Annotated in this window: 53 protein-coding genes (1 of these 53 running past the window's edge); 36 read left to right on the top strand and 17 right to left on the bottom strand. The window is 40.9% G+C overall.

Annotated features, from left to right (window positions below):
- The 4 genes in view from hprK to PCY07_RS04465 are tightly spaced (at most 14 nt apart) and all read left to right on the top strand, a layout consistent with a single transcriptional unit that may run on beyond the window.
- Positions 1–855, top strand: the 3' portion of a protein-coding gene (gene hprK / locus PCY07_RS04480; protein WP_003008114.1) for an HPr(Ser) kinase/phosphatase. It extends 78 nt beyond the left edge of the window; 855 of the gene's 933 nt are visible here — the last part of the coding sequence; its start codon lies beyond the left edge, outside the window; the stop codon is at positions 853–855.
- Positions 852–1,634, top strand: coding sequence for a prolipoprotein diacylglyceryl transferase (lgt, locus tag PCY07_RS04475; protein WP_223325084.1), 783 nt, complete (start codon positions 852–854; stop codon positions 1,632–1,634). Before hprK ends, lgt begins: the two co-directional genes overlap by 4 nt.
- Positions 1,635–1,637: 3 nt before the next feature.
- Entirely contained in the window at positions 1,638–2,021 is a 384-nt protein-coding gene (locus tag PCY07_RS04470; protein WP_013903891.1) for a DUF948 domain-containing protein, read from the top strand.
- 14 nt (positions 2,022–2,035) lie between these two features.
- On the top strand, positions 2,036–2,494 hold the full coding sequence (locus tag PCY07_RS04465) for a YtxH domain-containing protein (protein WP_003015602.1): 459 nt from the start codon (positions 2,036–2,038) through the stop codon (positions 2,492–2,494).
- Between the two features lie 370 nt (positions 2,495–2,864).
- Here PCY07_RS04465 and PCY07_RS04460 read toward each other — a convergent pair whose 3' ends face one another.
- Positions 2,865–3,158 (bottom strand): DUF3270 family protein, encoded by a 294-nt coding sequence (locus tag PCY07_RS04460; protein WP_003015629.1) that lies wholly within the window; start codon positions 3,156–3,158, stop codon positions 2,865–2,867.
- Between the two features lie 129 nt (positions 3,159–3,287).
- Between PCY07_RS04460 and PCY07_RS04455 the strand changes: the two genes are divergently transcribed.
- Positions 3,288–4,217 (top strand): peptidase U32 family protein, encoded by a 930-nt coding sequence (locus tag PCY07_RS04455; RefSeq protein WP_049488874.1) that lies wholly within the window; start codon positions 3,288–3,290, stop codon positions 4,215–4,217.
- 95 nt (positions 4,218–4,312) lie between these two features.
- Positions 4,313–5,599 (top strand): U32 family peptidase, encoded by a 1,287-nt coding sequence (locus tag PCY07_RS04450; protein ID WP_003002878.1) that lies wholly within the window; start codon positions 4,313–4,315, stop codon positions 5,597–5,599.
- Between the two features lie 182 nt (positions 5,600–5,781).
- Here PCY07_RS04450 and PCY07_RS04445 read toward each other — a convergent pair whose 3' ends face one another.
- Both PCY07_RS04445 and PCY07_RS04440 read right to left on the bottom strand, forming a co-directional pair.
- On the bottom strand, positions 5,782–7,152 hold the full coding sequence (locus PCY07_RS04445) for an MFS transporter (RefSeq protein ID WP_150906377.1): 1,371 nt from the start codon (positions 7,150–7,152) through the stop codon (positions 5,782–5,784).
- Between the two features lie 40 nt (positions 7,153–7,192).
- Positions 7,193–7,318 (bottom strand): 3-hydroxyacyl-ACP dehydratase, encoded by a 126-nt coding sequence (locus PCY07_RS04440; protein ID WP_013903887.1) that lies wholly within the window; start codon positions 7,316–7,318, stop codon positions 7,193–7,195.
- 102 nt (positions 7,319–7,420) lie between these two features.
- Between PCY07_RS04440 and PCY07_RS04435 the strand changes: the two genes are divergently transcribed.
- On the top strand, positions 7,421–7,750 hold the full coding sequence (locus PCY07_RS04435; RefSeq protein WP_013903886.1) for a helix-turn-helix domain-containing protein: 330 nt from the start codon (positions 7,421–7,423) through the stop codon (positions 7,748–7,750).
- A gap of 263 nt (positions 7,751–8,013) precedes the next feature.
- Here PCY07_RS04435 and PCY07_RS04430 read toward each other — a convergent pair whose 3' ends face one another.
- The gene (locus tag PCY07_RS04430; protein WP_013903885.1) at positions 8,014–8,346 is read right to left on the bottom strand and encodes a hypothetical protein; all 333 of its coding nucleotides are present in this window, start codon (positions 8,344–8,346) and stop codon (positions 8,014–8,016) included.
- 90 nt (positions 8,347–8,436) lie between these two features.
- Between PCY07_RS04430 and PCY07_RS04425 the strand changes: the two genes are divergently transcribed.
- The 3 genes from PCY07_RS04425 (at position 8,437) to PCY07_RS04415 (ending at position 10,701) form a co-directional block, all read left to right on the top strand.
- Complete coding sequence (locus PCY07_RS04425) at positions 8,437–8,649, top strand: PC4/YdbC family ssDNA-binding protein (protein WP_003002541.1); 213 nt, start codon at positions 8,437–8,439, stop codon at positions 8,647–8,649.
- A 165-nt stretch (positions 8,650–8,814) separates the two neighbouring features.
- Positions 8,815–9,957: a 5-methyltetrahydropteroyltriglutamate--homocysteine S-methyltransferase gene (locus PCY07_RS04420; protein WP_301355438.1), complete on the top strand. Its 1,143-nt coding sequence runs from the start codon at positions 8,815–8,817 to the stop codon at positions 9,955–9,957.
- 12 nt (positions 9,958–9,969) lie between these two features.
- Positions 9,970–10,701, top strand: coding sequence for a cyclase family protein (locus PCY07_RS04415; RefSeq protein ID WP_301355436.1), 732 nt, complete (start codon positions 9,970–9,972; stop codon positions 10,699–10,701).
- Between the two features lie 43 nt (positions 10,702–10,744).
- Here PCY07_RS04415 and gorA read toward each other — a convergent pair whose 3' ends face one another.
- Entirely contained in the window at positions 10,745–12,094 is a 1,350-nt protein-coding gene (gene gorA, locus PCY07_RS04410; protein WP_301355434.1) for a glutathione-disulfide reductase, read from the bottom strand.
- A 179-nt stretch (positions 12,095–12,273) separates the two neighbouring features.
- Here gorA and PCY07_RS04405 point away from each other — a divergent pair, with 179 nt between their 5' ends.
- From PCY07_RS04405 to lysS, 4 genes are all read left to right on the top strand, one after another.
- Positions 12,274–13,431 (top strand): efflux RND transporter periplasmic adaptor subunit, encoded by a 1,158-nt coding sequence (locus tag PCY07_RS04405; RefSeq protein WP_049488871.1) that lies wholly within the window; start codon positions 12,274–12,276, stop codon positions 13,429–13,431.
- Positions 13,415–14,110, top strand: a complete 696-nt coding sequence (locus PCY07_RS04400) for an ABC transporter ATP-binding protein (RefSeq protein ID WP_003002759.1) — start codon at positions 13,415–13,417, stop codon at positions 14,108–14,110. Before PCY07_RS04405 ends, PCY07_RS04400 begins: the two co-directional genes overlap by 17 nt.
- Positions 14,110–15,447, top strand: coding sequence for an ABC transporter permease (locus tag PCY07_RS04395; RefSeq protein WP_003016034.1), 1,338 nt, complete (start codon positions 14,110–14,112; stop codon positions 15,445–15,447). Before PCY07_RS04400 ends, PCY07_RS04395 begins: the two co-directional genes overlap by 1 nt.
- A 268-nt stretch (positions 15,448–15,715) precedes the next feature.
- Complete coding sequence (gene lysS / locus PCY07_RS04390; RefSeq protein ID WP_301355429.1) at positions 15,716–17,206, top strand: lysine--tRNA ligase; 1,491 nt, start codon at positions 15,716–15,718, stop codon at positions 17,204–17,206.
- Between the two features lie 36 nt (positions 17,207–17,242).
- Here lysS and PCY07_RS04385 read toward each other — a convergent pair whose 3' ends face one another.
- From PCY07_RS04385 to PCY07_RS04375, 3 genes are all read right to left on the bottom strand, one after another.
- Positions 17,243–17,866 carry a histidine phosphatase family protein gene (locus PCY07_RS04385; protein ID WP_151191498.1) on the bottom strand — a complete coding sequence of 208 codons (624 nt, stop codon included), beginning with the start codon at positions 17,864–17,866 and terminating at the stop codon, positions 17,243–17,245.
- A 22-nt stretch (positions 17,867–17,888) separates the two neighbouring features.
- Positions 17,889–18,362, bottom strand: coding sequence for an aminoacyl-tRNA deacylase (locus PCY07_RS04380; protein ID WP_049488869.1), 474 nt, complete (start codon positions 18,360–18,362; stop codon positions 17,889–17,891).
- A 140-nt stretch (positions 18,363–18,502) separates the two neighbouring features.
- Positions 18,503–19,378, bottom strand: a complete 876-nt coding sequence (locus PCY07_RS04375) for a GH25 family lysozyme (protein WP_003016027.1) — start codon at positions 19,376–19,378, stop codon at positions 18,503–18,505.
- 248 nt (positions 19,379–19,626) lie between these two features.
- Between PCY07_RS04375 and PCY07_RS04370 the strand changes: the two genes are divergently transcribed.
- The 4 genes from PCY07_RS04370 (at position 19,627) to tpiA (ending at position 26,144) form a co-directional block, all read left to right on the top strand.
- Positions 19,627–20,868, top strand: a complete 1,242-nt coding sequence (locus PCY07_RS04370; RefSeq protein ID WP_013903874.1) for an FtsW/RodA/SpoVE family cell cycle protein — start codon at positions 19,627–19,629, stop codon at positions 20,866–20,868.
- 54 nt (positions 20,869–20,922) lie between these two features.
- Entirely contained in the window at positions 20,923–23,748 is a 2,826-nt protein-coding gene (gene ppc, locus PCY07_RS04365; protein ID WP_049498647.1) for a phosphoenolpyruvate carboxylase, read from the top strand.
- A 276-nt stretch (positions 23,749–24,024) separates the two neighbouring features.
- A complete protein-coding gene (gene tuf, locus PCY07_RS04360; protein WP_003002543.1) occupies positions 24,025–25,221 on the top strand; it encodes an elongation factor Tu in 1,197 nt (398 codons plus the stop codon).
- A gap of 164 nt (positions 25,222–25,385) precedes the next feature.
- The gene (tpiA, locus tag PCY07_RS04355) at positions 25,386–26,144 is read left to right on the top strand and encodes a triose-phosphate isomerase (protein WP_003002560.1); all 759 of its coding nucleotides are present in this window, start codon (positions 25,386–25,388) and stop codon (positions 26,142–26,144) included.
- A gap of 76 nt (positions 26,145–26,220) precedes the next feature.
- Here the strand turns inward: tpiA and PCY07_RS04350 are convergent, their stop codons facing one another.
- From PCY07_RS04350 to PCY07_RS04335, 4 genes are read right to left on the bottom strand one after another with little or no spacing between them, the layout of a single operon-like run.
- On the bottom strand, positions 26,221–27,456 hold the full coding sequence (locus PCY07_RS04350; protein WP_049497423.1) for an aminoacyltransferase: 1,236 nt from the start codon (positions 27,454–27,456) through the stop codon (positions 26,221–26,223).
- A 5-nt stretch (positions 27,457–27,461) separates the two neighbouring features.
- The gene (locus PCY07_RS04345; RefSeq protein WP_049497426.1) at positions 27,462–28,673 is read right to left on the bottom strand and encodes an aminoacyltransferase; all 1,212 of its coding nucleotides are present in this window, start codon (positions 28,671–28,673) and stop codon (positions 27,462–27,464) included.
- Positions 28,674–28,676: 3 nt separating this feature from the next.
- Entirely contained in the window at positions 28,677–29,483 is an 807-nt protein-coding gene (gene yidA / locus PCY07_RS04340) for a sugar-phosphatase (protein WP_049497428.1), read from the bottom strand.
- On the bottom strand, positions 29,473–30,783 hold the full coding sequence (locus PCY07_RS04335; RefSeq protein WP_013903868.1) for an HD domain-containing protein: 1,311 nt from the start codon (positions 30,781–30,783) through the stop codon (positions 29,473–29,475). The genes yidA and PCY07_RS04335 overlap by 11 nt, the downstream gene beginning before the upstream one ends.
- 116 nt (positions 30,784–30,899) lie before the next feature.
- Here PCY07_RS04335 and PCY07_RS04330 point away from each other — a divergent pair, with 116 nt between their 5' ends.
- Positions 30,900–31,283 (top strand): DUF1934 domain-containing protein, encoded by a 384-nt coding sequence (locus tag PCY07_RS04330; RefSeq protein WP_301355419.1) that lies wholly within the window; start codon positions 30,900–30,902, stop codon positions 31,281–31,283.
- 211 nt (positions 31,284–31,494) lie between these two features.
- Complete coding sequence (locus tag PCY07_RS04325; RefSeq protein WP_301355417.1) at positions 31,495–34,179, top strand: cation-translocating P-type ATPase; 2,685 nt, start codon at positions 31,495–31,497, stop codon at positions 34,177–34,179.
- A gap of 191 nt (positions 34,180–34,370) precedes the next feature.
- On the opposite strand, the gene PCY07_RS04320 is transcribed toward PCY07_RS04325, so the two are convergent.
- Complete coding sequence (locus PCY07_RS04320) at positions 34,371–35,228, bottom strand: metallophosphoesterase (RefSeq protein ID WP_301355416.1); 858 nt, start codon at positions 35,226–35,228, stop codon at positions 34,371–34,373.
- A gap of 174 nt (positions 35,229–35,402) precedes the next feature.
- Between PCY07_RS04320 and prfB the strand changes: the two genes are divergently transcribed.
- The 3 genes from prfB (at position 35,403) to ftsX (ending at position 38,154) form a co-directional block, all read left to right on the top strand.
- Positions 35,403–36,498, top strand: a protein-coding gene (gene prfB, locus PCY07_RS04315; RefSeq protein WP_100209015.1) for a peptide chain release factor 2 whose coding sequence is annotated in 2 segments (ribosomal slippage) — positions 35,403–35,474 and positions 35,476–36,498 — 1,095 coding nt in all. Because the reading frame shifts where the segments join, the coding sequence is not laid out codon by codon here.
- Between the two features lie 44 nt (positions 36,499–36,542).
- Positions 36,543–37,235: a cell division ATP-binding protein FtsE gene (gene ftsE, locus PCY07_RS04310; RefSeq protein WP_003018939.1), complete on the top strand. Its 693-nt coding sequence runs from the start codon at positions 36,543–36,545 to the stop codon at positions 37,233–37,235.
- Positions 37,228–38,154 (top strand): permease-like cell division protein FtsX, encoded by a 927-nt coding sequence (gene ftsX / locus PCY07_RS04305; RefSeq protein ID WP_021153569.1) that lies wholly within the window; start codon positions 37,228–37,230, stop codon positions 38,152–38,154. Before ftsE ends, ftsX begins: the two co-directional genes overlap by 8 nt.
- 69 nt (positions 38,155–38,223) lie before the next feature.
- Here ftsX and PCY07_RS04300 read toward each other — a convergent pair whose 3' ends face one another.
- Entirely contained in the window at positions 38,224–38,865 is a 642-nt protein-coding gene (locus PCY07_RS04300) for an MBL fold metallo-hydrolase (RefSeq protein ID WP_301355409.1), read from the bottom strand.
- Positions 38,866–38,983: 118 nt separating this feature from the next.
- Between PCY07_RS04300 and PCY07_RS04295 the strand changes: the two genes are divergently transcribed.
- The 9 genes from PCY07_RS04295 to PCY07_RS04255 all read left to right on the top strand — a co-directional run bounded on the left by PCY07_RS04295 (position 38,984) and on the right by PCY07_RS04255 (position 50,636).
- The gene (locus tag PCY07_RS04295; RefSeq protein ID WP_301556727.1) at positions 38,984–41,437 is read left to right on the top strand and encodes a bifunctional DnaQ family exonuclease/ATP-dependent helicase; all 2,454 of its coding nucleotides are present in this window, start codon (positions 38,984–38,986) and stop codon (positions 41,435–41,437) included.
- A 4-nt stretch (positions 41,438–41,441) separates the two neighbouring features.
- The gene (locus PCY07_RS04290; RefSeq protein ID WP_156672456.1) at positions 41,442–42,422 is read left to right on the top strand and encodes a putative sulfate exporter family transporter; all 981 of its coding nucleotides are present in this window, start codon (positions 41,442–41,444) and stop codon (positions 42,420–42,422) included.
- Between the two features lie 32 nt (positions 42,423–42,454).
- A complete protein-coding gene (locus tag PCY07_RS04285) occupies positions 42,455–43,684 on the top strand; it encodes an FtsW/RodA/SpoVE family cell cycle protein (protein ID WP_013903860.1) in 1,230 nt (409 codons plus the stop codon).
- 15 nt (positions 43,685–43,699) lie between these two features.
- Positions 43,700–44,251, top strand: a complete 552-nt coding sequence (locus tag PCY07_RS04280; protein WP_301356659.1) for a DJ-1 family glyoxalase III — start codon at positions 43,700–43,702, stop codon at positions 44,249–44,251.
- Positions 44,252–44,415: 164 nt separating this feature from the next.
- Positions 44,416–44,979 (top strand): HAD-IA family hydrolase, encoded by a 564-nt coding sequence (locus PCY07_RS04275; protein WP_301356658.1) that lies wholly within the window; start codon positions 44,416–44,418, stop codon positions 44,977–44,979.
- Positions 44,980–44,991: 12 nt separating this feature from the next.
- Complete coding sequence (gene gyrB / locus PCY07_RS04270; RefSeq protein ID WP_049475345.1) at positions 44,992–46,941, top strand: DNA topoisomerase (ATP-hydrolyzing) subunit B; 1,950 nt, start codon at positions 44,992–44,994, stop codon at positions 46,939–46,941.
- 86 nt (positions 46,942–47,027) lie between these two features.
- Entirely contained in the window at positions 47,028–48,752 is a 1,725-nt protein-coding gene (gene ezrA, locus PCY07_RS04265; RefSeq protein ID WP_061455067.1) for a septation ring formation regulator EzrA, read from the top strand.
- Positions 48,753–48,867: 115 nt separating this feature from the next.
- Positions 48,868–49,536 (top strand): phosphoserine phosphatase SerB, encoded by a 669-nt coding sequence (gene serB / locus PCY07_RS04260; protein WP_301356657.1) that lies wholly within the window; start codon positions 48,868–48,870, stop codon positions 49,534–49,536.
- Entirely contained in the window at positions 49,521–50,636 is a 1,116-nt protein-coding gene (locus PCY07_RS04255) for a glycerate kinase (protein WP_301356656.1), read from the top strand. The genes serB and PCY07_RS04255 overlap by 16 nt, the downstream gene beginning before the upstream one ends.
- A gap of 42 nt (positions 50,637–50,678) precedes the next feature.
- Here PCY07_RS04255 and PCY07_RS04250 read toward each other — a convergent pair whose 3' ends face one another.
- Complete coding sequence (locus PCY07_RS04250) at positions 50,679–51,131, bottom strand: DUF1694 domain-containing protein (RefSeq protein ID WP_301356655.1); 453 nt, start codon at positions 51,129–51,131, stop codon at positions 50,679–50,681.
- A gap of 211 nt (positions 51,132–51,342) precedes the next feature.
- Between PCY07_RS04250 and eno the strand changes: the two genes are divergently transcribed.
- Positions 51,343–52,647: a surface-displayed alpha-enolase gene (eno, locus tag PCY07_RS04245; protein WP_070661928.1), complete on the top strand. Its 1,305-nt coding sequence runs from the start codon at positions 51,343–51,345 to the stop codon at positions 52,645–52,647.
- A 257-nt stretch (positions 52,648–52,904) separates the two neighbouring features.
- Here the strand turns inward: eno and PCY07_RS04240 are convergent, their stop codons facing one another.
- Positions 52,905–53,090 carry a hypothetical protein gene (locus PCY07_RS04240; RefSeq protein ID WP_003002861.1) on the bottom strand — a complete coding sequence of 62 codons (186 nt, stop codon included), beginning with the start codon at positions 53,088–53,090 and terminating at the stop codon, positions 52,905–52,907.
- Positions 53,091–53,185: 95 nt separating this feature from the next.
- Positions 53,186–54,196 (bottom strand): lactonase family protein, encoded by a 1,011-nt coding sequence (locus tag PCY07_RS04235; RefSeq protein WP_301356654.1) that lies wholly within the window; start codon positions 54,194–54,196, stop codon positions 53,186–53,188.
- A 168-nt stretch (positions 54,197–54,364) separates the two neighbouring features.
- Between PCY07_RS04235 and PCY07_RS04230 the strand changes: the two genes are divergently transcribed.
- The 3 genes from PCY07_RS04230 (at position 54,365) to budA (ending at position 57,547) form a co-directional block, all read left to right on the top strand.
- On the top strand, positions 54,365–55,540 hold the full coding sequence (locus tag PCY07_RS04230; RefSeq protein ID WP_024054839.1) for an AI-2E family transporter: 1,176 nt from the start codon (positions 54,365–54,367) through the stop codon (positions 55,538–55,540).
- Positions 55,530–56,759: a tetratricopeptide repeat protein gene (locus tag PCY07_RS04225; RefSeq protein WP_301356653.1), complete on the top strand. Its 1,230-nt coding sequence runs from the start codon at positions 55,530–55,532 to the stop codon at positions 56,757–56,759. Before PCY07_RS04230 ends, PCY07_RS04225 begins: the two co-directional genes overlap by 11 nt.
- Positions 56,760–56,830: 71 nt before the next feature.
- Positions 56,831–57,547 carry an acetolactate decarboxylase gene (gene budA / locus PCY07_RS04220; RefSeq protein ID WP_301356652.1) on the top strand — a complete coding sequence of 239 codons (717 nt, stop codon included), beginning with the start codon at positions 56,831–56,833 and terminating at the stop codon, positions 57,545–57,547.
- Positions 57,548–57,671 lie beyond the last annotated feature (124 nt).

The raw sequence follows: 57,671 nt of genomic DNA, 5'->3' as shown, positions 1-57,671 counted from the left end.
GAAATTACGACTGCGGACATTTCACGTCCAGGTCTTGAAATGACGGGCTATTTCGACTATTACACACCTGAGCGGATTCAGCTTGTAGGAATGAAAGAATGGTCCTACCTGGTGAAGATGAGCTCTCACAACCGTCATCAGGTCTTGCGCAAGATGTTCCAGCCAGAGACACCTGTCATCATTGTCGCGCGGAATTTAGAAATTCCAGAAGAAATGTTGCGTGCTGCTGAAGAGAAGCAACTAGCCATTTTGAAGAGCAATGTTGCAACCAGTCGTTTATCTGGAGAGCTTTCTAGCTATTTGGATAGTCGGCTAGCAGAACGCACGAGTGTACACGGTGTCTTGATGGATATTTATGGGATGGGTGTCTTGATCCAAGGAGATAGCGGAATCGGAAAAAGCGAGACAGGTTTGGAACTTGTCAAGCGGGGTCACCGCCTCGTAGCAGATGACCGAGTTGATATCTATGCCAGAGATGAGATGACCCTTTGGGGAGAGCCAGCTGAAATCCTACGCCACTTACTAGAGATCCGTGGTGTCGGAATTATCGATGTCATGAGTCTCTACGGTGCGAGTGCTGTGAAGGATTCTTCACAAGTCCAAATCGCCGTTTACTTGGAAAATTATGCTAAGGATCAGGTTTATGATCGTCTCGGTAATAATGCAGAAGAGTTGGAAATCGGTGGTGTGACCATTCCTCGGATACGCATCCCTGTGAAGACTGGTCGGAACATTTCGGTCGTGATTGAAGCCGCAGCTATGAATGTTCGGGCTAAAGAAATGGGCTATGATGCCACCAAAACCTTTGAAGAACGTTTGTCCCAGTTGATTAGTCAAAATGAGGTGAAGGAATGAATCCAGTAGCCCTTCAATTAGGTCCGATCAGTATTCGTTGGTACGCAATTTGTATTGTCTCTGGCTTGATTCTAGCCGTTTATCTTTCCATGAAAGAAGCGCCCCGTAAGAAAATTGATCCAGATGATATCATTGATTTCATTTTGATCGCTTTTCCGCTTGCGATTGTGGGGGCTAGGCTCTATTACGTTATTTTTGAATGGGGCTACTATAGCCAGCACCTGGGTGAGATTTTTGCTATCTGGAACGGAGGAATCGCGATTTATGGTGGCCTCTTGACAGGTGCCCTTGTCCTCTACCTATTCTCTCGTAGACGCTTGATTGAGCCAATTGATTTCTTAGATATTGCGGCCCCAAGCGTCATGATTGCCCAGAGTATTGGTCGCTGGGGAAACTTCTTTAACCAGGAAGCTTATGGAGCTGCTGTCAAAAGTCTTAACTACCTGCCCTCTTTTATTCGAGATCAAATGTATATAGATGGTAGTTACCGTCAGCCAACGTTCTTATATGAATCCAGTTGGAATCTGTTAGGATTTCTCTTGATCTTAATTCTTCGTAGGAAGCCCCAATTTTTGCGACAAGGTGAGGTCACAGCCTTTTACCTTATCTGGTATGGTTTTGGTCGGATGATCATCGAAGGAATGCGGACGGATAGCTTGATGTTTGCGGGCTTACGTGTTTCCCAGTGGTTGTCGATGATCCTGATTCTAGTTGGACTCGCCATCATCTTTTACCAACGACGCAAAAAAGCCCCTTATTATGTAGAAACAAAGGAGTAACATATGTTTATTGAAATTGCATACGGCCTCTTAGGTCTTGCCTTAGTAGCGCTTGTCATTTATATGATTTTTTTCCTCTCAAAGATTGGAAAAGTTGTAGATGAGACGCAAAAAACCATCCAAGTTTTGACATCAGATGTCAATGTCACCTTGCATCAGACCAATGATCTATTGGCAAAAGTCAATGTTTTAACGGATGATTTGAATCAAAAAGTTGCAACGATTGACCCACTCTTTACAGCCGTAGCGGATCTTTCCGAGTCTGTTTCAGATTTGAATGATCAAGCCCGTCAATTGAGTGTCAAAGCAGTGTCAGCTGGTGGAAAAACAGTGAAAGCCTCTATCGGATTAAAAGCGATTAAGATGGCTTCAAAATTATTTAAATAGAATCGAGGAAGAATATGGGACGTTTATCTAGTTTATTAATTGGTGTCATTTCAGGTGCTTCAGCAGCCTACTATTTATCAACTGAGCAAGGAAAGAAAGTCACTAAAAAAGTTGCACGATTCGTAAAAGATTATCAAGAAGATCCTCAAGAAGTACATGAATCCGTTAAACAAACTGCGAAGGATGTTTCAAAACAAGCAGCAGAAGTGATCCAACAAACCAAAGAAAAAGTTGGTTCTGGAGAAATTACGACAGGGACTGTTTTGGAATCTGTCAAAGAAAAGACGCAAGATGTGGTTGAAAAATCTCAAGAAGTCTATCACTCATTTAAGGATAAACTTCAAAAAGAAAATCTAAGTGGCAATGACTTGGTTCAATCCATTCGCAAACAAACAGAATCAGAAGACATCGTGTTAGAGTTGGATGAAAAAAATTCTGAAGAAGCGTCTGAAGAAGAAACAAAAGAAGCATAAAAAAAGAGGCTCACTGAGCCTCTTTTCAGATTGAAGATAAATTCATCTTAGAAACTTTCCTTAAGTGAGTACGGACGTCAGCGAACTTCAAAGAAGTTCCATGACTTAGTTTTGAACCTAAAGTTTCAAAACTCCCGAGTACCTGAAACATAATTGTTTCAGGCACTTTTCTCACGGCGGAAAGTTTCAATTGATGATTGAATAACTTTAACTCATAAAAAGTATTTATTCTTATAGAATTCCTAGGAAGCCTTTGAATTATCAAACACCATACCATGTTTTTCTGAGTTACATGAAAAGTCTAACTTAATTTGACAACTTAGGAATTAAAAAAATTCGAGTAAATAAAAAAATCAGGCGAACCTGATTTTTATTTTTTTCGTTTATTGTAGTAAATTCGGAACCCTTGAATACTAGCAAAGCTAGAACCAATCGCTAAAGCAAATGCAAAGAAGGTATTCATTTTTGTTGCTAAAAAGACAAAACTAAATACAACCGTCAACACACAGAAAATAGCGATATTTAAAAAATATAGCAATTCACTTAATTGAGGTGCGGGTTCAACTTCAGGAGCATAGTCCTGAATAGGGGTTTCTTGGGTTTGTTTGGTTAATTCGATATAATCGAATTCTTCATCATAGTGTCTTAAATTTCTTACGGGCATTTTCTCTCTCCTAACAGTACCCTATTATTCTATCATGAATTCAGGAATATAAATGTTACAAAAATGTTACAAATTTTACAAAATGAATAAATTTTTCTAGAATATCGGAATTTTTGTTATAATGGTTCTATGAAAAATATTATTATTACAGCAACAGCAGAGAGTGTTGAGCAAGCGCAAGCCCTGATTGATGCAGGGGTTGACCGAATCTATGTCGGTGAAAAAGATTATGGATTACGATTGCCTCAAACTTTAAGCTATGACGAAATAAATCGAATTGCCCAACTGGTCCATGCTGCTGGCAAAGAATTGACAGTAGCTGTAAATGCACTGATGCACCAATCGATGATGGATTCAATCAAGCCTTTTCTAGATTTTCTAAAGGAAATTCAGGCTGATTATATTACTGTCGGAGATGCGGGCGTTTTTTATGTCTTGAAACGAGATGGCTATCCATTCAAAACGATTTACGATGCCTCAACCATGGTCACTTCTAGCCGCCAGATCAATTTCTGGGGAAAACAAGCAGGAGCTTCTGAGGCTGTTTTGGCTCGTGAGATTCCATCTGCCGAATTATTCGTAATGGCTGAGAATCTTCAGATTCCAGCGGAAGTCTTGGTCTATGGTGCTAGCATTATCCACCATTCGAAACGACCTCTTCTTCAGAATTATTACAACTTCATCAAGACAGAGGACTCTGTAACCAAAGATCGCGACCTGTTCTTAGCAGAACCAGGAGATCCAAATTCTCATTATTCAGTCTACGAGGACAAACATGGAACCCATATCTTCTCAAATAATGACTTGGATATGATGACCAAATTGTCTGAGTTGGTAGAACATGGCTTTGATCATTGGAAACTCGATGGTGTCTACTGTCCGGGTGAAAACTTTGTCAAGATTACAGAGTACTTTGTCAAGGCCCGTGATTTGATTCAAAAAGGAACATTTACACAGGATCAAGCCTATCTGTTTGATGAAGAAATCCGCAAATTGCATCCAGCTAATCGTGGTTTGGATACTGGTTTCTATGATTATGAACCAGATCGTGTAAAATAATAAAAAAACTAGGGCTTCTTCGTTTGTGAGTTTTCCTTTTTCAGGGAACGAAGAGGCTATTCATCATATCGACAATCTTGTAAATTGGAGAAAACATGACAAATACAAAAAAACGTCCAGAGGTTTTGGTACCTGCTGGAACATTAGAAAAATTAAAAGTTGCCGTTAATTATGGGGCAGACGCAGTGTTCGTCGGTGGACAAGCCTATGGTTTGCGTAGCCGTGCTGGAAACTTTACCATGGATGAGCTTCGTGAAGGTATCGAATATGCGCATGCACGTGGCGTAGATGTACACGTGGCTTCGAACATGGTGACCCATGAGGGAAATGAACAAGGGGCTGGTGAATGGTTCCGTGAATTACGAGATATGGGCCTTGACGCCGTGATCGTCTCAGACCCGGCCTTGATTGAAATCTGTGCAACTTATGCACCTGGACTCAATATTCACTTGTCTACGCAAGCTTCTGCAACCAACGTGGAGACCTTCCATTTCTGGAAAGAATATGGCTTGACCCGTGTCGTCTTGGCCCGTGAGGTATCCATGGAAGAGTTGGCAGAGATCCGTAAGCGTACCGATCTTGAGATCGAAGCCTTCGTTCATGGAGCCATGTGTATTTCTTATTCCGGACGTTGTACCCTTTCTAACCACATGTCTGACCGGGATGCCAACCGTGGTGGTTGTTCTCAATCTTGTCGTTGGAAATACGATCTCTATGATATGCCATTTGGCCAAGAACGCAAGAGTATCAAAGGACAAGTCCCAGAAGAATATTCTATGTCAGCCGTGGACATGTGTATGATCGAAAATATTCCAGACATGATTGACAATGGGGTTGATAGCTTGAAGATCGAAGGTCGGATGAAATCTGTCCATTACGTATCAACAGTTGCCAACTGTTACAAGGCAGCTTGTGATGCCTATATGGAAAGTCCAGAAGCCTTTTATGCCATTAAGGATGATTTGATCAATGAATTGTGGAAAGTCGCTCAACGTGAATTAGCAACTGGATTCTACTACCAAACACCGACTGAAAATGAACAATTGTTTGGGGCACGTCGTAAGATTCCGCAATACAAATTTGTAGGAGAAGTGGTGGACTTTGATCCATCTACCATGACTGCGACGATTCGCCAACGGAATGTCATCAATGAAGGCGACCAAGTGGAATTCTACGGACCAGGCTTCCGTCATTTTGAATGCCAGATCCAAGACTTGCATGATAAGGATGGAGTGAAGATTGATCGCGCACCAAATCCGATGGAACTTCTTACGATCACCGTTCCACAAGAAGTCAAGCCAGGAGATATGATTCGTTCTTGCCAGGAAGGTTTAATCAATCTCTACTCAAAAGATGGGGCAAGTAAAACTGTTCGAGTATAACAAAAAAAGAGAGGGTTAAATCTCTCTTCAGAATATAGAAAAACTCTATTAGGACTAGAAAAACTTCTCCTTTAGAGTTTTTTCTTTATATAATTATGAAAAAAGATTGAAGAAAATTGTCAAAATGGACTTTTTCTTCAATCTGTATAATCAACTTTTAATTGAATGCATTCTGTTTGGTTTTATTCTTTTCCATAAAGGTAACGACTAGCAATTAACCAAGTAGCAATATACATTATCACGTTAACCAAAAATGCGACAACGATAACCATATTCCAATTATGGGATAAATTAGTAGTTAGAATCCCCATAATTGTTGTACCAAAAAGTCCACCAATTTGTTTGTTAGCGTTTAAAGTTGCACCAGCAATTCCAGATAATTCTTGACCAGCAGCTTCCATAAGAATGGTAGTAGTTGCTGGAGTTAACACTCCGATACCAAGGCTCATTAAAGAAAATAAAGGGATTAGGATGTATAGTTGAATTTCATGAAAAAGGACTCCAATTCCAAAAATTCCTGCTGCTCCTACAATGGCAAAAATAATTGAGACAGTAGCGAGGCTTCCCACGGAAAATCGTTTTACAGCACGTGCGTAAAATAAATTACCAATAATTAAGACAATCATTCCTGGTAGAATGAGGAGTCCAGAAACCATTGAGGAGAGGTTTAAATAAGTTTGAAAATAAAGTCCTAGCACCAAAACAATACCATATAATGAAATGTTAACTACTAAACCTAACAGATTAGAGACAATAAACTTAGCATTTTTTAATAGTTGGTGGGGAACAATAGGTGCTTTACTTTTTTTATCGTGGACTACTAAACCAACAGTAAATAATATAAACAGGAGAAGAAACAATAAAAGATTTAGGTTACTATAGCCATATTGATTCCCTTCAACAAGGTAAATAACTAGACTTCCGATAGTTGCAACAAGAAATATATTACTGAAAATGTCAATTCTAGTCTTTGGATTGGCAATATTGTTTTTCACAAGAAGTAATATTGAAATTACTGTCAAAATTCCCAATGGAATATTGATTAAGAAAATACCCCTCCATCCGAAGTAGTTAATAATTAGTCCACCAATAAAAGAACCAGTACCGGTTGCAACAGAAATAATTGCTGTCCAAATTCCTAACATACGTGCTCTTTTAGTAGAATCAGGGTATGAAATGAATAAAAGTGCTAATGAACTAGGCATAAACAAAGAAGCACCGAAACCTTGAACGAATCTAAGTATGATTAATGTTTCAATATTTGGTGAAAAAGAGCACCCAAATGAGGCAAGTGTAAAAATTGTCATTCCAAATAATAAAATTCGTTTAGCACCATATTTTGTTGTTAGATTTCCTGAAAGTAGGAGTAAAGAGCCTAAAGCTAGTGTATAGGCGTTAATAATCCAAATGGATTGCTCTAATGAGACGCTCATAGCTGTTTCAATATGGGGAACAGCAAGAACCACTCCGGTTGTATCTAGGACCGCCATAATGTATCCTAGTGAAAGAATAAAAAGTAGATAAGCTGGCGCTTTTGTATTTGTTTTTTTCATCAAGCTTCCTCCGTTATTTCATCAAACCAATTTTCATTTATCAATCAAAAGCAATATATTTAACTTTCTGAAAATATTTTACTTGAGTATATCCAGTGCCAAAGTATCTTCCATCAGCGCAACCGAGAATATCTTTGATACGGTCAAACTTAGTTGTAATATCCATAGTAATTTCCCCTTTCAAATGATATAATTAGCTTATCATGTAATAATTTCTGAAACAAGAAGGGAAAAAAAGTATAGTAACTATCAAAAAAGGAGGAAATGAATGGAGACTTGCAAGAAGCAATCTTTGAAAAAATCAATTTGTCCAGCAAGAAGGGTCTTGAATTTACTAAAAGGTAAATTTACTCTTGAGATCTTATCTGAAATTATTGATGGTAATATACATTATAGTAGTCTTTTGCGTAGTGTAGAAGGTATTAATCCTAGAATATTAGCTCAACGATTACATGATTTTGAGCAAGAAGGTATTTTATCAAGAAAAGTTTTACCGACATCGCCTCCACAGGTTGAATATAAAATGACAAAAAAAGGTATCGCTCTAAGAAGTATCGTTGAAGAAATGAAAAAATGGGAGCATACTTATGGTGATTAGAGATTAGATTGAATTTACATAATTTATTACTAATATTTTTCTTTAAATAGATAATGTAATTATGAAAGATTTGGTGACCTTTTTAATCAAGGCAACGTCAATACTAGTAGTATGTACTGGAACTTTAACTTTTTACTAGGTTCAAAAGTTAAAGTTAAAATTTGATAGAATTTTTTTGATACTCTAATAAATTTAGAAATGAGATTAAAAGTAATAAAAACAAACGCCAAAAATGACGTTTGTTTTCAATATAAAAGAGAGGGTTAAACCTCTCCTTTTTGTTGGGCGATGCGAATATTATTGGGAACCAAACTGATTTTCTGGATCTCAGAAATCCGAATAATCGTGGACATACTCTTTTTAAAATTTTTCACGATCAGTTGTCGGCGTTCTTGGTCATACTTGACAATATCGCCTGTAAAACTCTTGTTTGAAAAAATAACATGAACCCCTTGTTTTTTTCGCAATGCTTGTTGAATGATTTCAATAATTCTCTCATCTTCTAATGGGGCAGGGGTACTGACTTTTCCATTGAAAAATTCATTTGCTCGGTCTTTAACGATCTCGAGAAATTTTTTCATAGCTAAATTCTCCATAACTTGATACAATATATTATAGAAAATTTCAACGATTTTGTAAATGATTTACGAATAATAGAGATGAGAAGGCAAGAAAGGAGTCGTAAAATGGCAGAATTTTCATTCCAAATCGAAGAACATCTACTGGTCTTGTCAGAAAATGACAAGGGTTGGACCAAGGAATTGAACCGTGTAAGTTTTAACGGTGCTCCAGCTAAGTATGATATCCGGACCTGGAGTCCCGACCATACAAAGATGGGGAAAGGAATTACACTTACGAACGAAGAGTTTCAAGTTATGCTCGATGCATTTAAAAATTAAAATAAAAAAGAGGTCCTTCAAGGACTTCTTTTTTTGTTATAGTCTAAGACTATATAGATGTCAAAGATATTAGATTATCCCAAGCCCTTGTTTATCAAGTATTAGACTGCTATAATGGTTGCATTGATGAATTAATGTAAAATTTATAGGAAAGAGGAATTCATATTGACACATACACATGCACCTTATCGCATAGACCATGTTGGTTCATTTCTTCGTCCAGCTACTTTGGTTCAGGCTCGTGAAGATTTCTCAACTGGAAAAATTAGTCAGGCTGACTTAACAAAAGTAGAAGATCAAGCGATTCGTGACTTAGTTGAAAAAGAAATTGCGGCTGGTCTGAAGTCAGTAACGGATGGAGAATTCCGCCGTGCTTATTGGCATTTGGATTTCTTCTGGGGCTTTGGTGGCATTGATCACGTCCAAGCTGCACAAGGCTATCAATTCCATGATGAAACGACCAAGGCGGACTCGGCACTTGTAGTTGGAAAAATTACAGGAGCCAATCATCCATTTGTAGAGCATTACAAGTTCTTGCGTGATCTTGTAGCAGATGTAGATGGTGTAGAACCTAAATATACCATTCCAGCACCTGCGCAATTCTATTTTGAATTGATTCGTGATGCAGAACATGTAGAGCAATTGAATAACATCTATCCTGATTTTGTGGCTGTTCGTGAAGACATCAAGCAAGCCTATATTCAAGTGATTCAAGATTTGTATGATGCAGGTCTTCGGACTCTTCAAGTAGATGATTGTACTTGGGGTGTCTTGGTAGATGATAATTTCTTGACGGCTTGGGGAGCAGCTCAAGGCAAGTCAAAAGATGAGGTTCGCCGGGAACTCGCTGATCTCTTCTTGACCTTTAACAACGATGTCTACCAAAATGTTCCAGCTGGTTTGACCGTCAATACGCATGTTTGTCGTGGGAACTTCCATTCCACCTGGGCTTCATCAGGTGGCTATGCACCGATTGCCAAAGAACTCCTTGGAGAAGAAGCGGTCAATGCGTACTTCCTTGAGTTTGACACCGATCGTGCTGGTGGTTTTGAACCACTTGCAGAAGTGACCCCTGGAAAAGGAGTGGTGTTAGGCCTCTTGACATCTAAGAGTGGTCAACTGGAGAACAAGGATGAAGTCATCGCTCGTATTAAAGAAGCGAGTCAGTATGTACCTTTAGAAAATCTTTACCTGTCTACTCAGTGTGGATTTGCTTCAACAGAAGAAGGAAACATTTTGACAGAAGAAGACCAATGGAAAAAAATCGGCTTGATTAAAGAAATTGTCGCTGAAGTTTGGGACAAATAAGGAGGAAGAAACATGTCAGATTTACTAAGTATTTATAAAGAATTGCAAGCTAAAAAATGGGTGGACTTGAGTCACCAGATCAATGCGGAAAGTCCACACTTCCCAGCCCTTCCTGCTTTGCAACAAGAAGATCTCTTCACACTAAAAGATGGTTTCCATGTTCAAAAATTTACAGTGGTTGGTCAATACGGTACGCATATCGATGCACCAATTCACTTTGTAGAAGGTGGTCGTTGGTTAGATGAGATTGCCCTTAAAGATCTCCTCTTGCCACTCTATGTTATCGACAAGTCTAAAGAAGTTGCAGCCAATCCAAACTTTATCTTGAGCAAACAAGATATCTTAGACTTTGAAGCAGAGTATGGACAAATTGAAGAAGGGGCCTTTGTGGCCTTCCGTAGTGATTGGTCAAAACGTTGGCCGGATCAAGATGCTATGCGCAACCTTGATGAAAATGGGGTTCAACAAAGTCCAGGATGGAGCCGTGAAGCTCTGGAATTCTTGATTCATGAACGCCATGTCAAGGCTGTGGGGCATGAAACCTTTGATACCGATGCGGGTATTCCAGCAGCAGAGCATGGCTTGGTCAATGAATACTACCTCTTGGAACAAAACATCTACCAAGTTGAAGTCTTGAACCAATTGGATCAAGTCCCAGCTGTAGGTGCCTTAATTTCGATTGCTTTCCCTCATTGGGACAAGGCAACTGGTTCACCTGTTCGTGCCATTGCCATCTTACCATAAGAAAAGAAAAAAGCTTGAAGTACAAGGACTTCAAGCTTATTTTTTATCTCATAGTCACAAATTCTTCGGATCCAGTTGGGTGAATGGCGACAGTCGCATCGAAATCGGCTTTTGTCGCTCCCATCTTGATAGCAACTGCAAATCCTTGGATCATTTCATCCACTCCGTAGCCAAGACCGTGAAGGCCAACGACTTTTTCTTCTGGTCCTGCAGTGATGAGTTTAAATTTTGCTTGCTGGCGGTGTTGGGTAACAGCGGTGTACATGGAAGCAAATTGAGAAGTATAGACTTTGATATTCTCTTTTCCATAAGTTTGCTGGGCTTCTTCCTCTGTTAAGCCAACGGTACCGATAGCAGGGTGAGAAAAGACAACGGTCGGGATACTTGTATAATCCATTTTGGCATTGACTTTTCCATTGAATAGTCGTTCAGAAAGAGTGCGTCCAGCTTTAATAGCGACAGGGGTTAATTCTTTTTCTCCTGTGACATCGCCAAGGGCATAGATTCCTGGAATAACTGTATTCTGGTATTCGTCCACTGCAATGAATCCTTTTTCATTTAAGGTGACACCTGCAGCTTCCAAATTGAGATCCTGGACGTTTGGTTTTCGTCCTGTTGCCCAGATGACATGTTCAGCTACATGGCTGGTCATATCTTCAAAATATATCTTCACACGACCGTCTGCTAATTTTTCAAGCTTCATGGGAACCTTATGTTTGTGAAGTGGAAGGTTTTGTTTTTCCATTTCTTCCATTAAACCATCGACAATATAGGAATCAAAACTACGTAAAACCCGATCTTTTCGGATGAAGAGGTCTGTTTGAACGCCTAAATGGTGGAGCACACCGGCTAGTTCCACCGCGATGTAGCCTGCTCCAATAATGGCAACGGAACTTGGCAGTTCTTCCCAAGCAAAGACATCATCAGAAGTTTCGCCAAATTCAGCTCCAGGAACAGAAGGAATAAAGGGATGGGCACCGGTCGCAATCACGATATGTTTGGCCTTAATGGTTTCCCCATTTACCTCAATTGTATGAGAATCTACAAAACGGGCACGTCCTTCAATTCGTTCAACCCCATTGCGTTTAAAACTGCCATCATAGGAATTACGGGAACGGTCAATATAGGCTTCGCGATTTTTTCTTAAGGTTGCAAAATCAAATCTGGTTTGTTCAGAAGTAAATCCATAGTCTGGTCCATAATCGCGAATAGCTTCTGCAATTTGTGCACCATACCACATAATTTTTTTAGGCACACATCCTCTGTTGACACAGGTGCCACCCAGTTGTTTTTCTTCAATGACGGCAGCCCGAGCTCCGTGCTCCCCAGCCCGGTTCATCGTAGCGATTCCTCCACTACCTCCACCAATTGAAATAATATCAAATTCTTTCATGTTTTCCTCCTAAATGGGATTTCAGTTTGATTGTAATATCAACTGTTACAAAAGTCAAGGGTTTAGCATGTTACCAAGCATTTAAATTTCATTTTGCCGTGTCAGTTTTAGATAGAAAAGTAAGGAAATATGGTATACTATGGTATAGAATAAAACGCTTTCTTTGATGGAGAAAAACGATGAAGAAATTGAAAAAATGGCAACTATTTACAGCTGCAGGTGCAGCAATTGTGGTGATTGGAACAGGAAGTGTGATGATGTTTTCGCACCCAAGTACTCCTGATCAGGCAATCACGAAAGAAACTCCAATGGTGCAAACGGTCAAGGATGGCTCGATCGCTTCTTCGGTCTTGTTAACTGGGAAAGTCACTGCCAATCAGGAACAGTATGTCTATTTTGATGGAACCAAAGGGGATTTGCAGTCGATTTTGGTCAATGTAGGAGATCAAGTAACGGCCGGTCAGCCAATTGTTCAGTATAGCAGTACAGAGGCCCAAACCGCTTATGATGCAGCCGTTCGTGCTGTCAATAAGGCAGATCGTCAGTTAAATGACTTACTGACAAATGGTGTGACCATTGATACGACAGGCGATGAAGAAGCAGATGCCAAATCGGCTTCGCAGACCCAACGAACAGTCGATTCCCAAGCTAGCGATTTACGAGATGCCAAGTTGGATGCGGTCGATAATATGAACAAGGCTAAGGCTCTTCTGGATGCGACGACGGTCAAGAGTAACACAGATGGCACTGTAGTCGAAGTTAATAAAGATGTTTCAAAATCGACTACAGGGACCAATCAAACTCTGGTTCACATTGTGAGCAACGGAAATTTACAAGTCAAAGGGGAATTGTCTGAATACAATTTGGCCAATATCTCTGAAGGTCAGGAAGTGGTCCTCACTTCCAAGGTTTATCCGGATAAAACCTGGACAGGAAAGATTTCTTATGTAGCGAACTATCCGACCGACTCGGGTCAAGCAGGTGCCAATGCAGCAGGTGGAACACAAGGAAGCGGTGGAGCCAAGTACCCATTCACAGTGGATATTACCAGTGAGATTGGGGAACTCAAACAAGGTTTTTCTGTCAATATTGAAGTCAAAAGTTCTACTCAACATCCCCTTGTTCCCGTGACAAGTGTCATGGCTGATGGGGACACGAGTTATGTATGGACGGTCGAAAATGGCAAGGCTAAGAAAGTAAAAGTGACGCTTGGTAACGCCGATGCTGAAAACCAGGAAATCTTGTCAGGCTTGAAGAAAGATGCTCAAGTTATTGTGAATCCTAATGAGAAACTGGAAGATGGAAAAGAGATCGGAAAATATGACAAAATTGATTGAACTAAAAGGAATCAATAAAACCTATAAAAATGGAGACCAAGAACTTCGTGTCTTAAAAGACATCGATTTAGAAGTCGAAGAGGGCGAGTTTGTGGCCATTATGGGCCCATCAGGCTCAGGGAAATCGACCTTGATGAACGTCATTGGCTTGTTGGACCGACCGACCAGTGGAGAGTATTTCCTAGAAGGCCAGGAAGTTGGAAACCTCAGTGAGAAAAAATTAGCACGTGTTCGAAATGAACAGATCGGTTTTGTCTTTCAACAATTCTTTCTTCTCTCTAAGCTCAATGCCTTTCAAAATGTGGAACTGCCTCTCATTTATGCGGGAGTTCATCCTGCTAAACGGAAGGAATTAGCTGAGCAATACCTTGAAAAGGTAGAGCTCCATTCTCGCATGCACCATTTGCCTTCAGAGCTCTCAGGAGGTCAAAAACAGCGGGTTGCTATTGCTCGAGCCCTTGTCAATCAGCCAGCCATCGTCTTAGCAGATGAGCCGACTGGAGCCCTAGATACCAAGACGGGGGAGCAAATAATGGACTTGTTAACCAAGCTAAACCAAGAAGGAAAAACCATTATCATGGTTACACACGAGCCAGAAATTGCAGCCTTTGCGCATCGTCGCATCGTCATTCGTGATGGAGTGATCTCCTCAGATAGCAAGCTGGAAAGGGGGACCTAATGCAAAATTGGAAATTTGCGATCAGCTCGATTATGAGTCATAAATTACGGTCTTTCTTGACCATGGTAGGGATCATTATTGGGGTTGCTTCTGTCGTTGTCATCATGGCTCTGGGAGATGGTATGAAAGCTGGTGTCACCAAGACTTTTACCAAGGACCAAGAGTATGTACAAATCTCTTATTCTCCCAACAAGAGTGGCTATGTGACAGGAATCAATATTGGCCCTTCTGAAGATACAGGTGAGGGTGGAGGCGAAAGTGGCCCTGCAGCTGAAGATCGAGGGATGGCTGCTCCTTCGGATATCGATGGGGAAAATGCTGAAGATATTGATGGTCAAGTCCAAGAAGCACCACCAGTTGTGCAAGAATCTTGGGTTAAGGAATTAACCAAGATTCAAGGCATCGATGGTTACTATGTTGGCAATACCTCCAATGCAACCATTGCTTTTCAAAAGAAAAAAGCAGACGGGGTGAACATCCAAGGAGTAAATGAGACCTATTTTTCTGTCAAAAAGGTTGAGCTCTTATCTGGACGAAAATTAACCCCTTCAGACTATAGTAATTTCTCACGGGTGGTGCTCCTTGATGAAGGATTGGCCCAACAATTATTTGGAACGGAGAATCCGCTGAATCAGGTGGTCTCTGTTGGGGACAACAATTATCGCGTCGTTGGAATTTTCAAGGATCCAAATGCAGGGACAGCTCTCTATGGAGCTTCCTCAGGTGGAAGCGCCTTGATGGCCAATACTCAGCTGGCCTCTGAATTCGGAACAGATGAAATTCAAAATATTGTCGTCCACGTTCCAAATGTGAAAGAAATCAAATCTGTTGGGATCGAAGCTGCTCAAAAGCTAACAGAGCTATCAGGTGTTCGCCAAGGGGAATTCCAAATCTTTAATTTGGATAGCATCCTAGAGGAAACCAACAAAGTAGTAGGAATTATGACGACAGTGATCGGTGCCATTGCAGGGATTTCTCTCTTAGTTGGTGGGATTGGAGTCATGAATATCATGTTGGTTTCTGTCACAGAGCGGACGAGAGAGATCGGTCTTCGCAAAGCATTGGGAGCAACCCGAGGTAAGATTCTGGTTCAATTTTTGATTGAGTCGATGGTCTTGACTATCATTGGTGGGCTGATTGGACTTGGCCTTGCTTATGGTGTGAATAGCTTGATTACTACACTCGCAGCAGCCTCCCTAGAAGGACCACCGATTATTTCCTTAAATGTCGCTATCGGCAGTATTATTTTCTCTGCTTTTGTAGGCATTATCTTTGGAATTTTACCAGCGAATAAGGCTTCTAAGTTAAATCCTATCGAAGCCCTTCGTTATGAATAAAAAATAGGAGCGAGTCAGGATGAATGGTTCAAGATTCTCCACGCTCCTTTTTGATGCTGTTGTGGAATAGCTTGTCGAAATTTTTCAATCATCTCGCCCTGTACAGGTTAAACAGTTTAAGCAGTCAACGACAGTTTTCAGATATTATTTGAGTATAGCTTCGAGAGGTTACATTTTACCTAGCCTTATTTTTGTTTAATTGGCAAATATTAGTGAATTTCTGGTCTAAATATGATAGAATAGGGAAGAATAACTTAGGAGGTTCCAAATGACTACTGAACATATGGAAGAATTAAATGACCAGCAGATTGTCCGTCGTGAGAAAATGGCGGCCCTTCGTGAACAAGGAATCGATCCATTTGGGAAGCGATTCGAACGTACTGCAAATTCAGGTCAATTAAAAGAAAAATATTCAGAATTAGATAAAGAACAACTCCACGACTTGAACGAAACAGCTATTATTGCAGGTCGTCTTGTTACCAAACGTGGAAAAGGAAAGGTTGGCTTTGCCCATCTTCAAGACCGTGAAGGTCAAATTCAGATCTACGTTCGTAAGGATGCTGTTGGAGAAGAAAACTACGAGATCTTCAAAAAAGCAGACCTTGGTGATTTCCTTGGAGTTGAAGGGGAAATCATGCGCACAGACATGGGTGAACTTTCGATTAAAGCAACTCATATCACTCACTTGTCAAAAGCCCTTCGTCCTTTGCCTGAAAAATTCCACGGACTTTCAGACGTTGAAACCATCTATCGCAAACGTTATTTGGATTTGATTTCAAACCGTGAAAGCTTTGAACGCTTTGTAACCCGTTCAAAAATCATCTCTGAAATCCGTCGTTATTTAGACGGTCAGGGATTCCTTGAAGTGGAAACACCAGTGCTTCACAATGAAGCTGGGGGTGCGGCTGCCAAACCATTTATCACTCACCACAATGCGCAAAACATTGACATGGTGCTTCGTATCGCGACGGAGCTTCACTTGAAACGTTTGATTGTTGGTGGGATGGAACGCGTATACGAAATCGGACGGATCTTCCGTAACGAAGGAATGGATGCCACTCACAACCCTGAATTCACTTCGATCGAAGTGTATCAAGCTTACGCTGACTTCCATGATATCATGGACTTAACAGAAGGCATTATCCAACATGCTGCGAAAGCGGTCCATGGTGATGGTCCAATTGACTATCAAGGAACAGAAATCAAAATCAACGAACCTTTCAAACGAGTTCACATGGTTGATGCAATTAAAGAAATCACAGGTATTGACTTCTGGAAAGACATGACCTTTGAAGAAGCTGTAGCACTTGCAAACGAAAAACATGTACCAGTTGAAAAACACTACACAGAAGTGGGACAAATTATCAATGCCTTCTTCGAAGAATTTGTTGAAGAAACCTTGACGCAACCAACTTTTGTTTATGGTCACCCAGTAGCAGTGTCACCTTTGGCTAAGAAAAATCCAGAGGACCCACGCTTCACTGACCGTTTCGAACTCTTCATCATGACCAAAGAGTATGCCAATGCCTTCACGGAATTGAATGATCCGATCGATCAATTGCAACGTTTTGAAGCGCAAGCGCGTGCGAAAGAATTGGGAGATGACGAAGCTACAGGCATCGACTATGACTACGTTGAAGCCCTCGAATATGGTATGCCACCAACAGGTGGACTTGGAATTGGTATTGACCGTCTCGTTATGTTGTTGACAAATGTAACAACAATTCGCGACGTCCTTCTCTTCCCAACTATGAAATAAGCTAAAAGAAAACACTGATCGCAAGATCAGTGTTTTTTAGTCTTCCATATAAGAAGTGTCGTTCCAAGTGTCTAAGTGATAGTGCTCAAAATCATCTGTTGTCAAAATCGTCACGCTGGCATTGTCTAGTCCGCCATTTTTGCGGAGTTCTCCAGTTTCATAACCAAGCAAGGTTCGAATAGAAGCTGTCAAATTAGCTCCGTGTCCAACGATGAGAACAGTATCGAGCTCTTTTCCTTTCAGGCTTTTTACAAAATCACAGGTACGTTTAGTCGTTTCATAGACAGATTCTGCATCAAAGATTTCATTTTGAAAGCGAGCGAGGTTATGGCGAAAGGCATCCATTTGTTGGGGATAGATAGCTGAAATGGTAGAAATTTTAGCCCCTTCCAGTTTTCCCAAATTCCACTCACGTAGAGCAGGCGTTGCTTGCAATTCTAGAGGAGTCTCCAATTGATCGAGGATGATCTGTGCGGTATGGACTGTTCGTGGCAGATCACTTGCAAAGGCTGCATCAAAAGGAACACTAGCTAGGTGCTTTCCTAATTTTTCAAGCTGATGAATGGAGGCTGGTAACAGCGGAGAATCGCCATTTGATCCCTGAAAACGTCCCTCTTCATTCCATTCTGTCCGTCCGTGTCGAATAAAATATAGTTTCACAATCTTGGCTCCTTCTCTGTCTTTATTCCAAAATATCTGCAAAAGTCGCTTTAACGAAGTCTGCTAGAAGTTGTGGTTTGATTTGAATACTATGGCCGATTTCCCCAGCAGATACGATCATGGTTTCTAACTGAAGGGCAGATTCATCGATAAAGATAGGAAAAGGATGCTTTTGACGAATGCCTACCGGATTATTGGCACCATGAATATAACCTGTTGTTTTTTCGAGATCCTTTTGAGGAATCATTGCCACTTTCTTATTTCCCGATAATTTGGCCAATTTTTTCTCTGAAAGATGCTCCGTGATAGGAATGATCCCAATCACTGGACCCGTTTTATCTCCTTTGAGAGCTAAGGTTTTGAAAATAGTAGAGCGATCAATACCTTCTGGTAAGATCCCTTCTAAAGCGTTGATTTGTAAGCCTATGTGCTCAATTTTTGCTTTTGTCAAGATCTGTTCGACCAAGGTTTTTTTTACTTTATTTTTTTTTGCCATGGCTTTCTCCTTTTCTCTTTTTCTCTACAAAATCAGATTTCATTAGACCATTATAACATATAATAGTGGCAATATTGCTTTCTCCTAAAAAATAGAAAACAGCAGAAAAAGTGAAGATCACTTGATCTGCTGTTTTAAGGCTATGAGGAAGAGCCATCTTTTTGTACCTTGAATAGTTTCCGATAAATCGCTTCTTGGTCTTGCGTCGGAGCAATTTGGTTGAGATCCAAGTAGTGTGAGAATCCATTTAATTGCCCTTGAGAGGTATATTGATGCAAGTCATATTCCGTATTGGTATCTGGCGCAGCATTATAATAGCCATCATCAAATCCATATGTTGGAATCCAAAGAGCAGTAAATTTATCAGTGGAGATACTGTGTTCTTCCATGAAGTAGGTTCCGATATAGATTCCAATATTTTTTGCACCAAGAGCTTGTAGTTTTGCTCGGAAGGCTTCAACACCTGCATTCATATCCTTCATAGTTTTTTCCTCAACGTCTAACCAATAGTAGGTCGGCTTGTAAGGAGAAGCAGCCTTGTAAAATTCTTCTGCTTCTTTTTCCATTTCTTTTTTATCCTTAGCAGCGACATAAGCATAGACTGCGACAGGGATATTTCGTTTTTGGAATTCTTGGATATGGGTTTTAAAAGATTTATCCAGACCATTTAAGTAGGTTGCTGCATTTTCCTTTTTAGCTTGGGCTCCACTATGAACGCGAACAATCACACCTCCCACATTTTGGGAGAGGACATCGTAATCAATTTCGCTTGGTAATTGCCAGCCCGAGATATCAATGATTGGACGGCCAACCAGTTCTGGATTGATGTCTTCTTCTTTTTTTGAAGAAGAGCTTGCAGTAGTTGTTTTTCGAGGTGTATTGGAGTTCGGAATGGTTTTGGTTGTTTCTTGTCGCTCTCTTGCTTGCAGATCGGCAATCGTTCGTGAAAGAACGAGAAAAGAAATGATACCGATAAAAAAGACCAAGAGAACAGCGGGTTTTATCCTTTTTCTCATACAGAAACATTTTACCGTAAAAAAAACGAAAAGGCAAAACTTAATGCTTAAAAGATGCTGATTTCAGCCATTATTTTCTAAAAAAAGGAATATTTTCATCGAAAAAGGATAAAAATATATGAAAATAAGAAGAATCAATAGAATATTACTTAAAAATAGAGAAGAAGCCGAATCTTTTCTGGCCTTTCCTTGGTTTTGCTTCTTAAAAATGATATAATGAAGGTTGAACATTAGGAATATGGTGAACTATGAAAATTGATAAAAGACATCTTTTAAATTATTCCATCCTCATTCCCTATTTGATTTTATCCATCATTGGTTTGATTGTAGTCTATTCGACAACAAGTGCCTTAGCGATTCAAAGTGGAGTGAGTTCGATCCGGATGGTGCGGACGCAGGGGCTCTTTTTTATCCTCAGTCTCTTGACCATTGCATTGATCTACAAGTTTAGTTTAAACTTTCTTCGAAATAAGAAAGTTTTAGCTGTTATTATCTTTATTGAGGTAATTTTGTTACTTCTTTCAAGGTTTGTTACTGATACGGTCAATGGGGCTCATGGTTGGTTGACAATTCCTGGAGGCTTCAGTATCCAGCCAGCGGAGTACCTTAAGGTTATTTTAGTCTGGTATTTAGCTTTAATTTTTTCTAAACGGCAAGATGAAATACGTGACTATGATTATCAAGCCTTGACCCATAATGAGTGGATTCCTAGGAATTTAACTGATTGGCGTTGGTTGACTTTGATTCTCATTGGAATCGTTGCTATTATGCCCGACTTAGGAAATGCAACCATCTTGGCTTTAACGGTCTTGATTATGATTACGGCTAGTGGAGTGGGGTACCGTTGGTTCACTTCTCTGCTTGGTTTAGTCGTTAGTGGATCGGCGATTATTCTTGGTTCAATTTGGATCATTGGTGTGGACCGTGTCGCTAAAATTCCTGTTTTTGGTTATGTAGCCAAACGTTTTAGTGCCTTCTTCAATCCATTTAATGACTTGACTGGTGCAGGTCACCAATTGGCCAATTCCTATTATGCCATGAGTAACGGTGGATGGTTTGGATTAGGCCTAGGAAATTCAATTGAAAAGCAAGGTTATCTACCTGAAGCACACACTGACTTTGTATTTGCGATTGTGATTGAAGAATTAGGTTTTGTTGGAGCTAGCTTGATCCTTGCACTCTTATTCTTCTTGATTCTTCGAGTGATCTTAGTAGGAATTCGAGCAAAAAATCCTTTTAATTCTATGATGGCCATTGGTATTGGTGGCATGATGTTGGTGCAAACCTTTATTAACATCGGAGGAATTTCGGGTTTGATCCCATCTACTGGGGTAACTTTTCCTTTCTTATCCCAAGGAGGGAACAGCTTATGGGTCTTATCTGTAGCTATTGCTTTTGTTCTTAACATTGATGCTAGTGAAAAAAGACTAAGAATGAAGCAGGAAGGAATTCTTTTTGAGGAGAAGGGTAAAATTAAATCTTATTACTAAATTTGTATTTGCTAGACTACGATCAATAAGACTACGATCAATAAAGGAGAAAAAATGGTCTTACAAAAATTAGAGAACTTTAGAAATAAAGACATTGTCAAAGAAGAAGCCGAAATTCTAACAGATCTATTGGATGATATTACTAAAAATCTTGTTTGTCCGGAGACATTTGAAAAAATTTCACAATTAAAGGATCTATCGAAAACAAAGAATTACCGTGACTTGAACCAATTAGTAGAACAATTGTCTAATGAAGAAATGACGGTAATCTCACGCTATTTTGCGATTTTACCACTGTTGATCAACATCTCTGAAGATGTCGATTTAGCTTATGAAATCAATCATCTTAATAATGTGGATGGCGATTATCTTGGGAAACTTTCTTCAACGATTAAAGAAGTTGCAAAAAATGAAGATGCACAAGAAATTTTAGAAAATCTAAATATTGTACCCGTTTTAACGGCCCATCCGACTCAAGTGCAAAGAAAGACCATGCTGGATTTGACCAATCATATTCATGCTTTACTTCGCCAACATCGGGATGTTAAAGCAGGATTGATCAATGAGAATAAGTGGTATAATAACCTTCGTTGTAATATTGAAATCATGATGCAAACGGATATGATCCGTGATAAAAAATTGAAGGTGACAAATGAGATCACCAACGTCATGGAGTATTACAATAGTTCCTTCTTACAAGCTGTTCCAAACCTCGTGTTGGAATACAAACGTTTAGCAAAAGAACATGGTTTAGAGCTCGAACAACCACATCCAATTACAATGGGAATGTGGATTGGAGGAGACAGGGATGGAAATCCTTTTGTGACGGCTGATACTTTAAAACGTTCAGCAACCATTCAAAGTGAAGTAATTTTGAACTATTACATTGAAAAGATTTCTAAATTATACCGTCATTTCTCACTTTCTACTAGTCTCTCTAATACTAGTGAAGCGGTAGCTGAGATGGCTGCCTTGTCAAGTGATACGTCAGTCTTTCGCGAAAAAGAACCTTACCGTCGTGCTTTCCACTATATCCAATCAAAATTGATCCAAACCTTGGTTAACTTAAAAGAATGGACTATGGTTGGTGAAACAAGGGAAGACCGCTATGCGGTAGAGAGATTATTGGGAGCAAGTAATCACCAACAAGGGCCCGTTTCTGATTATATTGGTAATCGGATTTCAGGCGCCTTAAAAGAGATTTCTGCTAAAGAATCTCCAGCTTATGCGTCCGCTCAAGAGTTTAAAGAAGATCTTGAAAAGATTAAAGATTCCTTGTTAGAAAATAAATCAGAGTATTTGATTTCCGGTGAGTTTGCAGAACTCCTAGAAGCTATCGATGTCTTTGGTTTTTACCTTGCATCTATTGATATGCGCCAAGATTCTAGTGTGCATGAAGCCTGTGTGGCAGAATTGCTGAAATCAGCAGGGATTAATGATCATTATTCAGATTTATCAGAGGACAAAAAGTGTCAGATTCTCTTGAAAGAACTCTTAGAAGACCCACGTATTTTATCAGCAACCCATGCCGATAAATCTGAGTTGCTTGAAAAAGAATTGGCGATTTTCCAGACAGCGCGTGAATTGAAGGATCGCTTGGGTGAAGAAGTTATCCGTCAAAACATCATCTCCCATGCAACAAGCGTATCAGATATGTTGGAACTGGCAGTGATGTTAAAAGAAGTGGGCTTAATTGATACTGAAAAAGCACGTGTGCAAATTGTTCCATTGTTTGAAACAATTGAAGACTTGGATCATTCAGAAGAAACCATGAGAAGCTACTTGTCACTTCCAATCGCTAAACGTTGGATTGCTTCTAAGAATAATTACCAAGAAATTATGTTAGGTTACTCTGATTCCAATAAAGATGGTGGTTATTTGTCTTCTTGTTGGACCCTCTTTAAAGCTCAACAACAATTGACCGCAATTGGAGATGAGTTTGGAGTGAAGATCACTTTCTTCCATGGCCGTGGTGGTACCGTTGGCCGTGGTGGAGGTCCTACTTATGAAGCCATCACGTCTCAACCATTGAAATCGATTAATGACCGAATTCGCTTAACTGAGCAAGGGGAAGTAATCGGAAATAAATATGGAAATAAAGATGCCGCTTATTACAACCTTGAGATGCTCGTCTCTGCAACCATTAACCGAATGATTGCCGAACAAAAGAGTCCATTCTCTATGTTCGATCGTTTCGGGGAAGTCATGGATAAAGTAGTGAATCGTAGTTACGATATCTATCGTGATTTGGTCTTTGGAAATGAGCACTTCTATGACTACTTCTTTGAATCAAGTCCGATCAAGGCTATTTCTAGCTTTAATATTGGTTCGCGTCCAGCTGCTCGTAAGACCATTACAGAAATTGGTGGTTTACGTGCGATTCCTTGGGTATTCTCCTGGTCACAAAGTCGTGTGATGTTCCCTGGTTGGTACGGAGTAGGTTCTAGCTTTAAGGAATTTATCGATGAGGATCCTGAAAATATTGAAACTCTTCGATACATGTATAAAAACTGGCCTTTCTTCCAATCTCTCTTGTCAAATGTGGACATGGTCTTATCAAAAGCCAATATGGATATTGCCTTTGAGTACGCGCAGTTGTGTGAAGAAGAAGAAGTGCGCAATATTTATCAAATTATCTTACATGAATGGCAATTGACGAAGGATATCATCTTGATGATTGAGGAACAAGACGAGTTGCTCGCGGAAAATCCTTATCTGAAAGAAAGTTTGGATTATCGGATGCCGTACTTTAACGTCTTGAACTATATTCAGTTAGAATTGATTCGACGTCAACGGACCGGCCAATTACCAGCCGATCAAGACAAGCTGATCCATATTACTATCAATGGAGTGGCTACAGGATTACGAAATTCAGGCTAAAAGATCGGAACAATTGTTCCGATTTTTTCTGCTCTGGAAGGAAGTGATAGAAGATGATTAACGAGCTTGAATAGCAGATTTTAATGGGAATTTTCAAAGCTTGATCAAGATCTTTCTGTAAGATGACAAAATAAAAGAAAAGAAGAGGAATAATTAAGAAAATATAGGTAAAAGGCTTGCAATTTTATCTAAAATTCGATAGAATAGTAAGGAAAGTTAGACTGTATTGCCTACTGTCTATCTATAAAATATATTTTATTGGAGGCTTTTACTCAAATGGCAAAAGAAAAATACGATCGTAGTAAACCGCACGTTAACATCGGTACAATCGGACACGTTGACCACGGTAAAACTACCCTAACTGCAGCAATCACAACTGTTTTGGCACGTCGCTTGCCTTCATCAGTTAACCAACCTAAAGACTATGCGTCTATCGATGCTGCTCCAGAAGAACGCGAACGCGGTATCACTATCAACACTGCACACGTTGAGTACGAAACTGCTAAACGTCACTACGCTCACATCGACGCTCCAGGACACGCGGACTACGTTAAAAACATGATCACTGGTGCCGCTCAAATGGACGGAGCTATCCTTGTAGTAGCTTCAACTGACGGACCAATGCCACAAACACGTGAACACATCCTTCTTTCACGTCAGGTTGGTGTTAAACACTTGATCGTCTTCATGAACAAAGTTGACTTGGTTGATGATGAAGAATTGCTTGAATTGGTTGAAATGGAAATCCGTGACCTTCTTTCAGAATACGATTTCCCAGGTGATGACCTTCCAGTTATCCAAGGTTCAGCTCTTAAAGCTCTTGAAGGTGACTCTAAATATGAAGATATCATCATGGAATTGATGGATACTGTTGATGAGTACATCCCAGAACCAGAACGCGATACTGACAAACCATTGCTTCTTCCAGTCGAAGACGTATTCTCAATCACTGGACGTGGTACAGTTGCTTCAGGACGTATCGACCGTGGTGTTGTTCGTGTCAATGATGAAATCGAAATCGTTGGTATCAAAGAAGAAATCCAAAAAGCAGTTGTTACTGGTGTTGAAATGTTCCGTAAACAACTTGACGAAGGTCTTGCAGGGGATAACGTTGGTGTGCTTCTTCGTGGTATCCAACGTGATGAAATCGAACGTGGACAAGTTATCGCTAAACCAGGTTCAATCAACCCACACACTAAATTCAAAGGTGAAGTTTACATCCTTACTAAAGAAGAAGGTGGACGTCATACTCCATTCTTCAACAACTACCGTCCACAGTTCTACTTCCGTACAACTGACGTAACTGGATCTATCGAACTTCCAGCAGGAACTGAAATGGTAATGCCTGGTGATAACGTGACTATCGACGTTGAGTTGATCCACCCAATCGCCGTTGAACAAGGTACTACATTCTCAATCCGTGAAGGTGGACGTACTGTTGGTTCAGGTATGGTTACTGAAATCGAAGCTTAATTCGATCTAGTTCCCAGATTAACAATTATATAGACAGACAGAAAACCCCGTGAAGACGGGGTTTTTATTTTGGTAAAAAGTAAAATGAGCTTGTGCAACCTTTCATTATGACGAAAATTATGGTAGAATAGATAGTATAAAATTAGAAAAAAGAGGTATGTGAAATGTCACGTAAACCATTTATCGCTGGTAACTGGAAAATGAACAAAAATCCAGAAGAAGCAAAAGCATTCGTTGAAGCTGTAGCATCAAAACTTCCTTCAGCTGACCTTGTTGAAGCTGGTATTGCAGCTCCTGCAGTTGACTTGACTACAGTACTTGCTGCTGCTAAAGGTTCGAACCTTAAAGTTGCTGCCCAAAATACTTACTTTGAAAATGCTGGTGCCTTCACTGGTGAAACTAGCCCACAAGTTTTGAAAGAAATCGGTACTGACTACGTTGTTATCGGTCACTCAGAACGTCGTGACTACTTCCACGAAACTGATGAAGACATCAACAAAAAAGCAAAAGCAATCTTTGCGAACGGTATGCTTCCAATCATCTGTTGTGGTGAAAGCCTTGAAACTTACGAAGCTGGTAAAGCAGCAGAATTCGTAGGTGCTCAAGTTTCAGCTGCTCTTGCTGGATTGACTGCAGAACAAGTCGCTTCAACAGTTATCGCATATGAACCAATCTGGGCTATCGGTACTGGTAAATCAGCTTCACAAGACGACGCACAAAAAATGTGTAAAGTTGTTCGTGACGTTGTAGCTGCTGACTTTGGTCAAGAAGTGGCTGATAAAGTTCGTGTTCAATACGGTGGTTCAGTTAAACCTGAGAACGTTGCTGAATACATGGCTTGTCCAGACGTTGACGGAGCTCTTGTAGGTGGTGCATCACTTGATCCAGAAAGCTTCTTGGCATTGCTTGACTTTGTTAAATAATGACATATAAAAAGGCGAGAGGTTTCTCGTCTTTTTTTATAGAAGAAAAGACCAGCTTCAAAGCTGGTCTTTTGAGTTAGGAACGTCCTAATAGTTTCTTAATGAGAGAAATCATTTTGTATTTCAGAGGATTTGGGTAATAACGGAAGGTCCCCATCTTACGGACGATGTAGCCATTGAAGTTCTGTTTGAAACGAAGCACACCGTCTGACCCGTCAAAGATTCCTTGAATACCCAGGAAGTTATATTTTGGGATACCACGTTTGATGGTTTCAAGCATCATATATTCTTGGAGAACAGCAGGAGCATAGAACTTATTAAATTCTGTATAAGAGCCACTGAATAAATAGGTGGATTCTTGTGGCATATAGACGAAGAGGCTACCTGCAAGAATGACGTCTTGATCTCCATATTTTTCAATATATTCCTTTGCTTCATTAATCCGAATGGAAAGTTTACTTATTTGCAGATTTAATTGTGATATTTGTTTATTTACTTTCGCAGAATTAATACCTGATGAAACTTTTTCTATTAGAGGGTTAATTTGAGATTGAAGATCATTATGTTTTGATTGTAATATTGCTAGATAGTGTTCGAAATTCAGTGTCGCAATCATAAATTCCACTTTGTCGCCAAAACTATCATAGAAGGTTTGGTAATAATCTAAGGTCTTATCTTGATAGTCTCGACGGTCACTGGTAGAAGAAGTAATTTCCTTGAAGAGCTGCAGTTCATCTCTGTTTAACCGTTTCAATTGAATGCCAAAAGCCTTAGCTTTCTTAACAAGTGGCTTTCCTTTTTTACTGAAGCTCGTAAGAAGATTTTTTTCGGTGATGCCCTCCATGTCTTTTACATAATGCCAATCAGGTTCTCCTCCTGGATAACCTGTTGTTAAACCATCATGCTGATAGCCCAATTTTTTAAGGGTATCCATGAAATGGGTTTGCTCTTCACTGGTTGGATTGCCGTCACTGTCAAAAGTTTGATAGGTATCATAGGGCTTAATAACGAGTTCAATAGCTCCATTTTCTTTCGCATAGTCTTTTAAAGCTGCATAGAAGGGTTCTAGCATAGCCTCCTCTTGGTAAAGGGGGCCAGAATTGATTTCCATATGGAGACCACCTGTCATAGGAAGACTGTACAAGATCGCTGCCACTTGGACTTGATCTTCTTGTTTCCAAGCGATAAATTGGACCGTGTTTCCTCGCTTTTCAAGCAGATCTGCCATTTCAGCAGACTGGATAAAAGAGCGATGGGAGACAGTATTTGCGAATGAGGTAAATTCTTCTTTTGAAATTGTCGTAAGAGTCATGTAACTTATTTACTCCTTAATTTTTTCCGGACCTTGTAGACTTTGTTTACAAGTGGATAGAGTGGACTGGTTGGGAGGTTGAATTCCCCAACAAATTCTTCAATGACAGGATTAAATTTTGATTTGAAATGATAGAGACCACCATCGAGTGAATTTTCAATGCCCCCCATATTTTGCCAAGAAGCACCACGGTCGAAAGCGTGTTGGGCAGTTTCATACCAGGTGAGGATAGCAGGTTGGTAACGGCGGAATTCTTCATCCATCCCTGCATAAACATTTTCAGACGTCCCACCGAATTCAAGGGTTAAGGTCCCAGATAAAGGAACAACCTGTCTACCTGCTTGGAGATGCTGTTCAAGAAATTGCAGTTCTTCCTCTATCCGCTCTTTTTCTTTTTGGTTATTCTCAACCTTGCCAGGCTTTGTTTTTTCTGTGAATTTTTCAGCCTCTGCCTTGTTTTTTTCAAGATCTTTTATAAGGGAGGTTTTCCGTTCCTCGAGATCTAGAGTAGACAAAGTAATGTAGGATTGTCCTTGGTAGGTAGTGAGCAGTTTTTCGTAGTAGTCTTTTCCACGTAAATGAATGCTTTTACGAGCCTCAGTCTTTTTCATGAGAGAAGCAAAGTCCTTCAACAATTCAGTCCCGCCAAATTGGACATGGATCCCTTTGTTTCGAGCAGTTCGGATGGCTTGTCGAGTAGATTTTGAAAGATCTTGCTCAGTGAAAAACTCTTTGTGGATATTTGCTTGAAAGCGTGGTTGGATATTTTCTGCCATATCACTGGTTCGGCCAGTCCATTCAACCCCTTCTTTAGTTAAGGTGTCGATCATCGCTTGCACAGCAGGAGCTTGCGTCTGTTCTTGTCCAATCAAATGTTTACTCAAGAAAAGACTTGGATCAAATTTCACAAACAAGGCCTTGTATTGTTTGGCAATTTTTTTAAGAGACTGGATCACATAGGAAACCAGCTCTTTGTTTTGGTAATTCATGATTGGGCCTCGAGGAATGTAAAGCATGGAAAAGCCAAGTGGCAGGGGTTGAATCAAGATGCTAGCAACAGCGACTAATTGGTCTTCTTGATAAAAACCAACCCGTTCATTTCCCCAATTATCTTTGATTTTTGCCCATGAGCTGCTTTGTAAGAGATTGGTTTGTTCACTCTGAATAACAAAGTCATCATGCTCACTAGCTGAAATTCCTAGCTGGTAATGGTACATTTCTTATAATACCCACTTTCTAATGGCGTATGCAACGCCAGATTCATCATTTGATTTGGTAATAGTTGTAGCAATTTTTTTAAGAGCTGGATTGCCATTCTCCATAACGACGGCATGTCCCACGACTTCTAGCATGGAACGGTCATTTTCCTCATCTCCGATGGCCATGGTTTCTTCTTGCTGAATTCCAAGTCGTTCAGCTAGATGAAGAACAGCTGATCCCTTATTGGTTGTTTTCCCTAGAATTTCTAAATAAAAAGGGGCTGATTTGACCATAGTGAAGCGATCCTTGAATTCTTTAGGGATTTTTGCAATCGCAGCATCTAGAATATCTGGTTCATCGATATACATGGCCTTGACAAATTCTTTCTCACGAACTTCTTCAGGCGTCTGGTAATAAACGGGCATATTGACCAGTTGAGATTCATGAATGGTGTAGCGTCCGATATCGCGATTGCTGGTATAGATGCCGTCTTTTGTAATGGCATGAGAGTGGATTTGGAGTTTGTTAGCAAGAGCCTCGATATCGAGATAGTCCTCATAATGTAAAAGGTCTTTGATGAGTTCTTTTCCCGTAGCGGTTTCTTGAACCAGACCGCCATTAAAGGTAATGACATAGTCTCCAGGATCCATCAGATGGAGTTCGTTTAAGAGTTTTGAAACGCCTGCAATGGGACGTCCAGTTGTAATGACAATTTTGACTCCCGCAGTCTTTGCATCTTGAATAGCTTGAAAAACATCTGGTGTGATCTCTTTTTTTGAATTGAGAAGTGTACCATCGATATCGATCGCAACTAATTTAATGGACATCCGTCTCTCCTGTAAAATAATCATTGGTGATGTAGGAAGTGAATTCCTCTACTTGCTTACTGAAAAGTCCATTAACCTCCAGCATTTCTTTTGGGAAATAGAAGCGGTTGTCCCCATAGCGAGTTCCTGCTAAAGCAGCGACGAGTGGAGACAACTGAGACAATTCAGCGAGACTCCCATCTTTTCGAATCATCTCGATCTGGGTCCGCGGTTTTTCAAGCTCTGGTCGATAAATATCGTAGGGCAGGTCGAAATTTTGATGAATAGCTGTGTAGTAGGTAGGATTAAACCCAACCTCTTTAATCAATTTTTCAAGGATTGCTAAGTCTTTTCGCTTATCTTCTGTAAATAGAATCGATTTAAAGACTTTCCGATTAATATAGCGCTGAGCAAGATCAGACAGGATGGTATCTGGACTATCCATCCAGACTTGGAAATAGGTATTCATCACACCGTCATCTAGGTTTAGGTAGTCTTGAATGGTGACCTCTTCTTCAAAAAATGGAATCAAGCGAGGTGAAGTCAGTTGAAAATACTCTTTCTGATCTGGATAAATGGTTCTGGCGCGTTTGAGTAGATTTTGAAGGAGGACTTCCATGGCACGAGTAGCCGGGTGGAAGTAGACCTGCATATACATTTGGTAACGGCTGACCACGTAATCCTCGACAGCATGCATGCCATTTTGTTGGAAGGCAATGCCATTTTCAATCGGTCGAATGACGCGCAAAATACGGGTCAAGTCAAATTTTCCATAGGAAGCACCCGTAAAGTAGGCATCTCGTAGCAAATAATCCATCCGGTCCACATCAATTTGACTAGAAATCAATTGCACCACTTGTTTATTGGGGTAGGTATGATCAATGACGCTGGCTACACGATTTGGAAAATCAGGTGCTACCTGTAAGAGGATCTGATTGACCTCCGTCTCTGGACTGGTGATGATCAGCTGGGTCATTTTTTCATGATCCGTCCCAAAGAGTCCTTCGAAGGTATGGGAATAGGCACCATGTCCAATGTCATGAAGAAGAGCAGCTGTCATGGTCAGTAAGTTTTCATCAGAATTCCATTGCTCTGCATACTTTTCCTCAAAAATAGACAGAATGCGTCTTGAAATTTCATAGGCACCAAGACAGTGAGAAAAACGACTATGCTCCCCACCGTGGAAGGTAAATCCAGATGTCCCTAGTTGTTTGATGCGGCGTAGTCGTTGAAATTCTTTACTATTTATTAATTGATAAATGATGGGATGATCCACATGAACGTAATCATGCACAGGATCGCGAAAGACTTTTTCATTCATGGGTCTATTATAGCAAAAAAAAGCCTATTTTGCGATCTAGAGGCTAACGGGGGCAGTCAAAATACGTAAAATTTGATAAAATAGTTAAGTAAGGAAAGAATAAGAAGGAGACAAAGATGCAGATTCGAATTCAAAATACCATTCGATTTGGAGAAGAAATGGAAATCGTTGATCAGTACTATCAAGGAGAATGGAAGGAAAAAGCAGGTTTTCAATATCTCTTGTATACCAATGAAGAAGATGAAAAGGTTGCTTTGAAATTTTCCAACGATGAATTGATCATGACACGATTCTCAAGTCCTAAATCCATCATGCGTTTTTATAAAAATGAAGATGGTGGGGCAATCATCCCAACTCCAATGGGTATTCAGCAATTTTTGATTACAACAGACCTCTTTCAATTAGAGGAAGGGAATTTGCAGCTCTCTTATCGCTTATTAACTCTCGATGGAGAGCAGGAATTTGCCAATTACCAATTATTGGTTGAATGGGAAGAGTAGGCCTCATCAATTATTAGAGGTCTTGCTTGCTTTATTCTATAAAAATGGTATAATAAAAGCACTCAAGGGAGTAGCTGGCGGATTTCCGCGATAGTGTCGTCATTACGAAATTATTTCCGGCACTATATTAAACGGCGAGACTTGTTTTTTCAAACAGGTCTCTTTTTTGTGCAAAAGAGACCTAGTAGAAAGTTATAAGGAGGAAACTATTTTGTCAAAAGAACAAAATAAAGCTTTGTTTTATACACAGAGTAAAGAAGAAGTTCTAAAGGAATTGGACTCTTCAATCGAAGGCTTGTCAACTGCTCAAGCTCAAGAACGTTTAGCGACTTATGGTCATAATGAACTGGACGAAGGTGAAAAACGTAGCCTCTTGTCTAAGTTTATCGATCAGTTTAAAGATTTGATGATTATCATCTTGCTGATCGCCGCAGCTCTCTCTGTGATTACAGAAGGAATGGACGGCCTTACAGATGCTATGATCATCTTAGCCGTTGTTGTTTTGAACGCAGCCTTTGGTGTCTACCAAGAAGGACAAGCAGAAGCAGCTATCGAAGCACTGAAAAACATGTCTAGTCCATTAGCGCGTGTCCGCCGTGATGGTCACGTGATTGAAATTGATTCCAAAGAATTGGTCCCGGGTGATATCGTTCTTCTGGAAGCTGGAGATGTGGTTCCTGCTGATATGCGCTTGTTAGAAGCAGCTTCTCTTAAAATCGAAGAAGCAGCTCTTACAGGGGAATCGGTTCCAGTTGAAAAAGATGTGACTGGCCTTGTTGAGGCAGATGCTGGTATCGGAGACCGTGTCAATATGGGTTACCAAAACTCGAACGTAACCTATGGTCGTGGTACTGGGGTTGTGACCAACACAGGTATGTATACAGAAGTTGGTAAGATTGCAGATATGTTGGCCAATGCCGATGAAACGGAAACACCATTGAAGCAAAGTTTGGAACAACTCTCTAAAGCCTTGACTTACCTCATTGTAGCTATTGCTGCAGTGACTTTCCTGGTTGGTGTCTTCGTTCGTGGGGAACATCCATTAGAAGGTTTGATGGTTGCAGTAGCCCTTGCGGTTGCGGCGATTCCAGAAGGTCTTCCTGCCATTGTAACCATCGTTCTCTCTTTGGGAACAACAACCCTTGCCAAACGCAATTCGATTGTTCGTAAATTGCCAGCCGTTGAAACACTTGGTTCAACAGAAATCATCGCATCTGATAAAACAGGTACTTTGACCATGAACCAAATGACGGTTGAAAAAGTGTATACCAACGGTCAATTACAAAGTGCAGCAACCGAAATTGGAGCAAGCAACAATACACTTCGCATCATGAACTTTGCCAATGATACCAAAGTGGATCCATCTGGTAAGTTGATTGGGGACCCAACAGAGACTGCTTTGGTACAGTTTGGTTTAGACCACAATTTTGATGTTCGTGAAGCCTTGAAGGATGAGCCACGTGTAGCTGAATTGCCATTTGACTCTGACCGTAAGCTTATGTCTACGATCCATAAGGAAGCTGACGGTTCATACTTTATCGCTGTCAAGGGGGCTCCTGACCAATTGCTCAAACGTGTGACGCGTATTGAAGTCAATGGGGAAGTTCGCCCAATCACAGAAGAAGACAAACAAGCTATCCTTGCTACCAACAAAGACTTGGCCAAACAAGCCCTTCGTGTCTTGATGATGGCTTATAAGACAAGCAACGAAATCCCAACTTTGGAATCTGAAATCGTTGAGTCTGACCTGATCTTCTCTGGTTTGGTCGGAATGATTGACCCTGAGCGTCCAGAAGCAGCAGAAGCGGTTCGTGTCGCTAAGGAAGCGGGTATCCGTCCAATCATGATCACGGGTGACCACCAAGATACAGCAGAAGCTATTGCCAAACGTCTTGGAATCATCGATCCAAATGATACAGAAGACCATGTCTTCACAGGGGCTGAGTTGAATGAACTCTCTGACGAAGAATTCCAAAAAGTCTTCAAACAATACTCTGTCTATGCGCGTGTATCACCTGAACACAAGGTTCGTATCGTGAAAGCTTGGCAAAATGAAGGAAAAGTTGTTGCCATGACAGGGGATGGGGTCAACGATGCACCATCACTTAAGACAGCTGACATTGGTATTGGTATGGGGATTACAGGTACAGAGGTTTCTAAGGGGGCTTCAGACATGGTCCTTGCAGATGATAACTTTGCAACCATTATCGTAGCGGTAGAAGAAGGACGTAAGGTCTTCTCAAATATCCAAAAATCTATCCAATACCTCTTGTCTGCCAATATGGCTGAGGTCTTCACCATCTTCTTTGCAACCCTCTTTGGATGGGATGTTCTTCAACCAGTACATCTTCTCTGGATCAACTTGGTAACAGATACTCTTCCAGCCATCGCTCTTGGTGTGGAACCAGCTGAGCCAGGTGTTATGACCCACAAACCTCGTGGACGTAAATCTAACTTCTTTGACGGTGGAGTCTTCGGAGCCATTCTTTATCAAGGTGTCTTCCAAACCATGCTCGTTCTTGGTGTTTATGGCTGGGCCTTACTCTCTCCAGAACATGCGACTCGTGCCGAAATCCATGCAGACGCTTTGACCATGGCATTTGCAACTCTTGGTTTGATCCAATTGCTCCATGCCTTTAATGTTAAATCGGTTTACCAATCTATCTTTAAAGTGGGACTCTTCAAGAACAAGACCTTTAACTGGTCGATTCCAGTTGCCTTTGTTCTCTTGATGGCGACCATTATTGTCCCTGGATTTAACAAACTCTTCCATGTGTCTCATTTGAGTTTGACACAATGGTTAGCTGTTATGATTGGTTCGCTCTTGATTGTTGTTCTCGTTGAAATTGTCAAAGCCGTTCAACGTGCACTTGGAAAAGATAAAAACGCTATTTAAACATAAAAAAAAGTCATCTTTGGATGGCTTTTTTTGCGGGTAAAATAGACTGGGCATATTTCTTGAGGTAAGAGTGGATGTTGAGAAACCGATAAGGAAAAGAACTGATTGTTAAGATACTTAATGTAAGGTTTCTCATTTCAGAACTAAAGTGGTTACTTTTTTGAAATGAGAATAGTGCCGTCCTATTTTTATAATTTTAATATGATCATAGCTTGAGAAAATTCATGTTTAAGTTTTTTCTTTTTGTAGGCTTTAAATTCTGGAAGGTCTTTAATTTTGCGATAGCGTTTGTAGGGATCATAGCGCTTTGAAAAATCAAATTCGGGGAAATCTTCAAAAAATTGTTTGCAGAGCTCCCATTCTCGGATATAGCCTAAAGGTCTTGCATGATAGGTGATGGTGTCAATAGTTGTCGTTGGAATTCGGCGGTGGCTATGACCAAAAATGACGTCTTTGACAGGATATTGTCTAAAAAGCTCGTGAAAGGCTTGGCTCCCTAAAAAAGCATTAAAGCGTTCAAAATAAGGGTGACGCAGGAGAAACTGACTGTGAGGAACAAAGTGCATGGCGATAATCAAGGGTTGATTTACACGCATGAGCTCTTGTTCCAGCTCTTGCAAAAGATTTTTGGTAATGGCTGGATCAGATCCCATTCGTTGGAGGCGTCTATCAAACCAAAACAGATTTTTGGTTTGAAGATGTTTTTGGGGAGAGAGAGTAGGAACAAAGCTGTAGTCATACCAGCCAGAAAAGGCAAGGAGTGTATGCTTTGAAAAAGGAATCTTTTGAAATTCAAAAGGTCTCATGGCTTCTTCTGATAGGCCCAGCATATCATGATTTCCCAAGCTAAAGGACACTGGGAGGTGACATTGGAGTTGGACTAAAAATTTTTGTGAGGTTTCTCCAAAGCCATTAGCAATATCTCCTGCTATATGGAGATGTTGAACCTGTTGGTCCTTGAGAAGAGTAATAAGGGTCTCCAATTCTTCTTCGCCGAAGTTGTTCGAATCAATATGTAAATCGGACATAAAAGCTACTGTTGTCATGCTACCAGTCTAGCATAAGAGCATCTTTTTTTCTAACAATTAGGTTACAAATGAATAGAAAAATGCTGAAAAAAAGCTGGGTTAGTTGTGGTAAACTTGCAGATCCAATATTGGAAGGTGGGCAAATAGTGAAGGTTATGATATAATAGACTAGATACATAGAAAGAGGTACTTATGGATATTTCAGAAATTCGTCAAAAAATTGACGCAAATCGTGAAAAATTAGCTTCTTTCAGGGGGTCTCTTTGACTTAGAGGCGTTGGAAGAAGAAATTGCCATTTTAGAAAATAAAATGACAGAACCTGATTTTTGGGATGATAACATTGCTGCGCAAAAAACATCTCAAGAATTAAATGAACTCAAGCAGACCTATGAAAATTTCCATCAAATGGTGGATCTCTTTGATGAGTCAGAAATCTTACTGGACTTTTTGGCAGAAGACGATTCGGTCAAAGAAGAATTGATCGAGAAGTTGGAGGAGCTGGATAAACGTATGACCAGCTATGAGATGACCTTGCTATTGTCTGAACCCTATGACAATAATAATGCCATCCTAGAAATCCACCCAGGTTCAGGAGGAACAGAAGCTCAGGACTGGGGCGACATGCTTCTTCGGATGTATACTCGTTTTGGAAATGCTCATGGCTTCAAGGTTGAAGTCTTGGACTATCAGGCTGGAGATGAGGCTGGAATCAAGTCTGTGACCTTATCTTTTGAAGGGCCTCATGCGTACGGCCTTCTGAAATCTGAAATGGGTGTTCATCGTTTGGTTCGGATCTCTCCATTTGACTCTGCTAAACGGCGTCATACCTCCTTTACATCTGTTGAGGTTATGCCTGAGTTAGACGATACCATCGAAGTCGAAGTTCGTGACGATGATATCAAGATGGATACCTTCCGCTCAGGTGGAGCTGGTGGACAAAACGTCAACAAAGTTTCTACAGGGGTACGCTTGACCCACATTCCGACAGGGATTGTTGTTGCTTCTACTGTGGACAGGACTCAGTACGGAAACCGTGATCGAGCAATGAAGATGTTGCAAGCTAAACTCTATCAATTAGAGCAAGAGAAAAAGGCAGCAGAAGTGGATTCTCTAAAAGGGGATAAAAAAGAAATCACCTGGGGAAGTCAAATCCGTTCCTATGTCTTTACCCCATACACCATGGTTAAGGATCACCGGACCAACTACGAAGTAGCGCAGGTGGACAAGGTGATGGATGGAGATATCGATGGCTTTATCGATGCCTACCTTAAATGGCGTCTCCAGTAATCTACATGGAATAACCCAGAAAAGAATGAAAGGAATTTCATTACATGTCAATGATTGAAATGAAAGATGTTGTCAAAAAATACGACAACGGGACAACAGCTCTTCGGGGAGTATCTGTTCGTATTGAACCAGGAGAATTTGCCTACATTGTAGGACCTTCTGGTGCAGGAAAGTCGACCTTTATTCGACTTTTATACCGTGAAGTCAAACACGATAAAGGAACACTGAAAGTTGCTGATTTTGATTTGGATAAAATCAAAAAACGTGATGTTCCAATGTTGCGACGCAATGTGGGAGTGGTTTTCCAAGATTATAAATTACTGCCAAAGAAGACTGTTTATGAAAATATTGCCTATGCTATGCAAGTTATTGGAGAGCGTCGTCGCAATATTAAAAAGCGCGTTATGGAAGTTTTGGATCTTGTTGGGTTGAAACACAAGGTCCGCTCATTCCCGAATGAATTGTCCGGTGGGGAGCAACAACGGATCGCGATTGCGCGGGCTATCGTCAATAATCCGAAAGTCTTGATTGCGGATGAACCAACGGGTAACTTGGACCCAGATAATTCATGGGAAATCATGAATCTTTTGGAGCGAATTAATTTGCAAGGGACTACAGTATTGATGGCGACCCACAATAGTCAAATTGTAAATACTTTACGTCACCGTGTCATCGCGATTGAAAATGGTCGTGTAGTGCGTGATGAAGCGGAAGGAGAGTACGGATACGATGATTAGAAGATTTTTCCGACACTTAATCGAGTCGCTTAAAAGCTTGAAACGAAATGGTTGGATGACGATTGCAGCGGTCAGCTCAGTCATGATTACCCTTAGTTTGGTTGCTATTTTCGCCTCTGTTATTGCCAATACCATCAAGCTTTCAGATGATATTCAAAACAGTGTGCGGGTTGTAGTATACATGCGCAAAGATATTCAAGATCAGAGCGAGCAGATTGAAAAAGACGGTCAAACCGTGACCAATGAAAACTACCATAAGGTCTACGATGCTCTGACAGCCATGAAACATGTTGATAAGGTTGATTTTTCTAGCAAGGAAGAACAGTACGATAAACTGATCAAAACGGCTGGGAACAACTGGAAGATTTTTGATGGAGATGCCAATCCTCTCTACGATGCTTATTATGTAGAAACAACAGCTCCTAAATATGTAAAGCAAGTTTCGGCTGATGCCAAAAAAATTGAGGGAGTTTCTGAGGTTAAAGATGGTGGGGTAGATACCCAACGCTTGTTTGCACTAGGAACTTTTATCCGAAACTGGGGATTGATCGGTGTAGCTTTATTGATCTTCATCGCAGTTTTCTTGATTTCTAATACCATTCGGATTACCATCATTTCACGTAGTCGTGAGATTAAGATTATGCGACTGGTAGGAGCAAAAAATGGCTATATTCGTGCCCCATTCCTTTTAGAAGGTGCTTGGATCGGTCTCTTGGGAGCCTTGGTTCCTTCAGCTTTGGTCTTCTATGTTTATAATGTTGTTTATACATCTATGAACAATAACTTGGCAGATCAAAACTTGTATCTCTATAGTCCACATGTCTTGGTACCGATTATGGTGGGGGGGCTCTTTGGATTAGGAATTTTGATAGGGGCGATTGGTTCTTCAATCTCTATGAGACGTTTTCTTAAAATATAATAAAAAAGCAAGTTCGCACTTGCTTTTTTGTATACTTTTATTAGGACAGGAAGGAGGATACATGCCTCTTTAAGATTGTCTAAAAAAGGGATTGAACATCTTCTCGTGACCAATAGAAGTTTCAGGGCCATGACCGGGATAGACGGTATAGGAAGATGGAAGAGTAAAGAGTTCTTCTCTGATACTGCTAAGTAACTGTGCTGCGTTCCCTGTTGGAAGATCGGTCCGTCCAATGGTTTCGCGAAAAAGGGCGTCACCGGATAGAATCAGGTGATCCTCAGGAAAGACGATAGAGACCCCTCCTGCAGAGTGGCCTGGTGTCTCCAGAACATAAAAGTGGAAATCGGCTATTTGGTAATCAGAGCGAATGTCATAAAGGAAGTCTGCATCCTTGCATACAATATCTTCTAAATCCGCATGCCGATCCAAACCAGATAAATTATCGACAGGAGAAGACAACCAACTGGCTTCTGCTGAATGGACATAAACAGGTGGGAAATGATAGGTCTGACGAACCTTTTCAAGACTCATAATGTGATCGTAATGTGTATGGGTTAAAAGAATTGCTACGATTGGTTTACCGATACGATCAATTTGTTTTTGAATGGTTGCCCAGTCGCTACCTGGATCGACAAGAATGAGGGAGTGTTCATTTTCAAGGTAGTAGGTGTTTTCATAAGCTACAGGATTAACGGTACGATAGATTTTCATAAGGACTCCTTTCTAGAATAGTGTATCAAATTGCAAGGAAAATAACAGGATTGAAGTCAGCCTGAAAGGAGAAAAAAATCTGCAGAGCTTGCTCAAACGTGATATAATTTTAAGTACTATGACAAGACAGAAACGGAAATATGCCATTGTGGATCTGGAAGCGACCAGTGCTGGAAGCAATGCTAAGATCATTCAGGTTGGGATTGTCATCATCGAAGATGGGAGGATTACGCAATCCTATGAGACGGATGTGAATCCCCATGAACGATTGGATGAGCATATCAAACAATTGACTGGCCTGACAGATGCTCGCTTGAAAAAAGCACCAGAGTTTGCACAAGTGGCAAAAGAAATTTTTGAATTAATAGAAGATGCCGTCTTTGTGGCCCATAATGTCAAATTTGATGCGAATTTATTGGCAGAGGCCCTCTTTTGGGAAGGATTTGAGCTAACGACTCCTCGGATTGATACGGTTGAATTGTCTCAAATTTTCTATCCGACTTTAGAACGCTACAATTTAGGAGCACTTGCGGCTGAGTTGGAAATTGAGTTGCATCATGCTCACTCTGCTCTAGCGGATGCTATGGCAACAGCCCAGCTGCTGTTGAAATTGAGAGAAAAAATTGCGAGCTTACCAAGAGGATTGATCGAAAAACTTCTTTCGATGGCAGATTGTTTGATATATGAATCACGACTCTTAATAGAAGATGCGTTTGAAGACAGTAGTCTTTTTTTACCAGCTCATTTAGTAGAAGTTCATGGACTCTACCTGCGAAAGCCACAGCAGTTCTTAGAAAGTCGTCATTTGTCTAAACAGTTTGAACTCAATATGCAGCTGTTGGGAATGGAAGCTTATCCAGAGCAGAGAGAATTTGTTGCCTTTATCGAGGACAGTTTGCACCAGCCGCTTCCAAGTTTTATCGAGGCGCCAACGGGTATTGGGAAGACCTACGCCTATCTATTAACGCTTTTGGCCAAAACCTCCAAGCGCATTCTTGTGAGTGTTCCAACTAAAATTCTTCAGGATCAAATTATGAAGAAGGAAGGAAAGACCATCCAAGATCTTTTCCAAATTCCCTTTCATAGCCTGAAAAGTCCTAAGGATTACATCCAACTCGATAAATTTTATGAGGCCTTACAAAGTGAGTCAGATAACGGGATGATTCGACGCTTTAAAATGCAACTCTTGGTTTGGCTGACGATGACAGAAACGGGAGAGTTCAGTGAAATTGGCCAACTCTATCGTCATCTTCATTTTGTTTCTGAGATATGCCACGATGGCCAATTGTCGAAGCGTTCCCTTTTTTATCAGGAAGATTTTTGGCGTCTCGGCCAGGAAAAAGTGAAAACCAGCCGGGTGATTCTGACCAATCATGCCTATCTGTTAACCCGTCTAGAAGATGATAAGAGTCTACTTCAAGACTCTGTTCTGGTAGTGGATGAAGCGCAAAAACTCTTTTTTGCTTTAGAGCAATTTTCACAAAGAGAAGAAAACTTGCAATCTCTTCTTCTAAGCTTGCAACACGCCATCGAAGAGGAGAAAGATCTTCTGCAGCGACGGTTGCTGGAGAGTATTCAATTTGAACTAAATGCCTGCTCAAAAGAAGTCCTACAAGGAAAAGCAGCGATCTTATCAGATCAAACGGTGGCAAAAATTCGACAGGATGTATCGGAATTAAAAAACGAATCTCTAGAGAATCTAAGGGAATTGTTTGATGAGCGCTACCAAACCTTTTGGATGGATAAAGAAGTGGTTGAAAGCCACCAGATTCTTCGTCTCCATGGTGGAGTTGAGGACTTACTATCCTTTAAGGAGTTTGTGCCTGAAGAGGTGCCCGTGCTCTTTGTATCAGCGACGATCGCTATCAGTAAAAAGGTGCATTTACCTGCTCTTTTAGGATACCAAGAGCAGCAAATTTACCGGGTGCCAATAACAGTCAAACAACACCAGGAATTGTTGGTGCCGATAGATTTCCCAGATGTCGTTTCTTTATCTTCCGTGGAGTATGCAGGAGAGATTTGTCAGCTCATCGATGAACTCCTTCCTTTAAGAAAACCAATTTTTCTTTTGTTTACCTCAAAAGAATTGTTATTGGAGACGTCAAACGCATTGAAGTTTCCTCATTTGGCCCAGTATCGAAATGGCGATGCAGCTAATATTAAGCGACGATTTGACCGAGGAGAAAGCTCTATTTTATTGGGAACAGGAAGCTTCTGGGAGGGAGTCGATTTTTCCCAACAAAAAGAAGTAATTCAAATGATCACGCGCCTTCCTTTTGATAACCCCAAAGATTACATGGTTCAAAAACTGAATACCCAACTCAGAGAACAGGGGAAAAATCCCTTTTATGACTATAGCCTTCCGGTCGCGATTTTAAGATTAAAACAGGCTATTGGGAGAACCAGCCGTTTTCAAGACCAGGAATCGTTGGTCCTCTTATTGGACCAGCGGGTGGTGACCAAACGATATGGAAAACAAATTTTAGATGGTTTGCAACAAGTGTTGCCCCTTCAGACGACTGTGAGAGAGCGGCTTGTTGAGCAAGCAGCTGATTTTTTTGAAAGGAATTGAGAGAATGAAAAATAAGGGATTTGGACTAGCAATTGCATTCGTACTGGCTCTTTGTGCCATGTTTTTTGGAAATTTCTTTCCCATCATTGGCTCCAGTGTCTTTGCTTTGATTTTAGGAATTGTCCTCAATGAATTAGTAGATTTACCAGAGAATTCACGACCAGGACTGAACTGGTCCGGTAAGAAATTATTGCAGTATTCGATTATTTTTATGGGATTTAGCTTGCCGATTGCGACGGTTGCCTCTACAGGCTTGTCTTCTTTGAAGATTAGTCTGCCAACGATAACAGTTGCCTTTCTAGCAGCGATTATCTTTGGGAAAGTCTTCCATCTGAAATCTCATCTACGGACCTTAATTGGGTTTGGAACAGCTATTTGTGGTGGATCTGCTATCGCAGCAGCTGCGCCGATCATTGAAGCAGACGAAGAGGAAATTGCCTTATCTATGTCAACCATCTTCTTCTTCAACATTTTGGCTGTCTTTATCTTTCCAGTATTAGGGCATATATGGCATATGTCTAATTTTCAATTTGGCCTCTGGTCAGGAACAGCCATTAACGATACGTCATCTGTTGTAGCAGCAGCGTTTTCCTACAGTAAAGCGGCGGGTGAAATGGCTACAATTGTTAAGTTAACACGAGCTCTTATGATTGTACCGGTCTGTTTGGGCTTGATCGGTTTAAAATGGTATCGGAGTAAACAACAAGGAAGAAACAAAGGAATGTTAAAAAAAATTATTCCTTGGTTCATCATCTGGTTTATTGTGGCTTCTATCCTTTCATCTATCGGCTTGGTACCTAAAGTGGTTCTTCCTTATCTAAAGGACCTTTCTCACCTCTTTATGGCCATGGCCTTAGTCGGAATCGGAAGCAAGGTTTCTTGGAAACAGTTCCGTGCAGCAGGAGCAGCCCCCCTTCTGGTAGGGTTGATTGCTTGGTTTTGTGTAGCCGGATCTAGCTTAATTCTACAGATGCTATTCTACTAAATTATTTACCATTCTAACAGAAAGGAACGTGAATGAAGAAAAATCATTTTTGGGATATCCACCTGGATTATTCGATCATTGGGATTGTTCTCACCCTTCTCATGATTGGGATTTTATCTGTTTATGTAGCAGTTTCTCATGACTATCCCCAAATGGTCTGGTCTTTTTTGGGACAACAATTGGCTTGGATTGGCATGGGGTGTGTTGTTTGCTTGATTGTCACGATATTTAGCACGAAATTTCTATGGAAAATCACTCCCTTTCTTTACCTACTTGGCTTGATCTTGATGGTCCTTCCTCTTATCTTTTATAATCCAAACTTGGTAGCTTCAACAGGAGCTAAAAACTGGGTGGCTTATGGAAACATCACCTTATTTCAGCCTTCAGAATTTATGAAAATTCCTTTCATTCTAATGCTGTCACGCTCCATTGTCCGATTTTTACAACGAAATAAGGGGCGTGAGCGCTGGTTGCGACAAGATTGGCTTTTGATTCTAGAGTTGACGATCTATACGATTCCTGTCTTTGCCTTATTGGCTCTCCAACAGGATTTGGGAACAGCCTTAGTATTTTTGGCGATCTTTGCTGGCTTAGTCCTGATTTCAGGAGTTTCTTGGAAAATCATTTTACCAGTGGTCTTGTTCATTGTTGGAGGCCTTGCTGGCTTTCTCTTCCTCTTTTTATCAGAAGGTGGTCGTGCTTTTCTTCACCAGCAATTAAGAATGCCAACCTACCAAATCAATCGGATTTTGGCTTGGTTAAATCCTTTTGATTACGCACAAACGACAACCTACCAGCAAGCGCAAGGACAGTTAGCTATTGCTAGTGGGGGCGTGTCAGGCCAGGGATTTAATGTTTCCAATTTATTAGTTCCTGTGCGGGAAAGTGATATGATTTTTACTGTAATAGCAGAAGATTTTGGTTTTGTTGGCTCACTTGTACTTCTGATTTTATACGTTTTTTTGATTTATCGAATTTTAAAAATTACCCTCCAGTCCAATAACCAGTTTTATACCTATATTTCCATTGGATTTATTATGATGCTGGTCTTTCATATTTTTGAAAATGTCGGAGCAGTGACTGGTCTTCTCCCCTTGACGGGGATTCCCCTCCCCTTTATCTCACAAGGTGGATCGTCTATTATTAGTAATCTAATTGGTGTTGGACTGGTTCTCTCAATTTACAATCATAGTAGCAAAAAGAAAGAGCCAGAGGAAGGGGTGCCAATCCGTAAAAAAGTTGTCCTTAAGAGGGCGCAATAGAAAGAAGGAATGTAGATGAAAAAAGTAGCAACTATTTTAGCAAACGGTTTTGAAGAAATTGAAGCTTTGACCATTGTCGATGTTTTGAGACGAGCTGGTATCGACTGTGACCTCATTGGTATGGAAGAAACGGTCACAGGTTCTCATCAGATCACTGTGGAAGTAGATCGCCTCTGGAATGGAGACCTGTCAGATTATGATGGAATCTTCTTACCAGGTGGGATGCCAGGAGCCGCAAATTTGCGGGATAATCCGGAATTGATTGCAGCTCTTCAAGAAGAAAGTAGGAAGGGAAAAATCATCTCTGCGATTTGTGCAGCACCAATTGTCTTGGCGCGTGCCGGCCTCTTAAAAGAAAAAAACTATACGTGTTACGATGGTTTTGAAGAAGAGATTCAAGACGGCCACTATCAGAAAGAAACAGTGGTGAAAGACGGTAATCTCCTGACCAGTCGAGGTCCTTCAACTGCTCTTGCCTTAGCCTATGCCTTGGTAGAGCAATTTGGAGGAGATGCCCAAAGCCTTCGTAAAGGAATGCTCTATCAAGACGTCTTTGGGGATGCTTAAAAGAGCTCTTTTTGACACCGTTTTTTCTGGTGAAAGATCACATTCTATGACAGAAAATGACTTCTTTTTGATTTAAAATGAAATGACCGTAAAAAATGGCTAAAATCCCCCTAAATGAGGGTTTTAGCTTATTTTTTTTGTCCATTTGTGGTATAATATTGACTATGAATTATCATGATTTTATATGGGATCTTGGTGGGACGCTATTGGATAATTACGAAACGTCCACAAATGCCTTTGTAGCGACATTGAAGGACTTTCACATCCAAGCCGATCATGATTCTGTTTATGTAGCATTAAAAATCTCAACACAGGATGCAATTCAAACTTTTGCACCTCATATTTCCAATTTTCGTACGGAATACAAGAAAAAAGAAGCCTTGGGCTTGCAAGAGCCGGTCTTATTTGAGGGGGCAAAAGAGTTACTAGAAGAGATACAAGCACATGGAGGACGCCATTTTTTGGTATCTCATCGGGATCGCCAAGTTCTGACCCTTATTGAACAGACAGGCATTGCCCCCTTCTTTACGGAGATTGTAACAGCAGACGAGGGATTTCCTCGAAAACCAGATCCAGCCTCTATGCTTTATTTGAAGGAAAAATATGGCATTCAAGATGGTTTGGTCATCGGAGATCGTCCGATCGATATAGAAGCTGGGGAGGCTGCAGGGCTTTCGACCTATTTATTTGATTCCATGCCACACTTACACCAGTTTATATTTGAATAGAAAAGGGAAATTATGACAGAGGATAAACAGCAAGAAAATCAAGCACAAGAATATGACGCCAGTCAGATTCAGGTCTTGGAAGGACTAGAAGCCGTTCGGATGCGTCCGGGGATGTATATTGGATCTACCTCAAAAGAAGGTCTTCATCATCTGGTCTGGGAAATCGTAGATAACTCGATTGACGAAGCCTTAGCCGGTTTTGCTAGCCATATTGAAGTTTTCATTGAAGCAGATAATTCTATCACGGTTGTCGATGATGGTCGTGGGATCCCCGTGGATATCCAAGAAAAGACAGGTCGACCTGCCGTTGAAACTGTCTTTACCGTGCTTCACGCCGGAGGAAAATTCGGCGGAGGCGGTTACAAGGTTTCTGGTGGTCTTCACGGGGTAGGGTCATCCGTTGTGAATGCCCTCTCTACATCCCTCGATGTTCGCGTCTATAAAAATGGTAGTATCCATTACCAAGAGTATCGACGTGGACACGTTGTGGATGATTTGAAAGTTATCGGGGAGACAGATCGGACAGGGACAACTGTTCACTTTATTCCAGACCCAGAAATCTTCACGGAAACAACCGAGTATGATTTTGAAAAATTAAATAAACGGATTCAAGAACTAGCCTTTTTGAATCGTGGCTTGCGTATTTCTTTGACGGATAAGCGAGAAGGCTTGGAGCAAGAAAAGCATTACCACTACGAAGGTGGGATCTCTAGTTACGTCGAATACATCAATGAAAACAAAGATGTCATCTTTGAAAAACCAATTTACACAGATGGTGAAATGGATGATATTACAGTTGAAGTAGCTATGCAATATACCACAGGCTACCATGAGACGGTCATGAGTTTTGCTAATAACATTCATACCCATGAAGGTGGGACGCATGAACAGGGCTTCCGTACAGCTCTCACTCGTGTGATCAATGATTATGCTAAGAAAAATAAGCTCTTAAAAGAAAACGAAGACAATCTAACTGGGGAAGATGTTCGAGAAGGCTTAACAGCAGTTATCTCGGTTAAACATCCTAATCCACAGTTTGAAGGACAAACTAAGACCAAACTTGGAAATTCAGAAGTTGTTAAAATTACCAATCGACTCTTTAGTGACGCCTTTTCTGATTTCCTTTTGGAAAATCCGCAAATTGCTAAGAAAATCGTCGAAAAAGGGATTTTAGCGGCGAAAGCTCGAGTAGCTGCTAAGCGAGCACGTGAGGTGACCCGTAAGAAATCAGGGCTTGAGATTTCCAACCTACCTGGTAAATTGGCAGATTGTTCTTCAAATAATCCACAAGAAACAGAACTCTTTATCGTCGAAGGGGATTCAGCCGGAGGATCTGCAAAATCCGGTCGGAATCGGGAATTTCAAGCGATTCTCCCAATTCGTGGTAAGATCTTGAACGTTGAAAAAGCAAGTATGGACAAAATTCTAGCCAATGAAGAAATTCGTAGCCTATTTACAGCAATGGGAACTGGATTTGGTGCAGAATTTGATGTTACAAAAGCGCGTTATCAAAAATTAGTGATCATGACCGATGCCGATGTCGATGGCGCTCATATCCGAACTCTTCTATTGACCTTGATCTATCGCTATATGAAACCGGTCTTGGAGGCGGGATATGTTTATATCGCACAACCACCGATCTATGGGGTCAAAGTGGGTAGTGAAATTAAAGAATATATCCAACCAGGTGCTAACCAAGAAGCAGAATTAGCTGCAGCCTTGGAACGCTATTCAGAAGGTCGCTCAAAACCAACTATCCAACGATACAAAGGTCTTGGAGAAATGGATGATCACCAACTGTGGGAAACAACTATGAACCCTGAACATCGTTTGATGGCGCGTGTATCTGTAGATGATGCTGCTGAAGCAGATAAAATTTTTGATATGTTGATGGGAGATCGAGTAGAACCCCGTCGTGAGTTTATCGAAGAAAACGCTGAATATAGTACACTCGATGTATAAAATTCAACGAACGCTTCCCATTAATGGATATTTTATGGTATAATTACTAGGATTACGTTCAAGTAATACGATGAAGGAGTTTTTATATGTCTAGTGGACTAATTATTCTCATCATTGTTGTAGCCCTCATCTTAATTGTAGGATATGTGGTTGCAGTGATTTTGAGAAAACGGAACGAAGCCTTACTGGCTGCACTGGAAGAAAGAAAAGAAAAGTTATACAACCTTCCAGTCAACGATGAAGTAGAGGCTGTGAAAAACATGCATTTGATTGGTCAAAGTCAAATTGCATTTCGTGAATGGAATCAAAAATGGGTAGATTTATCCTTAAATTCATTTGCTGATATTGAAAACAATTTGTTTGAAGCGGAAGGCTTTAATAATTCATTCCGTTTCATGAAGGCTAAACAAGCCATTAATAATATCGAGAGTCAGATCCAGCTAATTGATGAAGATATCAAGTCGATCCGCCAAGCCCTTTCTGATCTGGAAGAGCAAGAGCAAAAGAATAGTGGCCGTGTGGTTCATGCCTTGGATATGTTTGAGAACCTACAAAAAGAAGTAACTTCAGATGTAGATCGCTATGGTAGTGCTCTTTCTGAGATCGAAAAGCAAGTCGGCAATATTCAGTCTGAGTTTTCACAATTTGTGACTTTAAATTCCTCAGGAGATCCTGTTGAAGCAGCTGAAATCCTTGATACAGCTGAGAGTCACATCGTAGCATTGACACACATTGTTGAACGTGTACCAGAGATTGTCTCAGCTCTTCAGGCAAAACTTCCAGATCAATTAGAAGATTTGGAAAGTGGTTACCGTAAGCTTTTGGAATCAGGTTATCATTTCACAGAAACCGACATAGAATCTCGTTTCCAACAATTGCATGCTTCCTTGAAGAACAATATGGCAAATGTGTCAGCTCTTGAATTAGACAATGCTATTTACGAAAATGAGCAAATTCAAGAAGAAATTGATGCTTTGTATCACATCTTTACCCGTGAAATTGAATCACAAAAGGTTGTGAAAAAGTTGGTGAAACAACTGCCTGGTTATTTGAAACATGCAAAAGATAACAACAGCAACCTTGCAGCAGAAGTGGAACGTCTCGGTAAAACATTCGTCTTGAATGAATCTTTTAGCCAACAGTTAAAAGAGTTAGAAGCTGAGCTATCTTCACAAGAAGATGTGGTTGAGGATGCTTTGAAAGATTCATCTGAAACTCAAAAAGCTTATTCAATCTTGAAAGAAGAGCTAGAAGCAATCGAGGCTCGTTTGAAAGAAATTGAAGATGAACAAATCAACTTAAATGATTCTCTTTCAAAAATTGAGAAGGATGATGCTAACGCTCGCCAAAAAGCGAATATCTATGCGAATCGATTGCATGCGATCAAACGCTATATGGACAAGCGTAACTTGCCAGGAATCCCTCAAGAATTCTTGGAATTATTCTTCACAGCAAGCAATAATACAGAAGCTTTGATGGATGAATTAGAAGGCGAAAAGATAAACATTGAATCGACCAATCGTTTGTTAGAGATTTTGACTAATGATATGAATGAATTGGAAGAAGCAACGTATCGAATTGTACAAAATGCTACTTTAACGGAGCAGTTGTTGCAATATTCAAATCGCTATCGATCATTTGATGATCATGTCCAAGCAGCTTTTGATGAGTCACTTTATATTTTCGAAAGAGAATATGACTATGCGGCTTCCTTTAAAGTGATCTCAGATGCTTTAGAGATGGTAGAAGCTGGAGTGACTGATCGCTTTGTAACTTCATATGAAAAAACAAGGGAGCAAATTCGCTTCTAATAACAGAAAAATGACCTTTTAGGAGGTCATTTTTTTACAATCTTCAAATGATCAGTGAAACTTGAAATTTAAACCCTATTTTTGTATAGTAAGGAAGAAATAAGAAAGGAAAGCGATGAAAGAAATAACAGGTCTTCTCGTTATGGATGTAGATGGAACCTTGATCCGACAGGAAGGGATTGATCTACTAGCTCAAGTTGCTGGCGTGGGGGAAAAAGTTGCAAAGATTACAGCACAAGCAATGAATGGAAAGTTGGATTTTGCAACATCTTTAGAGGCGCGTGTCGCTTTATTGAAAGGATTAGAGACCTCTATCTTTCCGAAAATTTTGGAGCAGATTGAAGTCACACTGGGAGCAGATCGCTTGATCACGGAACTTCATCAAAGGGGTTACAAGGTTGGCCTTGTTTCAGGGGGATTTCATGAAGTCATCGATCCCATTGCGAGGTCTTTAGGAATTGATCTTGTCCGAGCCAACCGTTTGCAGACTTCTGATGGCCGTTTGACAGGGGAAGTCCTCGGTGAAATTGTGAGTCCTGAAATGAAAAAAGAGTCCCTCCTGATATGGGCGAGAGAAAATCATGTCCCAAGAAGCCAGACATTTGCTATGGGAGATGGTGCCAATGATCTTCTGATGATTGAAACAGCTGGTATCGGGATTGCCTTTATGGCAAAGCCAATCGTAGCTGAGCATGCCCCGTATCGTATCGAGAAGAGGGATTTAAGCCTTGTTCTTGAAATTTTAGACAAGTATAGAAAGGAAACAGCATGCATATCTTATTAGCACCGGATTCATTTAAAGAATCCTTATCCGCCAAACAAGTAGCAGAAGACTTAAAAAAAGGGTTTCAAGAGGCTCTACCAGATGCGACTTTTGACCTCCTTCCTATAGGGGATGGTGGCGAAGGAACCATGGAAACCCTAGCTGGAGTTCTGAATGTAACGGAGTACCAAACTCAAGTAACAGGACCATTTGGACAGCCCGTTTCAATGTCTTACTACCAAAAAGATGAGATGGCTTTTTTTGAGATGGCTTCACTTGTCGGTTTAGGCTCCATTCCAGCTGAAAAACGAAATCCTCTTGAACTGGAAACACGAGGAATTGGTGAACTTATTTTGCAATTGGTTAACCAAGGGGTTAAAACGATTTGTGTGGGAATTGGCGGTTCTGCAACGAATGATGGTGGGATTGGGATGGCAGCTGGATTAGGGGTAGCCTTCTATGATGATCAAGGCCATCTGCTTCGTCCTGTAGGGGCTTCGCTCGGTCGTGTGGCTAGAATAGATACCAGTGCGGTTCCAAAAGCTTTACAAGACATCGAGCTCCAAGTCTTAACGGATGTAACCAATCCTCTCTGTGGCAGTCAAGGAGCGACCTATATCTTTGGTGGGCAAAAAGGCTTGAATCCCCTTCTGTTTCCAGCTGTTGATCAGGCTATGCAGGATTTTTACCAGCTTGCTGATGCACGAATATTGTCCATGCCTGGCGCCGGAGCTGGAGGTGGGATGGCTGCTGGCTTGGTCGCTTTTGCGGGAGGTCAGATTTCATCTGGAATTGAGAAAAGCCTCGATTTGATTGACTTTGATCACAAAGTACATAAAGCTGATCTGGTCGTCGTTGGGGAAGGTAGGATGGATCTCCAATCCCTTTCAGGGAAGGCACCTATCGGGGTGGCCAAACGAACACCAGAGAAGATCCCAGTGATAGCTATTTGTGGTAGCTTAGCGGAGGATTTGCCAGCTTTTCCTAGTCATCACATTGAAGCTGCCTTCTCTATCGTACCTGGTCCTTGTGAGGTAGCAGATGCACTCGCTCATGCTGAAAGAAATCTGGTTTCCTGCGCTAGAAATATTGGGAACCTTTTAAAAATGAAAGCAAACTAAAAAACCAATGGAAAAGGGATGTTCCCTTCCATTGGTTTTTCTTTAGCTAAAGAGACGTTTCCAAAATGATTTCTTTTCTGGACTGGCAGTCTCTTCTTTCTTTTCAAATAAATTTGGATACTGGAGATTCATGTCTGTTGGTGAAATTCCAGATGGGTGGTCAGTATGGATGATGAGACCAAAGGGAGAATGACGACAGTCATCCGAAACGATGCTTGCCACAAGTCCAAGATCCTTGGTTTTTTTCAAATATTGTAGCTGGCTGCCTTCATCTAAAGCTGGGGAGATCTTGACCAAAACAGGATGAAAGCGATCTGAAATATCAGTGAGGATTGTCGAATACTGCTCCAGGTACATCTTGTCCCTTGCCTCCTCCAAGGTGCATGAAGCAATCACCCGCTCCTCATAAGTCTCCAAAAATCGACGCTGCTCATCCGGATTGAATCGAGTAGGACCAGCAGCTTTTTCTAAAATTGTTTTATTAATATCTGTCATAAGCTTAGTATAGCATAAAGCGTAGCAGAAGAATAGAAGAATGCGAAAAAATTAAATAAGGGGGAAATAGAAGAAAAAAAAAGAAAGTGGAACCGTTTTCTTGTTAAAAACTTCTCAATTTTCGTAGATTTCCTTGTTTTTTCTTGAAAAAATAGCCTAATTACGATATGATAGAGGAGTAAAAAATATAACTCAATAAGGAGAGTAAGAAATGTCAATTATTACTGATGTTTACGCTCGCGAAGTCCTAGACTCACGCGGTAACCCAACACTTGAGGTAGAAGTTTATACTGAATCAGGTGCTTTCGGACGTGGTATGGTTCCATCAGGAGCTTCTACTGGTGAACACGAAGCTGTAGAACTTCGCGACGGTGACAAATCTCGTTACGGTGGTCTTGGAACTCAAAAAGCTGTTGACAATGTAAACAACATCATTGCTGAAGCAATCATCGGCTACGATGTACGTGACCAACAAGCTATTGACCGTGCAATGATCGCTCTTGACGGTACTCCTAACAAAGGTAAATTGGGAGCAAACGCAATCCTTGGTGTGTCTATCGCTGTAGCTCGTGCTGCTGCTGACTACCTTGAAATCCCACTTTACAGCTACCTTGGTGGATTCAACACTAAAGTTCTTCCAACTCCAATGATGAACATCATCAATGGTGGATCTCACTCAGATGCTCCAATCGCTTTCCAAGAATTCATGATCGTACCTGCTGGTGCACCTACATTCAAAGAAGCTCTTCGTTGGGGTGCTGAAATCTTCCACGCACTTAAGAAAATCCTTAAAGGTCGTGGTCTTGAAACTGCCGTTGGTGACGAAGGTGGATTCGCTCCTCGTTTCGACGGAACTGAAGATGGTGTAGAAACTATCATCGCTGCTATCGAAGCTGCTGGTTATGTTCCAGGTAAAGACGTATTTATCGGATTTGACTGTGCATCATCAGAATTCTACGATAAAGAACGTAAAGTTTACGATTACACTAAATTCGAAGGTGAAGGAGCTGCTGTCCGCACTGCTGCTGAACAAATCGACTACCTTGAAGAATTGGTAAACAAATACCCAATCATCACTATCGAAGATGGTATGGACGAAAACGACTGGGACGGATGGAAAGCTCTTACTGAACGTCTTGGTGGTAAAGTTCAATTGGTTGGTGACGACTTCTTCGTAACAAACACTGATTACCTTTCACGTGGTATCAAAGAAGGATGTGCTAACTCAATCCTTATCAAAGTTAACCAAATCGGTACTCTTACTGAAACATTCGACGCTATCGAAATGGCGAAAGAAGCTGGTTACACTGCCGTTGTATCACACCGTTCAGGTGAAACTGAAGATTCAACAATCGCTGACATCGCAGTTGCAACAAATGCAGGACAAATCAAGACTGGTTCACTTTCACGTACAGACCGTATCGCTAAATACAACCAATTGCTTCGTATCGAAGATCAACTTGGTGAAGTTGCTGAATACCGTGGATTGGAATCTTTCTACAACTTGAAAAAATAATCTAGTTTACTAGACTAGAAAGATCCTTGAGCTTTCTCAAGGATCTTTTTTTGCGATTGGGGTAAACAAAAATGAGGCTGGGACAAAAGTCCTGGCCTCTCAATTATTTTTGGATTGTCGAGCAAGATGCAGTGGTTGAGTGGGCTCTACTACGCTGATTTCATCAGCTTTTACAGCCCTACTCAACTGTGCGGAGGTGGGACGACGAAATCGAATTCTAACGAATTACCGATTTCTGTTCCACTCTCATCGTCTTATTAGAACAAGCCTTTGATTTTGTCCAAGGCACCGCTGACCATTTCATTTCCAGATACAAGCCCTTTAGCTTGTTCAAGGTAGTCACCGAGGTTGTCTTTGTTGTCATCAACAAATTTCTTTGCAGCATCGAAATCTTTCTTTTCGATCATTTCTTTCACTTGGTTAAATAAGTCCAATGGATTCATGTTAGGGTCTCCTAAAATATAAGTTGTGAAGTCAGGCTCGCGCCTTTTTCTCATCTATTTAATCATTTTTTTAGAGGTTTGACAACTAAAACGACTTAATGAAAAACCGTACAAACGGCCTCTGGAACATAGAAGTCGTCGGATAGAAGGGCCAATTTTCCGCTAGCAGAATCTCGGTTGAAGACGGTGGCATTCGGTGAATCTTGATGGGCTGCGATCAAATAGTTTTGATCAGGACTAAGCGTGAAATCTCGTGGATTGAGGCCTTGAGTTGGAACAATTTCAATGAGTTCTAGGCTACCATCAGCCACAACTTTGAAGACAGCGATGGAATTGTGAGCACGGTTAGATGCATAGAGGAATTTTCCATCAGCTGAGAGCTTGATCGCAGAAGCCCATTTTTGACCATCGTAGTCTGATGGAAGAGTAGAAAGGGTTTGGAAGTGTTCGAATTCACCCATACCATCATAAAAGAGTACATCGATCGTAGCATTTAATTCATTGATGAGATAGGCAGTCTTATAGTGAGGATGAAAGACCAGGTGACGAGGTCCTGCCCCTGGGGCTGTTTGATACTGATTGATCAGGGTTAGGTTTCCTTCCTCACTGACATCATAGACATGCAAACTATCTGTTCCTAGGTCACACGTGATTAAGTACTGATCTGGCGTAAGGTCTGCATAGTGGGTATGTGGACTTGCTTGATTGGCATGAGGACCACTTCCTTGGTGGGTGTCTTGATCGACAAAGGACAAACGTCCATCTGCCTCTAGCTTATATACGAGAACTTGGCCTTTGTGATAGTTGGCTCCATAGACCAGTTGACGCTTGTCATCTACAGAGACATAGCAGAGTGGTGCTCCCTCTTCAACAACGTGATTGAGCGGCTGAAAATCAGCTGTAAAACTTGCGATTCCTCCTTTTCCCTCTTCAGCTCCGACACTGTAGAGATTGCCTTTTTCAGAAAAAGCGATATAGGTTGGATTGGGCTCAGCGGCCACTAGTTCAAGATGGCTCAATGCTCCTGTTTCAGGGTCAAATTGTGCCTTGTAAATTCCTTTGGATTCTTTTTTGGTATAGGTACCGAAATAAATGGTTTGAGACATAGGTCACCTCGTATGATTTGTTAGGTTTATTATATCAAAGGTCCTATTGGAAGGCAATTGCTAGTTGAAAAGGGGAGGGCCTTTCTTTCTTATTTTGCTAGTTTTTTCGTAACTTCAAGCTCAAAAAATGCTAAAATAGAAACAGATTGAAATGAAAAGGAGTTCTCTGTGGATAATAAAGAAAAACAGTTTAGTTTGTCCTGGTTTTTTAGATGGTTTTTAGACAACAAGGCCATTACTGTATTTTTAGTTACCTTGCTGTTGGGCTTGAACCTTTTGGTTTTGAGTAAAATCACCTTTATTTTTATTCCTATTTTTGAGTTTGCAGGAGCCGTCATGCTGCCTGTCATTATTTCTGGTTTGCTCTATTACCTGCTAAACCCTATTGTTGATTTTCTTGAAAGAAAAGGACTCAAGCGGATTTTTGCGATTTCCTTAGTCTTTTTCTTGATTGCAGTGCTCTTAATCTGGGGTCTAGCGGTGGTAATACCATCCGTCCAACGACAAGTAGTGAGTTTCTTTCATAACCTGCCAACTTATTTGGAAAAGGCCAATGCAACCATCGATGATTTTCTAGATAATCGCGTCTCCTCAGATATCAAACCCCAGTTAGATGAGATCACTAAGGAACTGTCTGCAAATATTACTTCTTGGGCCAGTTCGATCTCTGGGCGGGCTGTCAATTGGGTCAGCAACTTGATCGGAGTGGCTTCGCAAGTTATTGTTGCCTTGATCATCATGCCTTTTATTGTCTTTTATCTTCTTCGAGATGGAAAAAATTTAAAGGGCCACATTGTTCGCTTCTTACCGACTAAGATTCGTAAATCGGCTGAACAAGTTCTCTCAGATGTCAACACCCAACTCTCCAACTACGTTCGAGGGCAAATTACGGTAGCCATTGTCGTCGCCATTATGTTCATCATCTTCTTTAAGATCATTGGCTTGCGCTATGCGGTGACACTAGGGATCTCTGCAGGGATCTTGAATTTGATCCCATACTTGGGTAGTTTCTTAGCCATGTTACCTGCTTTGGTATTAGGCTTGGTAGCAGGACCAGAGATGTTTATCAAGGTCTTGATTGTATTTGCAGTGGAGCAAACCATTGAAGGACGTTTTGTATCACCCTTGGTTTTGGGAAGCCAGTTAAATATCCACCCGATTACCATTTTATTTGTTCTCTTGACGTCAGGATCTATGTTTGGAATCTGGGGAGTTTTCCTTGGAATTCCAGTCTATGCATCTGCTAAGGTGGTGATTGGAGCTATCTTTGAATGGTATAAGGTCGTCAGTGGCTTGTATGAAGAACACAATGAAATAGAAGAGGAAACACACAGTGAGTCATAGTCAACAAATGGTAGAGGCTCTCGATCGGCAGGAGCTAGAAGAAGCAGAAGTTCAATTTCAACAGGCTTTGTTAGAAGATAGTGAAGCACAATTATTGGATTTAGGTCAATATCTTGAAAGTATCGGTTTTTACCCTCAGGCAAAGGAGATCTATGAACAGATTGCAGAAACCTATCCAGAAGTGTATCTAAGTTTGGCAACCATCCTTGCAGAGGAAGGACAAATGGAAGAGGCCTTTGCTTATTTAGAAGAAATTGAGCCAGACTCTAACTGGTATGTGGCCAGTCTCTTGGTTAAGGCGGATCTCTATCAGATGGAAGGCTTAGCAGATGTGGCGCGTGAAAAATTAGTTGAAGCAGCCCGTCTGTCTGATGATCCCATCATTCAATTAGGACTAGCTGAAATTGATCTGGAATTGGAACGCTACCAAGAGGCTATCCAAGAGTATGCCCAGTTAGACAATCGGGAGATTTTAGAAGCAACAGGAATTTCCACCTATCAACGGATTGGTTTTGCCTATGCCAATCTTGGTAAGTTTGAAGCAGCTGTTCCCTTCTTAGAGAAAGCTCTGGATATTGAGTTTGATGACCAGATTGCTTACGAATTAGCGACTTTATTGTCTGACCAAGAAGAATTCCAAAAAGCCCTGATCTACTACAAACAAATTGATACCTTGTCGCCTGATTTTGAGGGCTATGAGTATGGTTATGCCTTGGCTTTACAGGCTGAAAATGACCGTGAAAAAGCGCTTGAGATTGCTAAACAAGGGATCCAGAAGAATCCCTTTGATGCCCAATTGAAGCTTCTTGCTTCTCAGCTTTCTTATGAACTTCACCAGCCTGAACAGGCAGAAGCTTATCTATTAGAGGCTAAAGAAGTGGCAGATGATCTCGAAGAGATTGCTCTTCGCCTCACTACCCTTTATTTGGAACAGGAACGCTTTGACCAAGTCTTAGATTGGCAAAATGAAGAAATCGAAACGGTTGTCACTCGGTGGAACATTGCGCGTGCCTTGGCTGCCTTGGAGAAAACAGAAGAGGCCGTCTTAGCCTACCAAGAGCTTTATGAGGATTTAAAGGACAACCCAGAATTCCTCGAAGCCTATGTTTATTTGTTGCGTGAAGCTGGAGATGTGACAAGGGCGCGTGAAGTAGCCAACCAGTATTTGGCCATCGTACCAGACGATGTGCAGATGCAAACCCTCTATGATAGCCTCTAATAAAACCATATCGTGAAGATTCGGAATAGTTTGTGGTATACTGGTAGAAGATAGAATGAGGAGAGAAAAACATGGAACCAGTGAAACTTTTTCAATATAATACCTTAGGAGCCCTAATGGCGGGTCTGTACGGGGGGTCATTTACGATAGGAGAACTCTTAGAACATGGGAACCTCGGAATTGGGACGCTGGATTCTATTGATGGAGAGTTGATCGTATTAGATGGAAAGGCTTATCAGGCCAAGGGATCTGGCGACCATCCTGAAATTGTTGAAGTTTCTCCGGATGCCAAGGTTCCTTATGCAGCAGTCGTTCCTCACCAAGCAGAAGTGATTTTCCGCCAACGTTTTGAAATGACAGACGAGGAATTGGAAGCTCGTATTGAGTCTTATTATGATGGGGAAAATCTTTTCCGCTCCATTAAGATTCATGGTGACTTTGCCAAGATGCATGTCCGTATGATTCCAAAATCCACACCAGAGATGAAGTTTGCAGAGGTTGCAACCCATCAGCCAGAGTATACACGGGAAAATGTCACTGGAACCATCGTCGGTTTTTGGACACCAGAAATTTTCCATGGCGTGAGCGTGGCTGGTTATCATTTGCACTTTATTTCAGATGACCACACCTTTGGTGGCCATGTCATGGATTTTGTCATCACAGAAGGGATTGTAGAGGTGGGGGCCATCGATCAGCTGGATCAACGTTTCCCAGTTCAAGACCGTCAGTACCTCTTTGCCAAATTCAATGTTGATGAGGTCAAAGAAGACATCCATAAAGCAGAATAAAAAGAGGCTGGGACAAAAGTCCTAGCCTCTCAATTATTTTTGGATTGTCGAGCAAGACGCAGTGGTTGAGTGGGCTCTACTACGCTGATTTCATCAGCTTTTACAGCCCTACTCAACTGTGCGG

The organism is Streptococcus sp. SP1 (assembly GCF_030440005.1).
GTDB classification, from domain to species: domain Bacteria; phylum Bacillota; class Bacilli; order Lactobacillales; family Streptococcaceae; genus Streptococcus; species Streptococcus parasanguinis.
The sequence above is the reverse complement of the archived record's forward strand: the minus strand, read 5'-3'. Positions and strand labels throughout refer to the sequence as shown.

Coding starts and splice junctions, on each gene's coding strand:
- ftsE (WP_003018939.1), top strand. CDS start 36,543: ATGTCAATGATTGAAATGAAAGATGTTGTCAAAAAATACGACAACGGG.
- eno (WP_070661928.1), top strand. CDS start 51,343: ATGTCAATTATTACTGATGTTTACGCTCGCGAAGTCCTAGACTCACGC.
- yidA (WP_049497428.1), bottom strand. CDS start 29,483: ATGTCCATTAAATTAGTTGCGATCGATATCGATGGTACACTTCTCAAT.
- PCY07_RS04400 (WP_003002759.1), top strand. CDS start 13,415: ATGACAAAATTGATTGAACTAAAAGGAATCAATAAAACCTATAAAAAT.
- PCY07_RS04470 (WP_013903891.1), top strand. CDS start 1,638: ATGTTTATTGAAATTGCATACGGCCTCTTAGGTCTTGCCTTAGTAGCG.
- PCY07_RS04350 (WP_049497423.1), bottom strand. CDS start 27,456: ATGACTCTTACGACAATTTCAAAAGAAGAATTTACCTCATTCGCAAAT.
- PCY07_RS04285 (WP_013903860.1), top strand. CDS start 42,455: ATGAAGAAAAATCATTTTTGGGATATCCACCTGGATTATTCGATCATT.
- PCY07_RS04240 (WP_003002861.1), bottom strand. CDS start 53,090: ATGAATCCATTGGACTTATTTAACCAAGTGAAAGAAATGATCGAAAAG.
- PCY07_RS04430 (WP_013903885.1), bottom strand. CDS start 8,346: ATGGAGAATTTAGCTATGAAAAAATTTCTCGAGATCGTTAAAGACCGA.
- PCY07_RS04300 (WP_301355409.1), bottom strand. CDS start 38,865: ATGAAAATCTATCGTACCGTTAATCCTGTAGCTTATGAAAACACCTAC.
- PCY07_RS04425 (WP_003002541.1), top strand. CDS start 8,437: ATGGCAGAATTTTCATTCCAAATCGAAGAACATCTACTGGTCTTGTCA.
- PCY07_RS04460 (WP_003015629.1), bottom strand. CDS start 3,158: ATGCCCGTAAGAAATTTAAGACACTATGATGAAGAATTCGATTATATC.
- PCY07_RS04450 (WP_003002878.1), top strand. CDS start 4,313: ATGACAAATACAAAAAAACGTCCAGAGGTTTTGGTACCTGCTGGAACA.
- PCY07_RS04275 (WP_301356658.1), top strand. CDS start 44,416: ATGAATTATCATGATTTTATATGGGATCTTGGTGGGACGCTATTGGAT.
- PCY07_RS04330 (WP_301355419.1), top strand. CDS start 30,900: ATGCAGATTCGAATTCAAAATACCATTCGATTTGGAGAAGAAATGGAA.
- PCY07_RS04335 (WP_013903868.1), bottom strand. CDS start 30,783: ATGAATGAAAAAGTCTTTCGCGATCCTGTGCATGATTACGTTCATGTG.
- PCY07_RS04375 (WP_003016027.1), bottom strand. CDS start 19,378: ATGAGAAAAAGGATAAAACCCGCTGTTCTCTTGGTCTTTTTTATCGGT.
- lysS (WP_301355429.1), top strand. CDS start 15,716: ATGACTACTGAACATATGGAAGAATTAAATGACCAGCAGATTGTCCGT.
- PCY07_RS04455 (WP_049488874.1), top strand. CDS start 3,288: ATGAAAAATATTATTATTACAGCAACAGCAGAGAGTGTTGAGCAAGCG.
- ftsX (WP_021153569.1), top strand. CDS start 37,228: ATGATTAGAAGATTTTTCCGACACTTAATCGAGTCGCTTAAAAGCTTG.
- serB (WP_301356657.1), top strand. CDS start 48,868: ATGAAAGAAATAACAGGTCTTCTCGTTATGGATGTAGATGGAACCTTG.
- budA (WP_301356652.1), top strand. CDS start 56,831: ATGGAACCAGTGAAACTTTTTCAATATAATACCTTAGGAGCCCTAATG.
- tpiA (WP_003002560.1), top strand. CDS start 25,386: ATGTCACGTAAACCATTTATCGCTGGTAACTGGAAAATGAACAAAAAT.
- PCY07_RS04465 (WP_003015602.1), top strand. CDS start 2,036: ATGGGACGTTTATCTAGTTTATTAATTGGTGTCATTTCAGGTGCTTCA.
- PCY07_RS04280 (WP_301356659.1), top strand. CDS start 43,700: ATGAAAAAAGTAGCAACTATTTTAGCAAACGGTTTTGAAGAAATTGAA.
- gyrB (WP_049475345.1), top strand. CDS start 44,992: ATGACAGAGGATAAACAGCAAGAAAATCAAGCACAAGAATATGACGCC.
- PCY07_RS04370 (WP_013903874.1), top strand. CDS start 19,627: ATGAAAATTGATAAAAGACATCTTTTAAATTATTCCATCCTCATTCCC.
- PCY07_RS04415 (WP_301355436.1), top strand. CDS start 9,970: ATGTCAGATTTACTAAGTATTTATAAAGAATTGCAAGCTAAAAAATGG.
- PCY07_RS04445 (WP_150906377.1), bottom strand. CDS start 7,152: ATGAAAAAAACAAATACAAAAGCGCCAGCTTATCTACTTTTTATTCTT.
- PCY07_RS04250 (WP_301356655.1), bottom strand. CDS start 51,131: ATGACAGATATTAATAAAACAATTTTAGAAAAAGCTGCTGGTCCTACT.
- PCY07_RS04235 (WP_301356654.1), bottom strand. CDS start 54,196: ATGTCTCAAACCATTTATTTCGGTACCTATACCAAAAAAGAATCCAAA.
- PCY07_RS04435 (WP_013903886.1), top strand. CDS start 7,421: ATGGAGACTTGCAAGAAGCAATCTTTGAAAAAATCAATTTGTCCAGCA.
- PCY07_RS04255 (WP_301356656.1), top strand. CDS start 49,521: ATGCATATCTTATTAGCACCGGATTCATTTAAAGAATCCTTATCCGCC.
- tuf (WP_003002543.1), top strand. CDS start 24,025: ATGGCAAAAGAAAAATACGATCGTAGTAAACCGCACGTTAACATCGGT.
- PCY07_RS04290 (WP_156672456.1), top strand. CDS start 41,442: ATGAAAAATAAGGGATTTGGACTAGCAATTGCATTCGTACTGGCTCTT.
- PCY07_RS04345 (WP_049497426.1), bottom strand. CDS start 28,673: ATGTACCATTACCAGCTAGGAATTTCAGCTAGTGAGCATGATGACTTT.
- ppc (WP_049498647.1), top strand. CDS start 20,923: ATGGTCTTACAAAAATTAGAGAACTTTAGAAATAAAGACATTGTCAAA.
- lgt (WP_223325084.1), top strand. CDS start 852: ATGAATCCAGTAGCCCTTCAATTAGGTCCGATCAGTATTCGTTGGTAC.
- PCY07_RS04395 (WP_003016034.1), top strand. CDS start 14,110: ATGCAAAATTGGAAATTTGCGATCAGCTCGATTATGAGTCATAAATTA.
- ezrA (WP_061455067.1), top strand. CDS start 47,028: ATGTCTAGTGGACTAATTATTCTCATCATTGTTGTAGCCCTCATCTTA.
- PCY07_RS04295 (WP_301556727.1), top strand. CDS start 38,984: ATGACAAGACAGAAACGGAAATATGCCATTGTGGATCTGGAAGCGACC.
- PCY07_RS04380 (WP_049488869.1), bottom strand. CDS start 18,362: ATGGCAAAAAAAAATAAAGTAAAAAAAACCTTGGTCGAACAGATCTTG.
- PCY07_RS04440 (WP_013903887.1), bottom strand. CDS start 7,318: ATGGATATTACAACTAAGTTTGACCGTATCAAAGATATTCTCGGTTGC.
- PCY07_RS04405 (WP_049488871.1), top strand. CDS start 12,274: ATGAAGAAATTGAAAAAATGGCAACTATTTACAGCTGCAGGTGCAGCA.
- gorA (WP_301355434.1), bottom strand. CDS start 12,094: ATGAAAGAATTTGATATTATTTCAATTGGTGGAGGTAGTGGAGGAATC.
- PCY07_RS04320 (WP_301355416.1), bottom strand. CDS start 35,228: ATGACAACAGTAGCTTTTATGTCCGATTTACATATTGATTCGAACAAC.